The 55,677-nt window shown below is 73.1% G+C and carries 50 protein-coding genes and 2 pseudogenes (1 of these 52 only partly in view); 25 read left to right on the forward strand and 27 right to left on the reverse strand.

Annotated features, from left to right (window positions below; translation table 11 throughout):
- Nucleotides 1-475 precede the first annotated feature (475 nt).
- Together ACLU3S_RS06180 and ACLU3S_RS06185 are read right to left on the reverse strand one after the other, a co-directional pair.
- Entirely contained in the window at nt 476-1,480 is a 1,005-nt protein-coding gene (locus tag ACLU3S_RS06180; protein WP_413950714.1) for a metallophosphoesterase family protein, read from the reverse strand.
- Nucleotides 1,477-1,977: a cupredoxin family copper-binding protein gene (locus tag ACLU3S_RS06185; RefSeq protein WP_413950715.1), complete on the reverse strand. Its 501-nt coding sequence runs from the start codon at nt 1,975-1,977 to the stop codon at nt 1,477-1,479. The genes ACLU3S_RS06180 and ACLU3S_RS06185 overlap by 4 nt, the downstream gene beginning before the upstream one ends.
- Before the next feature lie 166 nt (nt 1,978-2,143).
- Here ACLU3S_RS06185 and ACLU3S_RS06190 point away from each other — a divergent pair, with 166 nt between their 5' ends.
- The 9 genes from ACLU3S_RS06190 to ACLU3S_RS06230 all read left to right on the forward strand — a co-directional run bounded on the left by ACLU3S_RS06190 (nt 2,144) and on the right by ACLU3S_RS06230 (nt 9,504).
- A complete protein-coding gene (locus ACLU3S_RS06190; RefSeq protein WP_413950716.1) occupies nt 2,144-2,746 on the forward strand; it encodes a sigma-70 family RNA polymerase sigma factor in 603 nt (200 codons plus the stop codon).
- Nucleotides 2,747-2,771: 25 nt separating this feature from the next.
- On the forward strand, nt 2,772-3,545 hold the full coding sequence (locus ACLU3S_RS06195) for an anti-sigma factor family protein (RefSeq protein ID WP_413950717.1): 774 nt from the start codon (nt 2,772-2,774) through the stop codon (nt 3,543-3,545).
- 140 nt (nt 3,546-3,685) lie between these two features.
- A complete protein-coding gene (locus ACLU3S_RS06200; protein WP_413950718.1) occupies nt 3,686-4,114 on the forward strand; it encodes an ATP-binding protein in 429 nt (142 codons plus the stop codon).
- A 124-nt stretch (nt 4,115-4,238) separates the two neighbouring features.
- Nucleotides 4,239-5,441: an RNA polymerase sigma factor gene (locus ACLU3S_RS06205; protein WP_413950719.1), complete on the forward strand. Its 1,203-nt coding sequence runs from the start codon at nt 4,239-4,241 to the stop codon at nt 5,439-5,441.
- 85 nt (nt 5,442-5,526) lie between these two features.
- The gene (locus ACLU3S_RS06210; protein WP_413950720.1) at nt 5,527-6,441 is read left to right on the forward strand and encodes an aldo/keto reductase; all 915 of its coding nucleotides are present in this window, start codon (nt 5,527-5,529) and stop codon (nt 6,439-6,441) included.
- A 99-nt stretch (nt 6,442-6,540) separates the two neighbouring features.
- The gene (locus ACLU3S_RS06215; RefSeq protein WP_413950721.1) at nt 6,541-6,921 is read left to right on the forward strand and encodes a BlaI/MecI/CopY family transcriptional regulator; all 381 of its coding nucleotides are present in this window, start codon (nt 6,541-6,543) and stop codon (nt 6,919-6,921) included.
- Nucleotides 6,918-7,844 (forward strand): M48 family metalloprotease, encoded by a 927-nt coding sequence (locus ACLU3S_RS06220; RefSeq protein ID WP_413950722.1) that lies wholly within the window; start codon nt 6,918-6,920, stop codon nt 7,842-7,844. Before ACLU3S_RS06215 ends, ACLU3S_RS06220 begins: the two co-directional genes overlap by 4 nt.
- A gap of 153 nt (nt 7,845-7,997) precedes the next feature.
- On the forward strand, nt 7,998-8,387 hold the full coding sequence (locus tag ACLU3S_RS06225; RefSeq protein ID WP_413950723.1) for a VOC family protein: 390 nt from the start codon (nt 7,998-8,000) through the stop codon (nt 8,385-8,387).
- A 46-nt stretch (nt 8,388-8,433) separates the two neighbouring features.
- Nucleotides 8,434-9,504 carry an adenosine deaminase gene (locus tag ACLU3S_RS06230; protein WP_413950724.1) on the forward strand — a complete coding sequence of 357 codons (1,071 nt, stop codon included), beginning with the start codon at nt 8,434-8,436 and terminating at the stop codon, nt 9,502-9,504.
- Here the strand turns inward: ACLU3S_RS06230 and ACLU3S_RS06235 are convergent.
- Both ACLU3S_RS06235 and ACLU3S_RS06240 read right to left on the reverse strand, forming a co-directional pair.
- The gene (locus ACLU3S_RS06235) at nt 9,486-10,001 is read right to left on the reverse strand and encodes a mycothiol transferase (RefSeq protein WP_413950725.1); all 516 of its coding nucleotides are present in this window, start codon (nt 9,999-10,001) and stop codon (nt 9,486-9,488) included. The two genes, ACLU3S_RS06230 and ACLU3S_RS06235, sit on opposite strands and share 19 nt — an antisense overlap.
- Before the next feature lie 264 nt (nt 10,002-10,265).
- Nucleotides 10,266-11,180: a LysR substrate-binding domain-containing protein gene (locus ACLU3S_RS06240; RefSeq protein ID WP_413950726.1), complete on the reverse strand. Its 915-nt coding sequence runs from the start codon at nt 11,178-11,180 to the stop codon at nt 10,266-10,268.
- 112 nt (nt 11,181-11,292) lie between these two features.
- Between ACLU3S_RS06240 and mgrA the strand changes: the two genes are divergently transcribed.
- The gene (mgrA, locus tag ACLU3S_RS06245; RefSeq protein WP_413950727.1) at nt 11,293-12,285 is read left to right on the forward strand and encodes an L-glyceraldehyde 3-phosphate reductase; all 993 of its coding nucleotides are present in this window, start codon (nt 11,293-11,295) and stop codon (nt 12,283-12,285) included.
- Nucleotides 12,286-12,592: 307 nt separating this feature from the next.
- Here mgrA and ACLU3S_RS06250 read toward each other — a convergent pair whose 3' ends face one another.
- Complete coding sequence (locus ACLU3S_RS06250; protein WP_413950789.1) at nt 12,593-13,576, reverse strand: oxidoreductase; 984 nt, start codon at nt 13,574-13,576, stop codon at nt 12,593-12,595.
- Between the two features lie 101 nt (nt 13,577-13,677).
- Here ACLU3S_RS06250 and ACLU3S_RS06255 point away from each other — a divergent pair, with 101 nt between their 5' ends.
- Nucleotides 13,678-14,595: an AraC family transcriptional regulator gene (locus tag ACLU3S_RS06255; protein ID WP_413950728.1), complete on the forward strand. Its 918-nt coding sequence runs from the start codon at nt 13,678-13,680 to the stop codon at nt 14,593-14,595.
- A gap of 96 nt (nt 14,596-14,691) precedes the next feature.
- Here the strand turns inward: ACLU3S_RS06255 and ACLU3S_RS06260 are convergent, their stop codons facing one another.
- Nucleotides 14,692-15,075, reverse strand: a complete 384-nt coding sequence (locus tag ACLU3S_RS06260) for a nuclear transport factor 2 family protein (protein WP_413950729.1) — start codon at nt 15,073-15,075, stop codon at nt 14,692-14,694.
- A 444-nt stretch (nt 15,076-15,519) separates the two neighbouring features.
- Between ACLU3S_RS06260 and ACLU3S_RS06265 the strand changes: the two genes are divergently transcribed.
- From ACLU3S_RS06265 to ACLU3S_RS06280, 4 genes are all read left to right on the forward strand, one after another.
- Nucleotides 15,520-15,930: a hypothetical protein gene (locus tag ACLU3S_RS06265; RefSeq protein WP_413950730.1), complete on the forward strand. Its 411-nt coding sequence runs from the start codon at nt 15,520-15,522 to the stop codon at nt 15,928-15,930.
- A gap of 73 nt (nt 15,931-16,003) precedes the next feature.
- Complete coding sequence (locus ACLU3S_RS06270) at nt 16,004-18,343, forward strand: FHA domain-containing protein (RefSeq protein ID WP_413950731.1); 2,340 nt, start codon at nt 16,004-16,006, stop codon at nt 18,341-18,343.
- A gap of 8 nt (nt 18,344-18,351) precedes the next feature.
- Entirely contained in the window at nt 18,352-18,912 is a 561-nt protein-coding gene (locus ACLU3S_RS06275) for a hypothetical protein (RefSeq protein WP_413950732.1), read from the forward strand.
- Nucleotides 18,912-19,883: a serine/threonine-protein kinase gene (locus ACLU3S_RS06280; RefSeq protein WP_413950733.1), complete on the forward strand. Its 972-nt coding sequence runs from the start codon at nt 18,912-18,914 to the stop codon at nt 19,881-19,883. Before ACLU3S_RS06275 ends, ACLU3S_RS06280 begins: the two co-directional genes overlap by 1 nt.
- Nucleotides 19,884-19,911: 28 nt before the next feature.
- Here ACLU3S_RS06280 and ACLU3S_RS06285 read toward each other — a convergent pair whose 3' ends face one another.
- Nucleotides 19,912-21,186, reverse strand: a complete 1,275-nt coding sequence (locus ACLU3S_RS06285; RefSeq protein ID WP_413950734.1) for a streptophobe family protein — start codon at nt 21,184-21,186, stop codon at nt 19,912-19,914.
- Nucleotides 21,187-21,355: 169 nt separating this feature from the next.
- Here ACLU3S_RS06285 and ACLU3S_RS06290 point away from each other — a divergent pair, with 169 nt between their 5' ends.
- Both ACLU3S_RS06290 and ACLU3S_RS06295 read left to right on the forward strand, forming a co-directional pair.
- Nucleotides 21,356-22,660: a DUF6777 domain-containing protein gene (locus ACLU3S_RS06290; protein WP_413950735.1), complete on the forward strand. Its 1,305-nt coding sequence runs from the start codon at nt 21,356-21,358 to the stop codon at nt 22,658-22,660.
- Between the two features lie 166 nt (nt 22,661-22,826).
- Nucleotides 22,827-23,279, forward strand: a complete 453-nt coding sequence (locus ACLU3S_RS06295; RefSeq protein ID WP_413950736.1) for an ATP-binding protein — start codon at nt 22,827-22,829, stop codon at nt 23,277-23,279.
- 219 nt (nt 23,280-23,498) lie between these two features.
- Here ACLU3S_RS06295 and ACLU3S_RS06300 read toward each other — a convergent pair whose 3' ends face one another.
- Entirely contained in the window at nt 23,499-24,386 is an 888-nt protein-coding gene (locus tag ACLU3S_RS06300; RefSeq protein WP_413950737.1) for an RNA polymerase sigma factor SigF, read from the reverse strand.
- A 279-nt stretch (nt 24,387-24,665) separates the two neighbouring features.
- Here ACLU3S_RS06300 and ACLU3S_RS06305 point away from each other — a divergent pair, with 279 nt between their 5' ends.
- Both ACLU3S_RS06305 and ACLU3S_RS06310 read left to right on the forward strand, forming a co-directional pair.
- Nucleotides 24,666-25,043, forward strand: coding sequence for a helix-turn-helix domain-containing protein (locus ACLU3S_RS06305; protein WP_413950790.1), 378 nt, complete (start codon nt 24,666-24,668; stop codon nt 25,041-25,043).
- A 335-nt stretch (nt 25,044-25,378) separates the two neighbouring features.
- The gene (locus ACLU3S_RS06310; RefSeq protein WP_413950738.1) at nt 25,379-25,861 is read left to right on the forward strand and encodes a VOC family protein; all 483 of its coding nucleotides are present in this window, start codon (nt 25,379-25,381) and stop codon (nt 25,859-25,861) included.
- A 13-nt stretch (nt 25,862-25,874) separates the two neighbouring features.
- Here the strand turns inward: ACLU3S_RS06310 and ACLU3S_RS06315 are convergent, their stop codons facing one another.
- The 5 genes from ACLU3S_RS06315 to ACLU3S_RS06335 form a co-directional block, all read right to left on the reverse strand.
- Nucleotides 25,875-26,339 (reverse strand): phosphotransferase, encoded by a 465-nt coding sequence (locus tag ACLU3S_RS06315; RefSeq protein WP_413950739.1) that lies wholly within the window; start codon nt 26,337-26,339, stop codon nt 25,875-25,877.
- 52 nt (nt 26,340-26,391) lie between these two features.
- Nucleotides 26,392-27,270: a geranyl diphosphate 2-C-methyltransferase gene (locus tag ACLU3S_RS06320; protein ID WP_413950740.1), complete on the reverse strand. Its 879-nt coding sequence runs from the start codon at nt 27,268-27,270 to the stop codon at nt 26,392-26,394.
- A 46-nt stretch (nt 27,271-27,316) separates the two neighbouring features.
- Nucleotides 27,317-28,387 carry a family 2 encapsulin nanocompartment cargo protein terpene cyclase gene (locus ACLU3S_RS06325; RefSeq protein ID WP_413950741.1) on the reverse strand — a complete coding sequence of 357 codons (1,071 nt, stop codon included), beginning with the start codon at nt 28,385-28,387 and terminating at the stop codon, nt 27,317-27,319.
- A complete protein-coding gene (locus ACLU3S_RS06330; RefSeq protein WP_413950742.1) occupies nt 28,384-29,826 on the reverse strand; it encodes a family 2B encapsulin nanocompartment shell protein in 1,443 nt (480 codons plus the stop codon). Before ACLU3S_RS06330 ends, ACLU3S_RS06325 begins: the two co-directional genes overlap by 4 nt.
- A 228-nt stretch (nt 29,827-30,054) precedes the next feature.
- Entirely contained in the window at nt 30,055-31,062 is a 1,008-nt protein-coding gene (locus ACLU3S_RS06335; RefSeq protein ID WP_413950791.1) for a zinc-binding alcohol dehydrogenase family protein, read from the reverse strand.
- A gap of 148 nt (nt 31,063-31,210) precedes the next feature.
- Here ACLU3S_RS06335 and ACLU3S_RS06340 point away from each other — a divergent pair, with 148 nt between their 5' ends.
- Both ACLU3S_RS06340 and ACLU3S_RS06345 read left to right on the forward strand, forming a co-directional pair.
- Nucleotides 31,211-32,005, forward strand: a complete 795-nt coding sequence (locus ACLU3S_RS06340) for a VOC family protein (protein ID WP_413950743.1) — start codon at nt 31,211-31,213, stop codon at nt 32,003-32,005.
- Nucleotides 32,006-32,038: 33 nt separating this feature from the next.
- Nucleotides 32,039-32,737 carry a ribonuclease H family protein gene (locus ACLU3S_RS06345; protein ID WP_413950744.1) on the forward strand — a complete coding sequence of 233 codons (699 nt, stop codon included), beginning with the start codon at nt 32,039-32,041 and terminating at the stop codon, nt 32,735-32,737.
- Between the two features lie 50 nt (nt 32,738-32,787).
- On the opposite strand, the gene melC2 is transcribed toward ACLU3S_RS06345, so the two are convergent.
- Both melC2 and melC1 read right to left on the reverse strand, forming a co-directional pair.
- On the reverse strand, nt 32,788-33,609 hold the full coding sequence (gene melC2, locus ACLU3S_RS06350; RefSeq protein WP_413950745.1) for a tyrosinase MelC2: 822 nt from the start codon (nt 33,607-33,609) through the stop codon (nt 32,788-32,790).
- 35 nt (nt 33,610-33,644) lie between these two features.
- Complete coding sequence (gene melC1 / locus ACLU3S_RS06355; protein WP_413950746.1) at nt 33,645-34,019, reverse strand: apotyrosinase chaperone MelC1; 375 nt, start codon at nt 34,017-34,019, stop codon at nt 33,645-33,647.
- Nucleotides 34,020-34,356: 337 nt separating this feature from the next.
- Here melC1 and ACLU3S_RS06360 point away from each other — a divergent pair, with 337 nt between their 5' ends.
- The 3 genes from ACLU3S_RS06360 (at nt 34,357) to ACLU3S_RS06370 (ending at nt 37,225) form a co-directional block, all read left to right on the forward strand.
- A complete protein-coding gene (locus tag ACLU3S_RS06360) occupies nt 34,357-35,556 on the forward strand; it encodes an FAD-dependent monooxygenase (RefSeq protein WP_413950747.1) in 1,200 nt (399 codons plus the stop codon).
- 126 nt (nt 35,557-35,682) lie between these two features.
- The gene (locus ACLU3S_RS06365) at nt 35,683-36,666 is read left to right on the forward strand and encodes an aldo/keto reductase (RefSeq protein ID WP_413950748.1); all 984 of its coding nucleotides are present in this window, start codon (nt 35,683-35,685) and stop codon (nt 36,664-36,666) included.
- Between the two features lie 52 nt (nt 36,667-36,718).
- Nucleotides 36,719-37,225 (forward strand): DUF6328 family protein, encoded by a 507-nt coding sequence (locus ACLU3S_RS06370; protein ID WP_413950749.1) that lies wholly within the window; start codon nt 36,719-36,721, stop codon nt 37,223-37,225.
- Between the two features lie 18 nt (nt 37,226-37,243).
- On the opposite strand, the gene ACLU3S_RS06375 is transcribed toward ACLU3S_RS06370, so the two are convergent.
- The 5 genes and pseudogenes from ACLU3S_RS06375 to cysD form a co-directional block, all read right to left on the reverse strand.
- Nucleotides 37,244-37,669, reverse strand: coding sequence for an SsgA family sporulation/cell division regulator (locus ACLU3S_RS06375; protein WP_413950750.1), 426 nt, complete (start codon nt 37,667-37,669; stop codon nt 37,244-37,246).
- A gap of 190 nt (nt 37,670-37,859) precedes the next feature.
- Nucleotides 37,860-39,425 (reverse strand): serine/threonine protein kinase, encoded by a 1,566-nt coding sequence (locus ACLU3S_RS06380; protein ID WP_413950751.1) that lies wholly within the window; start codon nt 39,423-39,425, stop codon nt 37,860-37,862.
- A gap of 192 nt (nt 39,426-39,617) precedes the next feature.
- Nucleotides 39,618-39,809 (reverse strand): annotated as a pseudogene (locus ACLU3S_RS06385) (threonine/serine dehydratase); the annotation flags it as partial.
- A gap of 117 nt (nt 39,810-39,926) precedes the next feature.
- Nucleotides 39,927-40,377: pseudogene (locus tag ACLU3S_RS06390) on the reverse strand (GTP-binding protein); the annotation flags it as partial.
- Entirely contained in the window at nt 40,374-41,312 is a 939-nt protein-coding gene (gene cysD / locus ACLU3S_RS06395) for a sulfate adenylyltransferase subunit CysD (protein WP_413950752.1), read from the reverse strand. The pseudogene ACLU3S_RS06390 and the gene cysD, both read right to left, overlap by 4 nt.
- A gap of 92 nt (nt 41,313-41,404) precedes the next feature.
- Here cysD and ACLU3S_RS06400 point away from each other — a divergent pair, with 92 nt between their 5' ends.
- Nucleotides 41,405-41,773, forward strand: coding sequence for a nuclear transport factor 2 family protein (locus ACLU3S_RS06400; protein WP_413950753.1), 369 nt, complete (start codon nt 41,405-41,407; stop codon nt 41,771-41,773).
- Here the strand turns inward: ACLU3S_RS06400 and ACLU3S_RS06405 are convergent.
- From ACLU3S_RS06405 to argB, 7 genes are all read right to left on the reverse strand, one after another.
- Nucleotides 41,770-42,612 carry an alpha/beta fold hydrolase gene (locus ACLU3S_RS06405; protein ID WP_413950754.1) on the reverse strand — a complete coding sequence of 281 codons (843 nt, stop codon included), beginning with the start codon at nt 42,610-42,612 and terminating at the stop codon, nt 41,770-41,772. The two genes, ACLU3S_RS06400 and ACLU3S_RS06405, sit on opposite strands and share 4 nt — an antisense overlap.
- A gap of 105 nt (nt 42,613-42,717) precedes the next feature.
- Nucleotides 42,718-48,030, reverse strand: coding sequence for an acyltransferase domain-containing protein (locus tag ACLU3S_RS06410; protein ID WP_413950755.1), 5,313 nt, complete (start codon nt 48,028-48,030; stop codon nt 42,718-42,720).
- Nucleotides 48,027-48,269: an MbtH family protein gene (locus tag ACLU3S_RS06415; protein ID WP_413950756.1), complete on the reverse strand. Its 243-nt coding sequence runs from the start codon at nt 48,267-48,269 to the stop codon at nt 48,027-48,029. The genes ACLU3S_RS06410 and ACLU3S_RS06415 overlap by 4 nt, the downstream gene beginning before the upstream one ends.
- A 38-nt stretch (nt 48,270-48,307) precedes the next feature.
- Nucleotides 48,308-52,897: an amino acid adenylation domain-containing protein gene (locus ACLU3S_RS06420; RefSeq protein ID WP_413950757.1), complete on the reverse strand. Its 4,590-nt coding sequence runs from the start codon at nt 52,895-52,897 to the stop codon at nt 48,308-48,310.
- 47 nt (nt 52,898-52,944) lie between these two features.
- The gene (locus ACLU3S_RS06425; RefSeq protein WP_413950758.1) at nt 52,945-53,763 is read right to left on the reverse strand and encodes an SDR family oxidoreductase; all 819 of its coding nucleotides are present in this window, start codon (nt 53,761-53,763) and stop codon (nt 52,945-52,947) included.
- Nucleotides 53,764-53,772: 9 nt separating this feature from the next.
- Complete coding sequence (locus ACLU3S_RS06430; RefSeq protein WP_413950759.1) at nt 53,773-54,861, reverse strand: M20/M25/M40 family metallo-hydrolase; 1,089 nt, start codon at nt 54,859-54,861, stop codon at nt 53,773-53,775.
- Nucleotides 54,858-55,677, reverse strand: the 3' portion of a protein-coding gene (argB, locus tag ACLU3S_RS06435; protein ID WP_413950760.1) for an acetylglutamate kinase. 44 nt of this gene lie beyond the right edge of the window; the window shows 820 of its 864 coding nt (coding positions 45-864); its start codon lies beyond the right edge, outside the window; its stop codon occupies nt 54,858-54,860. Before argB ends, ACLU3S_RS06430 begins: the two co-directional genes overlap by 4 nt.

A 55,677-nucleotide genomic window follows, 5' to 3' on the forward strand; every position in this document is an offset into this window, starting at 1 on the left:
TTGACCCAATGGTGCGGCACACAAGGCTCCAGCACTGTAGCCCCTTCACCCGACTAGGGTCTGTCGTCAAATCATCCTGAGTGGTGGATCACGGTCGGGTGATACGTCGCCATGAACTGTCCGATGCTGCCCCTTCTCGCCGCTCCGGCGGCGTGCCGGCGGGCCCGGCCGACGCGGAGGACCGCGCCGGCCGGGCTCGGCGCTTCAGGCGAAGTCGGAGTCGGACAGCTGCATGATTCCGCTTCCGGTGTGCCAAAGGTGGCGTCGCATACGGCCGCCCCGCGGACCGGCCGCGGCGATCCCGAGCAGCGGCGGCATGCCGATCAGCAGCGCGCGGCGACCGCGAAGGACGCGCCTGCCTGCGGCAGGAACAACGGGCTGTCCGTCGATGTGGAGCTGGGCGTGGAAGACGCCGCTGCCCGCGCGCAGGGCGGCGGTCGCCGGGCGTTGCGCCGGGGTGAGGAGTCGTCTGCGTTCATGCCAGCCTCTCGTCCTTGACCGCCAACTGCTTGTCTCCCTGCCGGTAGCCGACGGTGCGGATGCCGAGCGCGTCCTTGAGCTGCCGTGCGGGCACGACCTGCGGAGTGGGCGCGGGCGCCCGGCCCGGCTTCGGCAGCGGGTAGGCGGTGGTGGTGGCGGAGTGGAAGGTGATGTTGCCCTCGGTCTTGGTGAACAGCTGATGGACGTGGCCGTTGAGACAGGTCACCGAGGCGAAGCGGCGCAGGAGCGCGATCACCTTCAGCGCGTCGTCCGTGCTCCAGCCCCACTGCGGGTACATGGCGAACAGCGGGATGTGGCTGAAGACCACGACGGGGGTGTCCGACGGCAGGCCGGCGAGGTCCCTGCGGACGAAGTCGATCTGCTCGTTGCCGAGGTGACCGAGCTTCTCCAGGCTCAGCGTGTTGACCAGGGCGACGAAGTGGACGCCGTGCGTGTCGAAGCTGTACCAGCCGTCGCCGAGCGTGCCCTTGCCGAAGATCTGCCGGTAGGTGCGGCCCGCGTCGCCGATGGAGTCGTGCTCGCCCGGCACGGTGAAGACCCGGTTGGTCCGCAGCCCGGCCATCATGTGCCGCACCTGGTCGAACTGTCCGGCGGTGGACAGGTGGGTCAGGTCGCCGCTGTGCATGACGAAGTCGGGTCTGAAGCCGAGAGCGTTGACCTGGTCGATGGCCTCGGTGAAGGAACCGGCCACGTCGGTGTTGGCCGGCCCGCGGAAGCCGATGTGGCTGTCGGAGACCTGCACGAACCGCAGCGCGCCGCTCGGTGCGGCGGGGGCCGCCGCGGCGGTGTCCTCCGGGCCGGCGACATGGCTGATCACCTCGCCCGCGGCCACGGTGAGGACGACGGCGCCGCCGAACCACCCCGCGTGGCGCAGGAGTTGCCGACGTGACATGCCGTGCTCGGTCATGGGCTCCGCGTCCTGGCCGGCCGGTACCGGGTCCTGGTGGTCGTCGTACTCGGTCATGTCGTACTCGGTCATGAGGTCACCTCCACGGTGCCGGTCATGAAGGGATGGATGGTGCAGAGGTAGGCGTAGCGGCCGGGCCTGGTGAACGTGTACGAGTAGGTGCCGTGTGTGGCGAGGGCGGGGGAGTGCAGCGGGCCGCCCGAGCCGGTGCTGGTCACGGTGTGGGCGTCGGTGTCCGCGTTGGTCCAGGTCACCGTCGTGCCCGCCGTCACCTTGAGCGTGGCCGGGGAGAACGCGAAGTTCTTGATCGACACGGTGTGACCGGACACCGGCCTGGCGGCGCCCTCCGCCGGCGAACCCGTCGGCATGGTCATCCTGGGCATCGCCGAGCCGCCCGGCACTCCCGCCGTCTGGTGCCGGCCCGGGCCGGGCGTCAGGGCGCCCCCGGAGCCCGGCGTACCGGACGAGTGGCCGCACGCGCTCAGGAGCCCCAGGACGCCGGCAGTGGCGGCGGCCAGCCCCACCGCACCGAGCGATCGGCGGCCCGTGGGCCCGAAATTGACGAACATGGCAGTCGTTCCTCACTGATCAGGTGATGCCGCACGCCGGCGGCTCGTGCCCCGTTTCACGGGCGGAGGCGGCAGGCGGTTCGGTGGTTTCGAGGTTTTTGTCCAACTGCTGGCCGTACATCGGATGTGGCACGACAAACCGATACATATGCGTGATGATCTGGGTATGCCATGGAGTGCCCGAAAACGTGGGCAGACGGCCGATCCGAATGGCTCCGGGCGCCGTGTCACGGGTGAAGGGACCATTTCGACCACGGACGAGGAACTGCTCCGGGCTCTGTATGCCGAACACGCAGGACCCCTGTTCCACTACGTGCTGCGACTGACGTCAGGAGACCGGCAGTGGGCGGAGGACGTCGTGCAGGAAACGCTGCTGCGGGCATGGCAGCACCCCGCCGCCTTCGAGCCCGCGCGCGGTCCGGCGCGCGCCTGGCTGTGCACGGTCGCCCGGCGCCTGGTCATCGACGCGCACCGGGCCCGGCAGGCGAGACCGGCCGAGGTGGGCGGCGAGGCACTGGAGCGGGCCGCCGAGCAGACGGCGGGGGACGACGGGATCGAGCAGGCGCTGCAGAGCTGGGCCGTGGCCGACGCCGTCCGCACGCTGTCTCCGGACCATCGCGCCGTCCTGCTGGAGACGTACTACCGGGGCCGGACCATGGCGGAGGCCGCGGGTGCGCTGGGCATCCCGCTGGGCACCGTGAAGTCGCGCACGTACTACGCCCTGCACGCGCTCCGGCTGGCGCTGCGGGAACGGGGCATCGAGCCGTGACCACGGCATGGAGGAGGTGCCTGCCATGAACGCCGACCACGACACCCTCCGGCTGGCGCTGGGTGCGTACGTCCTCGGCGTGCTCTCGCCGGAGGAGACCGAACAGGTGCGTGCGCACCTCGAGGAATGCGACGCGTGCCGGGCGGAACACGCCGAGCTGGCGGGACTGCCGGCACTGCTCGCGACGGTCAGCGCGGCCGAGGTCGAGGGCCGGTCCGTGCCGGCCGGCCATGAGGACCATGCCGATCAGCTGGTGCGGCGGGCGGCGCGGAGCACCATGGGCGCACCGCAGGCGCCGCCCCGGACGCCGGGGACGGGGCTGCTCGACCGGATGCTTCAGCAGGCCGCCGCGCGGCGGCGCAGGAGGTGGCGGTGGCAACTGGCCGGTGCCACGGCTTCGCTGGCACTGGTCGCCGGGGCGGCGGTCGGCGGCACCCTGCTGGCGACCAGCGCCACCGAGGCGGGCGGGGGGACCCAGCCCGCACCCGTCACGCCGGCCCCGGCGCGCACGTTCTCCGGACACGATCCCGCCACCGGCGTCACCGCCTCGGTGCGCGTCTCACCCTCGGCCTGGGGCAGTGTCCTGCTGGTCTCGGCCCGGGGCGCGCCCGCGGGAATCACCTGCCGGCTGCAGGCGATCGGGCCCGGCGGAACCCGGGCGGACGCGGCCACCTGGCGGGCGGGGGAGTACCCCGCGGGCACCACGGTCCCCGGCGCGGTCCCCATGGCACCGGCGGCGATCCAGCACTTCGAGATCATCGCGGGCGACGGCCGGAAGCTGGTCACGATCCGGGCGTGAGGTAAGCACGAGGCTCAAAGGCGACGCAGTACCAAGAAGTTGCACAAAAGGCGCGAATTACCCGAACCGTATGCACGTCCCACTCGTATATGTACATGAGTGCTCACATCCAGGTTCGACCTCACCAGAGCCGGAAGACCATGTTTGTCAACGATTCCGCCCGTGCGGGTGCGCTGCCCTCACGGTCCTGCCACCACCAGGCGATGCTGACCCTGCCCGCGCAGGAGGCGCACGTATCCGCCGCTCGCCATCTCACGGCGGACCTGCTGGAGTGCTGGCGCGTGCCCGAGAGCGAGCGCGACTCCGCCGTCCTCATCGTCGACGAACTCGCCGCCAACGCGGCCCAGTACGGCCATGAACGCATGACGCTGCTGCTCGTCCTCGACGACGGCACCCTGCAGATCGTGGTCACCGACTCCGGAACCGCCGTCGAGCACGACCGGCACGAGGCCGCGCCGGACGAGCACGGCCGCGGCACCGGCATCGTCGCCTCCCTCGCGCTGTCGACCGAGGTGCACCAGACGTGCGGCGGCCGGGAAGTCCGCGCCTGTCTGCGGTGCTCGGCATGACCGGACCCGTACGCTTGCGGCCGCCGGCCACGGCAGCGCCGCTGCCGTCCACCGGGCCGCGGCCCACCCCACGGCCGGCGTCCTGCGGGCCGCGGCGTGAGCGCACAGAAGGGCACGGGCGCCGATGCCGGACACCGTCGACGTCGAGGCGGTCTTCCGCGCCGAGTACGGGCGCGCCGTCTCGGTCCTCGTCCGCTTCCTCGGCGACATCGACCTCGCGGAGGAAGCGGTGCAGGAGGCATTCGCCACCGCTGTGACCCGGTGGCCGCGGACCGGTGTGCCGCCGAGCCCCGCCGGCTGGATCATCACCACCGCCCGCAACCGCGCGATCGACCGGCTGCGCCGCGAGTCCTCCCGCGACGCCCGCCAGCTGGAGGCCGCCCGGCTGTACGCATCCAGCGCACCGCACGAGGAGGGCCCCGTGCGCGACGACCGGCTCCGGCTCGTCTTCACCTGCTGCCACCCCGCGCTCGCCCTCCCGTCCCGGGTCGCCCTCACCCTGCGTCTGCTCGGCGGACTGAGCACCGCCCAGATCGCCCGCGCCTTCCTGGTGCCGGAACCCACGCTCGCCCAGCGGCTGGTGCGGGCCAAGGCCAAGATCCGCGACGCCGGCATCCCGTACCGCGTGCCCGGTGACGCCGACCTGCCGGACCGGCTCGACGGCGTCCTCGCCGTCGTCTACCTCGTCTTCAACGAGGGCTGCACCGGCGACCCCGCCCTGTGCGCGGAGGCCCTCCGGCTGGGCCGGCTGCTCGCCGAGCTGATGCCGGGCGAACCCGAGGTGACGGGCCTGCTCGCGTTGATGCTGCTGGTCGAGTCCCGCCGGCCCGTCCGGCAGGACCCGGACGGCACCCTCGTCCCGCTGCCCGGGCAGGACCGCGCCCGCTGGGACCGGGCACTGCTCACCGAGGGTCTGGACCTGGTCCGCCGGTGCCTGCGCCAGGGGCGGCCGGGGCCGTACCAGATCCAGGCCGCGATCCAGGCCGTGCACAGCGACGCGCCCACGGCCGCCGCCACCGACTGGCGGCAGATCCTCCAGCTGTACGACCAGTTGACGGCCCTGGCGCCGTCCCCGGTCGTCGCCCTGAACCGCGCGGTCGCCGTCGCGGAGGTCTCCGGCCCGGCCGAGGCGCTCGACCTGGTCGACGCCCTCGACCTCGACCGCTACCACGTGCTGCACGCCGTCCGCGCCGACCTTCTGCGCCGCCTGGGCCGCACCGGCGAGGCGGCGGCCGAGTACGGCCGTGCCGCCGAGCTGGCCCCGAGCGACGCCGAGCGCGCTCACCTGGAGCGATGCCGGAGGGAGACCGACGCGAAGGCGACCTGAGCGGGCTCGGCCGACAGGTGCCGAGGCGGTCGGCCGCCCTCCCATCCGCCCTCGCCGGCCCGCCCCGGTGTGCGACACTCCGCCGATGACGACTGAAACGATCACCGCGGATGCCTCCGGCACCTTCCCGATCGGCGACCTGCCCGTGCACCGCATCGGCTTCGGTGCCATGCGGCTGACCGGCAGCGCCGCCTTCCACCTGGGCACACCGAGCGACCGCGCGCGCTCGATCGCCGTCCTGCGCCGGGCCGTCGCACTCGGCGTCAACCACATCGACACCGCCGCCTTCTACTTCTCCTCCCTGCGCTCGGCCAACGAGCTCATCAACACGGCCCTCGCCCCCTACGCCGACGACCTCGTCATCGCCACCAAGGTCGGCCCCTTCCGCGACTGCGACGGCGCGTGGGGCACCTCCGCCCGGCCGGACCAGCTGCGCGGCCACGTCGAGGAGAACCTGCGCCAGCTCGGCCGCGACCACCTCGACCTCGTCTACCTCCGTTGGATGGGCCAGGACTCGATCGCCGAACACTTCGGGGCTCTCGCCGAGCTGCGCGAGGCCGGGCTGATCAGGCACCTCGGCATCTCGGCCGTCGCGCCCCGGCACCTGGACGAGGCGCTGCGCATCGCACCCGTGGTGTCGGTGCAGAACCGGTACGGTCTCGATGCCGCCCGCCCCGGGACCGACGAGCTGCTGCGGATGTGCGGTGAGCGGGGCATCGCCTTCGTCCCCTTCTACGCCGTCGCCGGCGAGGGCGGTGAGCGCGGTGCCGCCGCCGCGCGCCAGGACGACGAGGTGAGCGCCATGGCCCGCGCCCACGGGGTGAGCCCGGCGCAGGTGCGCATCGCCTGGACCCTGCACCAGGGCCCGCACGTCCTCGCGATCCCCGGCACCGGCGACCCCGAGCACCTCGTCGAGAACGTCGCCGCGGGTGCCCTGCGGCTCACGGAAGAGGAGCTGGCCCGGCTGGACGCCGTACGGCAGGACGGGGGCGCGCGCTGACGGCGCCCCCTCTCCCGGGCGCTCGGGGAACGGCGGCCGTATGACTACCATCGTGTAGACGGTCCGGAATCCGACGAGGACGAGGTGAGGGACGTTCCCATGACCGACGCCAAGGACGAACGCCGGCCGGCCGGTGAACTCGAGGCGAGCATCATGGCCGCGCTCTGGGCCGCCGACGGGCCCCTGACGCCCGGCCAGGTCCAGGCGAGCCTCGGCGCGGACCTCGCCCGCACGACGGTGACGACGATCCTCACCCGCCTGCACGACAAGGGGGTCGTGAAGCGGCAGCGCAGGGGCCGCGGCTTCGTGTACTTCCCGGTGCAGGAGGTGCGGGACGCCCAGGGTCTCACCGCGCGCCGGATGCACAGCGAACTGGACCGGGACAGCGACCGCGAGACCGTCCTCGCCCGCTTCGTCGCCCAGCTCAGCCCGGACGACGAGCGCATCCTGCGCGAGCTGCTCGAATCCGACGGCCGATGACCGCTCTGCTCCTGCTGCCCCTGCTCCTGCCGTTCGCGCTGCCGGCGCTGGCCCGACGGGCGCTGGCCCGGCTGACGCCCGTCGCCGCGCTGTGGGCCGTCACCGCCTGCGCGGTCGTCCTGGCCGGCTGCTCGCTGGCCGCGCTCGGCGCGTTCGTCCTGATCGGCGTGCTCAAGCTGCCGCTGTTCGCCGCGTTCGGCGAGCTGATCCACCCGCTGCGCACCGCCTCCGACATAGTCGTCGTGCCGGCCGCGGCCACCTCGGTCGGCGTCCTCGCGGTGTGCTGCTGGACGCTGGCCCGCTCGGTGCTGCGCCAGACGCGTGCCTTCCGCACGGCCCGCACCCAGGCGGGGAGCGGGCCCGCCGCGGGCGACCTGTGCGTGGTGGACTCGCCCCGCCCCGACGCGTACGCCCTGCCCGGGCGCCCGCACCGCATCGTCGTCACCACGGCGATGCTGCGCAGCCTCGACGGCCCCGAGCGCGAGGCCCTCTTCGCCCACGAGCGGGCGCACAACGAGGGCGGCCACCACTACTTCCTCGCCGCCGCCGAACTCGCCGCGCACTGCCACCCGGCGCTGCGGCCGGTCCGTGAGACCATCCGCCTCGCCGCCGAGCGGGCCGCCGACGAGGCCGCCGCGGCCTCGGTGGGGGACCGGCGGCTGACCGCCCGGGCCATCGCCCGCGCGGCCCTCGCCGGGCAGGCGAACCGGGCCGAGCGTCCCGACTTCGCCGCCGCCGCGACGACCGGTCCCGTCCCCCAGCGTGTCCAGGCCCTTCTCGCCAACCCCGGTGCGCCCCGAGCCGGACGCGCGATCGCCGCGCTCCTCGTCGCCTGCACCGCCGTCTCCTGCGTGGCCTCGGTCACCGGCATGGCCGACTTCCACCATCGGGTGGAGGTCGCGCAGGGCGACGAGAGGCCCTGACCGGGAGGGCGGGACGCCCGTTCGGCGGGCCACGGCAACACCGCACGACAACGCGCGTAGACCTGGGGTAGCGACGCGCGTAGAAATGAGACTGGCGCCGGTCTGGTTTTACGTATAACCTCACCGGCTAACCACCCCCGCCGGAAGGTCTCGATGCGCCGTCTCGCCCTGGTCACCCTCGTCGTCGACGACTACGACGAGGCCATCCGCTTCTACACCGAGGCCCTCGGCTTCCGCCTCGCCGAGGACGCCCCGCGCCCGGACGGTTCCCGCTGGGTCGTCGTGGAGCCCGGTGACGCAGCCGGCACCGGGCTGCTCCTGGCCCGGGCCAGGGGGCAGGAGCAGCGGGCCCGCATCGGCGACCAGACCGGCGGACGCGTGGGGTTCTTCCTGCACACCGACGACTTCGCCCGCGACCACGCCCGGATGACCGCCGCCGGTGTGACCTTCCTGGAGGACCCGCGGCACGAGCCCTACGGCACGGTCGCCGTCTTCCAGGACCTCTGCGGCAACCGCTGGGACCTGCTCCAGCCCGCCGCCTGACCACCGCCGAACCATCAGCGAACCACCTGCCGAGGAAAGCCCTGCCATGACCGCGCCCCGCATCGACACCGAGACCCTCCGCCGGCTGCCCAAGGCCGTCCTGCACGACCACCTCGACGGCGGTCTGCGCCCCGCCACCGTCGTGGAACTCGCGGCCGCGGTCGGCCACACCCTGCCCACCACCGACCCCGACGAGCTGGCCGCCTGGTACGTCGAGGCCGCCAACTCCGGCGACCTGGTGCGCTACATAGCCACCTTCGAGCACACCCTCGCCGTCATGCAGACCCGCGAGGGCCTGCTGCGCACCGCCGAGGAGTACGTGCTCGACCTCGCCGCCGACGGCGTCGTCTACGCCGAGGTGCGCTACGCCCCCGAGCTGAACACCAACGGCGGGCTGACGATGCGCGAGGTCGTGGAGACCGTGCAGGAGGGCCTGGCCGCCGGCATGGCCAAGGCCGCCGCCCTCGGCACCCCGGTCCGGGTCGGCACGCTGCTGTGCGGCATGCGGATGTTCGACCGCGTCCGTGACGCCGCCGACCTGGCCGTCGCCTACCGCGACGCCGGTGTCGTGGGCTTCGACATCGCCGGCGCCGAGGACGGCTTCCCGCCCGCCGACCACCTCGCCGCCTTCGAGCACCTGCGCCGCGAGAGCGTGCCGTTCACCATCCACGCCGGCGAGGCGCACGGCCTGCCCAGCATCCACCAGGCGGTGCAGGTGTGCGGCGCCCAGCGCATCGGCCACGGGGTGCGCCTCACCGAGGACATCGTCGACGGCAAGCTCGGCCGTCTCGCGTCCTGGGTGCGCGACCGCCGCATCGCCCTGGAGATGTGCCCCACGTCCAACCTCCAGACCGGCTGCGCCACCTCCATCGCCGAGCACCCCGTCACGGCCCTGAAGGACCTCGGCTTCCGGGTCACCGTCAACACCGACAACCGCCTGGTGTCGGGGACGACGATGACCCGGGAGATGGCGCTGCTGGTCGAGGAGGCCGGATGGACGGTCGAGGACCTGCGCACGGTGACGGTGAACGCCCTCAAGAGCGCGTTCATCCCGTTCGACGAGCGCACGGCCCTCATCGAGGACGTGGTGCTGCCGGGTTACGCGGCCGCGCTCTGAACGAGCCCCTTGAGGTAGGCCGCCTGTCCGACGTGCTGAAGGTCGTCGGACAGGACGCTCACCAGGCGCACGCCCAGGCTGACCGGCGGGTCCCAGCGCTCGTCCACGATGCGTTCCAGGTCCTTGGCGGCGAGTGTGCGCAGGGCGCCCAGGGTCTGCTCGTGCACGGCGTCGTAGTACCCGGTCAGCAGGTCGGCGGACTCGACCCGCACCTTCGCGACCTTGGCCGGACTGTGTCCGTAGCCGGTGTCGTGCCGGGGCAGGTCGAGGCCGAAGCGCTTCTCCCAGCCCTGGGAGAGCCACACCTGTTCGAGGCCGAAGGCGTCGGCGATGTGGTCGTCCTGGACCCGGGTGAGGTGCCAGACCAGCCAGGCGACGGAGTTGGCGTCGGGGACCGGACGGTGGTGCAGCGCGTCCGGTCCGAGGCCGTCGAGGGCGGCATGGACTTCTTCCTGGATGCGGCCGTAGCCGTCGATGAGGATGTCCTTGGCATGCATACCGTCCACCATCGCAAATCACCGACGCGCACGCGTCCGGAATCGGCCGCCGCGGAGGCCCGGCGGCCCCCGCCCCGGCGGCCGCACCCGCGCCACCGCCGTTCCGGCGCCTGCGTCTGCGGCCCGTCACCGGCGGGCTCAGGGCCGTCGACGCACCGGTGACCGGCATGAACGCCCTTGTCGCAAAGGGAAGTGACGATTCGTTCGCTCCTCTGCCGGCGGACGGCCAAAGTCAGGAGTCCTGGGACCCGTCCCGGGGTGGAGTCAGGAGTCCTCTGGCCCGTCCCGGGGCGGAGTCAGGTCCCCTGCTTCGAGCAGGGTGACCAGCGCGCGGGCCGCCGGACTGGTGGCCCGCTCGGGCGGGAGCAGGGCCACGGTCTCGTACTCCGTCTCGCCCGTGCCCTTCAGCGGCAGCGCCGTCAACGAGGGTCGCTTGTGCCGGAAGTGGCGCGGTACGACGGCGATCCCCAGGCTCTCGTCGACCAGGTCCAGCAGGGTGTGCACGTCGTTGACCTCCAGCGCGACCGTGCGCCGGACGCCGGCCGCCGCGAAGGCGGCGTCGGTGGTGCGGCGCGGCCCCCAGTCCGGGTGGAAGTCGACGAAGACCTCCCCGGCGAGGTCGTCGGGCGCCAGGAGGGCCGAGGCCGAGGCCAGCCGGTGGCTGGGGTGGCACAGCACGGTCATCGGCTCGCCGGTCAGGAAGACCGAGCGCAGCTGGTCGGTGTCGGCCTGGGTGCGGTAGGCGAAGGCGAGGTCGAGCCGCCCCGCGGTCACCTCCTCGGCCAGGGCGCCCGATCCCGCCTGCCGCAGCCGGATCTCCACGTCCGGATGCCGGCCCCGGAAGGCAGCCAGCAGCCGGGCCACGTGCACCCCGGCGATGCACTGCTCGGTGCCCAGCGCCAGCGTGCCGCGCAGCACGCCCTGCACCGCGGCCACCGCCTCGTGCGCCGAGCGCACCTGGGCCAGGATCCGCTCGGCCTCCCCCAGCAACGCCCGTCCCGCCTCGGTCAGCGTCACCCGCCTCGTCGTGCGCACGAACAGCGGCGCCCGCAGCTCACGCTCCAGCGCCCGGATGGACGCGGACAGGCCCGACTGGGACACCATCAGGCGTTCGGCCGCCCGGGTGAAGTGCTGGTCCTCGGCGACCGCGACGAAGTGCTGGAGGTGACGCAGTTCCATGATTGAGAAGCCTAGCCGCACAATCGCATCGGATTCTTCTGTTGGACCGCTGTCCGGTGCGCGGGGAAGAGTGGAACCGGTAGAACCTGTGCCCACCCCCTCTGGAGTCGCGTTGTACACCGCACACCCCGACCGTTACGCCGACATGCCCTACCGGCGGACCGGACGCAGCGGCCTGAAGCTTCCCGCGCTGTCCCTCGGCCTGTGGCACAACTTCGGGCCCGACCGGCCCGTGGAGACCCAGCGCGCGATCCTGCGCCGGGCCTTCGACCTCGGCATCACCCACTTCGACCTCGCCAACAACTACGGCCCGCCGCCCGGCGCCGCCGAGTCCGCGCTCGGCGAGGCACTGAGGGCGGACTTCGCCCCGTACCGCGACGAACTGGTCATCTCCACCAAGGCCGGCTACCTGATGTGGCCCGGCCCGTACGGCGAATGGGGCTCGCGCAAGTACCTGCTGTCCTCGCTGGACCAGAGCCTCGCCCGGATGGGCCTCGACTACGTCGACGTCTTCTACTCGCACCGCCCGGACCCGGACACTCCGCTGGAGGAGACGATGGGCGCGCTGCACTCGGCGGTGCAGCAGGGCAAGGCGCTCTACGTCGGTGTCTCCAACTACTCCGCCGAGCAGACCCGCGCGGCCGCCCGCATCCTCGCCGACCTCGGCACCCCGCTCCTCATCCACCAGCCGCGCTACTCCATGCTCGACCGGCGCCCCGAGGACGAGGGCCTGCTGGACGCCCTGGACGAACTCCAGGTCGGCTCCATCGTCTACTCCCCGCTGGAGCAGGGCCTGCTCACCGGCCGCTACCTCGACGGCATCCCGGAGGACTCGCGCGCCGCGAGCGACAGCCCCTTCCTGAATTCGGACGCGGTCACCGAGGACCTGGTCGCCCGGCTGCGCGCCCTCGACGAGATCGCCAAGTCCCGCGGCCAGACCCTGGCCCAGCTGGCGCTGGCCTGGGTGCTGCGCGGCGGCCGGGTCACCTCCGCGCTGGTCGGCGCGAGCAGCGCGCAGCAGATCGAGGACAGCGTCGGCGCGATCCGCAACCTGGACTTCGACGCGGAGGAACTGGCCCGGATCGACGCGATCGTCAGGCCGTAACCCACCGGCCATCCCGGACCCGGCCCGGCTCGGGGCCGCTTGCCGGGTCATGCGCGCCGGGCCCCGCGTCGGTTGTTTGCCGGGCCCGGCGCCGGCCGTTTGCCGGGCTATGCGCCGGGCCCCGCGCCGGGTCGCGTCCCAGCCGTTTCCTGGGGCTACGCCTTGGGTCGTTCGCTGGGCCACGTGCCCGGTCAGGTCCCGGGCCACGTGCCGGGCCACGCGTCCGCTCATGTGCCGGGCCACGCCCCGGGCCACCTGCCCAGTCACGCCCTCGGTCACGTGCCGGGCCCGGCGCCCAGCCGTTCGCCTACGCCGTGAGTCGTTCGCTGATCTCCCAGAGGCGGGCGGCCGCCTCCGGGTCCACGGCGTACGGCAGGACGCCCGGCAGTCCCGGCTCCGCCCGCCACCGCGCCTCGTCGTCCGGGGACACCAGGGGGCTGATGTCGCAGTTCTCGCAGTAGACACCGCCCAGTCCGGCGAGGTCCGGGCTGGTGGCGCACCACACGCTGGTCGCCGCTCCCTGCGGGACCGTCTTGAGCTGCCGGGCCGGATCGCGCACCAGCCGCCCCTCCTCGTCGACGGCGCCCGCCGCCCGCAGGGCCTCCTCGGGAAGGTGCTTGGCGAGACCGGTGTCGACGATCGTGCCGGGGTGCACGGAGAACGCCCGCACTCCCTCCGTCCGGCCCCGCCGGTCCAGCTCCACGGCGAAGAGCGCGTTGGCCGTCTTCGACTGGCCGTAGGCGAGGAACGGCTCGTAGGGCCGGTGCTCGAAGTGCAGGTCCTCGAAGACGACGGGCGAGAAGCGGATGCCTCGCGAGGACACCGAGACCACACGCGCCCCGCCGGCCGCCACCAGGGCGGGCCACAGCCGGGCCACCAGCCGGAAGTGCCCCAGGTGGTTCGTCGCGAACTGGGCCTCGTGCCCGCGGGCGTCCCGTCGCAGCGGGGTCGCCATGATCCCGGCGCTGTTCACCAGGATGTGCAGCGGCCGCCCGGAGGCCTGGAACCACGCGGCGAAGGCGTCGACGGACGCCGGATCGATCAGGTCCATCGGTTCCACCCGGACTCCGTCCACCTCCTTCAGGGCGGCGCGGGCGCGCTCCGGATCCCGGGCCGGTACGACGACCTCCGCGCCCGCCGCCCGCAGGACGCGGCTGGTCTCGAGGCCGATGCCCGAGTAGCCGCCGGTGACGATCGCGACCTTGCCGGTGAGGTCGATGCCCTCGATCACTTCCTCGGCCGTGGACGCGGCGCCGAAGCCGGAGCGCAGGGGCTGCTGTGCGGTGGTCATGGGGGGTGTCTCCTTGCTCTGAGCCATGAGACCACCGTAGGTCCGTCGCCCCCGAACGATGAATGCTTGAAAGTGCGCGCTACTTGCGTGATAGTTCGGGCGTGTCCACCGATCCTCTCTCCGACGCCCTCGCGGTCGCGGACGCGCGCGGGGTGTTCTCCGGTGGTTTCACGGCCGGCGGGCGCTGGGCGATCCGCCTGCGGGGCCGCGACAAGCTGAAGGTGAACGTCATCGCGCGGGGCGGCTGTCTGCTCGTCGCCGGGAACGGCGCCGAGCCGGTCGCGCTGTCCGAGGGCGACGTCGTCGTCTCCGACGGGCGGCGGTCGTACGTCCTGTGCAGCGAACCCGGGCTGGAGCCGGTCGAACCGGCGCAGGTCGCCGTGGAGCCGCGTACCCGCATGGGGGCGCTGGGCGGGGGAGAGGACGTGGTGTGCGTCTCCGGGCACATCGACCTCGGCCGGGACGGCGGCGACCTGCTGCGCCGGGCCCTGCCCGAGCTGTTCCACGTCCGCGCCGGCGCGGACGAGGCGCCGGTGCTGCGCTGGCTCACCGCGCAGCTGTTGCGGGAGATGGCCGACGGCGGGACCGGTTCCACCTTCTCGCGCGACCACCTCGCCCAGCTCATGTTCCTGCAGGTGCTGCGTTCCTGCCTCGGCGAGGCCGCCGGCCTGCCGCCCGGCTGGCTGCGCGCGCTGGCGGACGAGCGGCTGGCCCCCGCCCTGCGCCTGATGCACGCCGACCCGGCCCACCCCTGGCAGCTGGCGGAACTGGCTCGTGCCGCGGCGATGTCCCGGACCACCTTCGCCGTCCGCTTCCGGGCGGCCGCCGGGGTGCCGCCCCTGACGTACCTGCAGAACTGGCGGATGAGCCTGGCCGCGCGTGCCCTCAGGCAGGGCTCCGTCCCGGTGGCGGAACTGGCCCGCTCGGTCGGCTACGCCTCGGAGAGCGCCTTCAGCAACGCCTTCAAGCGCACCGTCGGCGTCGCCCCCCGCCGCTACCGGGAGTCGGCCGTGAGCTGAGCCGTTCCCGGCGCCCGCCGCGCGCGGTGCTCCGCCCGGGTGTCGCGCGCCGGGACGGATCGCCGCGCGCGGGAACCCGGCGTCGGCGCGGCCGTGTCAGGATGCCGCCGGCACCCGGTCCAGGAAGCCCAGCACCTGCCGGATGCGGCCCTCCGCGTCCAGCGTGACCACGTCGAACCCGGCCACCGGCGCCGAGCCGTCGGCCTCGTCGACCAGCTCCCAGCCGAAGCGCGCGGTGTCGTGGTGGCCGTCCACCGCGCCGAGCGGACGGAAGACGAAGCCCGGGAACTGCTCGTGGGCCGCCGCGATCACGGCCGCGACGCCCTCGTGCCCGCGGACGTCGGCGAGCGGGTCGGTGTAGCCGCCGTCCGCCGCCCAGGCGGCGGCGACCGCCTTCCTCAGCGCCTCCGGGTCGGTGGCGTTCCAGGCCTCGAAGTAGCGGGCCGCTGCGGTCTCGTAACGGTCGGTGTTCACGGACATGGCGAATCAGCCTCCATCGAGGTCGTCTGTACTGGTCAGGCCCGGATCCGGGGTGTTCGCCGATCCGGTGTGACCACCATGCCGGAGGGCGGCAGACGGGTCGATTACCTCAGAGGTCATGCTCCCGCGCCCGGCCGCACTCCGGTGCGTGCGAGGTCATGCTCCGGCGCCCGGCCCCACTGCGCTGCCGGCGAGGTCGTGCTCCCGCGCCCGGGCCGTACTCCGGTGCCCGCGAGGTCCTGCACCGGACCCCGCCCCGGCCCGGTGCGTCTCGGCCGAAACGGGCGATGAATATGCCAGGAGACTGGCCGGAAAGTCGTGGTGACAGTGTTTCGGCCGTGGCGATACTCGAACGTCAGGGGCACTTCACCGCACCAGAACCGCACGGAGAGCGAGGCCCGGCCGGCGCACCAGCGAGCCGGCGGGGCGACGGGGGAGTGGGACGTGCACGACGAATTCCTGTGCCATGTCACGGCGTACGGCGTCTGCGACGGCCGGCGCATCGGCGTACCGCTCGGCACCTACCGCGCGCCCACCCTGGCGCTGGCCCTGTGGTGGCTGCGGGACCGGGCGTCCTGGATCGCCGAGCGGCTGGACCCCAGCCCGGACGACGCCGCCTACCCGGCCGGGGCGCTGGTACCGGTCGCCGACACCGTGGCCGATGTCCCCGCCCTGCTGCGCGCCTGGTGCGCCGACGACGGCGGACAGGAGCGGATCGCGGACGAGTTGGCGGGCGGACGGCTGGTGCGGATCGCCGCCGGCGACGACACCACCGAGTACGAGCTGCTGGCCGAGTCCGTCGACGCCCTGCGCATGCAGCGCACCGCCGCCGCGCTGGTCGCGCCCGTCGCCTGACAGGTGTCCGCGCGGCGCGGACGTACCGTGACCGAACAGGCGCACAAGTGGGCGAATCGGTAGAATTCTGGCCATGGCGGAACGGACGGTCGCCCCGACAGCGCCCGAACTCGTCATGGAGACCGACACGGGCCGCACAGTGATGAGTCCGGGCCACGACTACCATGTCGGACGCGACCCGTTGAGCGACATCGTCCTCGACGATGCCCGGGTCTCATGGCACCACGCCGTCCTGCGCTGCGAGCACGACCACTGGACCCTCGCCGACGAGCAGAGCACCAACGGCACCTACGCCGAGGGCCGCCGCATCCGGCGACGGGACGTGGGACCCGGCAGCGAGATCCGCTTCGGCAACCCCACCGACGGCCCCCGCGCCCTTCTGGTCGGCGCCCCCGAACCCGCGCCGGGCCGGCCCTCCGCGGTCTGCCTGCCCGAGCTGACGGGCACCTACCGCCGCCCCTCCACCGTCCACCCGCTGCCCGCGCGCACCGTGCGCATCGGCCGCGCCCCCGACAACGACCTCGTCGTGGCCGACCTGGTCGTCTCGCGCCGGCACGCCGAACTGCGCGCCCGGCCGGACGGCGGCCACGAGATCGTGGATCTCGGCAGCCACAACGGCACCTATCTCAACGGCCGGCCCGTCACCCGTTCCGCCGTCGGGCCCGGCGACATCATCGGCATCGGCCACTCCGCCTTCTGCCTGGCCGACGGCTCACTCCAGGAGTACGTCGACACCGGCGAGGTGTCCCTCGACGTCCAGGACCTCACCGTCACCGTCGACGACGGCCGCAAGGTGCTGCTCGACCACGTGTCCTTCCCGGTGGGCGAGAAGTGCCTGCTCGCCGTGGTCGGACCGAGCGGCGCGGGCAAGTCCACGCTGCTCAACGCCCTGACCGGGCAGCGTCCCGCCGACCGCGGCACCGTCCTGTACGACGGTCGCGACCTCTACCGCGACTACGCCGAGCTGCGCCAGCGCCTGGGCCTGGTCCCCCAGGACGACATCCTGCATCCCCAGCTGACCGTGCGCGCCGCCCTGTCGTACGCCGCCGAACTGCGCTTCCCCGAGGACACCGCCCGGGCCGAGCGGCGGGCCCGGGTGGACGAGGTCATCCGCGAACTCGGCCTGGAGCGGCGCGCCGACGTGCCCGTGCACCGGCTCTCCGGCGGGCAGCGCAAGCGGGTCAGCGTGGGCCTCGAACTGCTCACCAAACCGTCGCTGCTCTTCCTGGACGAACCCGCCACCGGCCTCGACCCCGGCATGGAGCGCTCGGTGATGCACATGCTGCGCGGCCTCGCCGACGACGGCCGCACGGTCGTCGTGGTCACCCACAGCGTCCTCAACCTGAGCGTCTGCGACCGCCTGCTCGTGCTGGCTTCGGGCGGCACGGTCGCCTACTACGGGCCGCCGGAGGACGCACTCGCCTTCTTCGGCTTCGAGCAGTGGCCGGAGGCATTCGAGGCCTTCGAGGGCGACCGGGACCGGGACTGGGCGCGGGAGTACCGCGAGTCGCCGTTCCACCGGCACTACGTCGCCCAGGCGACCAGCCGGCCCCACCGCCCCGGCCCGGCCCCCCTCGTCGCGGCGCCGCCGCCCCGCCCGCGCGGCTGGGCCGCCCAGTTGGGCACCCTGGTCCGCCGCTACACCGCCGTCCTGAGCGCCGACCGCACCTTCCTGGCCGTCATGATCGCGCTGCCGTTCGTGATGGGCGTCCTGGCCCGGTTCCTGGCAGGCCGCGGGCTCACCCGGGAGAACGCCACCAGCGTGCTGCTCATCCTGTGCGTCGGCGCCGTGCTGACCGGGGCCGCCAACGCGGTGCGCGAACTGGTCAAGGAACGCGTCGTCCACCGGCGTGAACGGGCTGTGGGCCTGCCCCGGTCCGCCTATCTGATGTCCAAGGTGATGGTGCTCGGCACGATCACCGTCGCCCAGGCCGTCGTCCTGACCCTCGTCGCCCTCCTCGGCGTCGACCTGAGGGCGCCGGGCGGCCGGGGGGTACTGCTGCCGCCACTGGCCGAGATCGTCCTGGCCGTGGCCCTGCTGGCCTTCTCGGCCATGATGCTGGGCCTGATGGTCTCCGCGCTGGTGCGCCGGGAGGAGGTGACGATGCCGCTGCTGGTGCTGCTGGCCATCGTCCAAGTGGTCTTCTGCGGCGCTCTGGTGCCCCTGCACAACGTGCCCGGCCTCGCCCAGCTGTCCTGGCTCGTGCCCGCGCGATGGGCGAACGGCGCCATGGCCGGCACCGTCGGGCTGTCGCGGATCATGCCCGGAAAGCAGACCGCCGACCCGCTGTTCCGGCACGAGACCGGCGTCTGGCTGCTCGACCTGGGCATGCTGCTGGTGCTGTCCGCGGCCTACGGGCTCGCCGTGGCCTGGCTGCTGCGCCGGCAGGAGCCGGCCGTGATGCGGAGGTAGGCGGTGCGATGACCATGCGCGGATTCCGGCCCACACACGTCGTCCCGGCGCACGGCCTGCCCTCCTGGGAGAGTCCGGACCCGGACCGGCCCACCCTGCCCCTCGACCCGCTGCTGCCGGTGGAACTCGTGGAGCGGCGCGGCGACTGGGGACACGTCCGCTGCGCCAACGGCTGGGCGGCCTGGGTCGACAGCCGCCGGCTGGTCGCCGTACCCGTGGACCCTCCGTCGGCCGACGACACTCTGGCCGCCGAGGAGGCGGACGGCCCCGTCGACCCGCGGCCCCTGCTGGCCCGCGCCGAACGCGCCCTGGCGGGCTACCGGGCGGCGGTGGAGGAACTGGCCGCCGGAACGCTGGACGGGGAGGCCTTCGGGGACCGCACCCGCGGCCTGAGGATCGGCATCGTCATCGACGGGGAGGCGATGTGGCTGTACGACCCCGTGGAGGAGCGGTGGGTGTACGGCGACGGGCGGCGGCTGAGCACCTACGCCACCGACCGGCCGGTCACCGAGGCGGACGACCGGGGACACGCCCCGACCGAAGTGGTGACGCCCGGGAGTGAGCGCTGATGGCGGGCGAGACCGGCCTGTTCCCCGGGCGGGCGGCGGAAGGGACCGGCCGCCGGGTGGCGAACTACCTGCTGGAGAGCGAGATCGGTCGCGGAGGCATGGCCGTCGTCTACCGCGCCCGCGACCTGCGCCTGGACCGCCGGGTCGCGCTCAAGCTCCTCGCCCCGCAGCTCGCCCGCAACGACACCTTCCGGCGTCGCTTCACCCACGAGTCCCGGGTGGCCGCGGCCATCGACCACCCGCACATCGTGCCCGTCTTCGAGGCCGGCGAGACGGACGGAATCCTCTACATCGCCATGCGGTACGTCTCCGGCAGCGACCTGCGCCACCTCCTCGACATGCGCGGACCCCTGCCGCTGCCCGACGCGGTGCGCATCGCCGCGCAGGTGGCCTCCGCCCTCGACGCCGCCCACGAGCACGGCCTGGTTCACCGGGACGTCAAGCCCGGCAACATCCTCATCGCCGAGGGCACCGACAGCGACCACCCCGAACACGTCTACCTCACCGACTTCGGGCTGACCAAGAAGTCGCTCTCGCTGTCCGGCTTCACCAGCGTCGGCCAGTTCGTCGGCACCCTCGACTACGTGGCCCCCGAGCAGATCTCCGGCCGCCCGGTCGACGGCCGCTGCGATGTCTACGGCCTCGCCTGCGTCGTCTACGAGACCCTGACCGGTCGCCCGCCCTTCCGGCGCGAGGACGACATGGCGCTGCTGTGGGCCCACCAGTACGACGAGCCGCCCCCGCCGAGCGAGGCGTGCCCCGGCCTCGATGCGGCCGTCGACCCGGTCTTCGCCAAGGCCCTCGCCAAGAACCCGGACGACCGCCACGACACCTGTCTGGCGTTCGTCACCGCTCTGCGCACGGCCGCCGGGGCCCCGGCACCGGGCCGCACGGCGACCGAGCCGGACCGGTCCGTGCCCGCGGCCCCCCGGCCCCCGCACTGGGCCGGGCCCGTGCTCCGGGGCTCCTGAGGACGCCGGCCACGGCCGGGCCGGTGCGTCAGCGCCCGGACCCGCCCACCTCGCCCCGGCGGCGCACCGGACGGGCCAGCAGACCACCCAGAAAGCCGGCGACCAGACCCCACAGCGCACCGAGGCCCACCGCCTGCCACAGCCGCGGCCTGAGGAACAGCTCCCCGGACAGGCCGCCACCCAGGTCGCCGATGCCCATCAGAGACAGCCCGTAGTGCGCGGAGATCCGGCACACCAGGCAGATCGCCAGCACCGTCAATGCCAGCGCGACGGCCAGGTGCACGGCATGCCGCCACAGGCGGATCCGGGCCGGTGAGCGGACCGCCATCCGGAAGGCCGCGCCGAGCAGCAGCACCGCGGCGGCGACCGCCAGCCACCACATCCGGGCGTCGTACTCCGTCAGCGACCCCAGGTTCAGCTCGGAGACGTCCGGGGTGCGCAGGATCCGGTCCAGGATGTGCGGCACCGGCAGGCCGAACGGCCCGTCCACCCGGCCGTTCCAGGTCGCCCCGAGGCCGATGGTCAGGGCCGGCCAGACGAGGTTGGGCAGGCCGAGCAGGATCAGCGCGAAGGTCGGCGGGGCGGGCCCGCGCGTGGCCGCCGTGACCAGTGCGGTGACGAGGCCGACGACGACGCAGGCCAGCAGCAGCTCCACCATCGCGTGGGCGGCCGGGCGCACCGACTCCTGGAACCTCAGCAGCCGCCCGGGCAGCGGAGCCCCGCGCGCCACCAGCACCGCGAGCAGCAGCACCCCGGCCAGCCACAGCAGCCCGAAGAGCACGGTGAGCGGCACGTTCGTGGTGAACCCCACCCGCGGTGCCGCGTCGAACAGGTCGGTCAGGTCGCTCAGGGTGCCGCTGCCCACGTCGACGGCGAAGGTCTGCCGGGCGGCGAAGCCCAGCCCGATCAGTACCAGCAGCCACAGCACCGCGATCCGGACGGCCCAGCCGGCCAGTTCCCTCGCCGAGGCGACCGCACGGTGCCGCAGCGGGCGCAGGAAACTTCCGCCGATCACCAGGGCGCCGGCGAGCGTCACCGACAGCGGGAGCACGGTGACGCCGGCCTCGGTCCGGGCCAGCGGGCCCGCGTTCCCGGCGAGTTCCACGCTTCCGCCGACCGCCGTGACCAAGGTCGCGGCCACCACCCGGGGGAACGCCCCGTCCGGCAGGTCCGCCGCACCGGCCGCCCACAGCCCCAACGCGGTCACCACGACCATCACCGCCAGACCGGTCAGCACCGCGGCCAGGGCCTGGGCCCAGCCGTGCCGGGCGACCGGCAGCGCAAGGACGGCGGGAGGGCTCACCCTTGTCACGCTAAGCAGCGGCCGGGCGCCCCGCCCGCCGGATGGGCCGTCCGCGTCGGCTTGCGGCCCCCGCGCGCCTGCGACACACAATGGGATCAACGGGCAGCCAAGTCCACCAAAACGGGACGTGACCGCTAAAAGCCGCGCATCGCGACGGGAATGAGTGCTCGTGAGCGTCGAACCTCCCTCTTCCGGCCGCCGCCCCACCGGTCCGCCCTCCGGCCCGCTGTCGGGATCCTCCCCACCGCCGTCCTCCCCACCGCCGTCCGGACCACCGCCGTCCGGACCACCGCCGTCCGGACCACCGCCGTCCGGACCACCGCCCTCCGGCCCATCGGGTGGCGGCTTCGCACCGAAGGGTCCGCGCGGGCCGTGGTGGAAGTCCGTCCCCCGCGTCGCCGTGCTCAGCGCCGTCGTGGTCGCCGCGGTGGTCCTCGCGGTGGTCTTCACCCGGCCCGGGGGCGGGGGATCCTCCGCCCAGGGCGGCGAGGTCTTCCTCCAGGCCGCGGGCAGCGCCGGCCAGGACCCCTTCACCGAGTCGACCGCGCGGCAGAGCTCCGCTCCGCCGCCGCCCTCCGCCACGGCCGGGCACACCGGGCAGGCGAACGTGGTGCGCGCCGTGCAGGGCGGGGCGCCCGGGCTGTACGGCGGCACCCGGCACGTCGCCGCCTGCGACGTGGACAAGCAGGCGAAGGTCCTCCGGGACGACCGGGCGAAGAACCGGGCCTTCGCCTCCGTGGCCGGCGTCGATCCCGCCGGCGTGCCCGGCTACCTGCGCTCGCTCACCCCGGTGCAGCTGCGCGTCGACACCCGAGTCACCAGCCACGGCTACCGCGGCCGAGCCGCCACCAGCTACCAGGCGGTGCTCCAGGCGGGCACCGCCGTCCTCGTCGACGCGCACGGCGTGCCCCGCGTGCGCTGCGTCTGCGGAAACCCGCTGACCCCGCCGGTCGCCCAGCGCACGGCACCGAGGCTGGTGGGCGAGCGCTGGCCCGCGTACCAGCCCTCGAACGTGGTGGTGGTGACCCCCGCGCCCACCGCCGTCGGCTCGTTCGTCCTCTACGACCCCCGTCACGACGACTGGTTCCACCGCCACCGCGGCGACGAGACCGGCCGCCAGGACCAGCACGCCAGTCCGCCCGCCGAGGCGCACCCGTGGACCACGCCCGTTCCGTGCCCGCCCGGCACGCCCGGTTCGCCGGGCTGCCCACCCGCTTCGGGCGGTCCGAGCAAGTCGGCGTCCCCGTCCTCGTCGCCGGCGTCCCCGGGGTCGCGGCCCCCGTCCTCGCCGGCGCCGTCCGCGTCGCCGTCCGGGGGGTCCTCGTCCACGCAGCCGTCGCCGGAGTCGCCCTCGTCCGGGGCCGAGTCCCCGTCCTCGGGGGCATCGGGCTCCGCGTCGACACCGCCGCCCGCCTCCCGGCCGCCGTCCTCGTCGGGCCCGGGGCCGTCGGTCACCGGCTCACCGGCGGGGTGACCGACCACCGTGTGCGGACGTGACCCTCGCCACTGTGCGCGGTCGGCGAACACATCGGGGGACTGCCGGGCGCGGTGCGGGGTATGGGGATTCGTGCACCAGTGACCCGACCGGGCCGGAGCGGGCTTCCGGGCTTCCGGGCTTCCGAGAGAGACAGCATGACAGCATGACCGAGGATCTGGGCGGGGCAGTGATACCGGCTGGTTTCGACGTACCCGTGGAGCCGCTGCGACGCGCGGCGCACTACACCGGAGAACCCGGATGCATCGCGGAGGCGAGGGCCTTCGCGTCCCGGTTTCTGGAACAACTGCGCACCGAGTGGTGCGCCACGGCCGGCCGCCGTGCCGACGGGGAGCTGCTCCTGGTGGTGAGCGAGCTGGTCACCAACGCGGACCGGCACAGCAACGGCCCCTACATCCTGGAACTGGAGGGCACGGACACCGCGGTGACGGTGTCCGTCTACGACAGCAGCTCGGCGCTGCCCCGCCGGTTCCCGAAGGATCCGCAGCGGGTCGGGCGGCACGGCCTGGAGATCGTGCACGCGCTGGCCGCCGAGGTCACCGTGGAGCGGGTGCCCGTCGGCAAGCGCGTCCGGGCCCGTTTCGAGCTGGAGCGCTGAGCGGGCCGCCGCTGGAGCGCTGAGCAGGCCGCCGAAGGTCCGGGACGCGCTGGAGCGCTGAGGGGGCCGCCGTAGGCCGGATGGACCGAAGGCCGGGCGGGACCGACGGTCGGGCGGACCGGCGCGTCGAGCGGACCGGCGCCTCGACGAGCGGACTGAACGGCCGAACAGCTGAGCGCCCCCCGTCTCCGGGGGCGCCGAGCGTGCTTGCCGTCGGTGTCAGGCGCAGCCGAGCTCGCCGAGCATTCCCTGGCGCAGCCGCGTGATGATCCGCTTGATCAGCCGTGAGACGTGCATCTGGGAGCAGCCGAGCCGTTCCCCGATCTCCGCCTGGGTGGCCTCCTCGACGAACCTCAGGTGGATGATCTCCCGGTCGCGCTCGCTCAGTTCCGCCATGAGCGGAGCGAGGGCGTGGAAGTCCTCGACGAGCCGCAGCCCCTCCTCCTCCACGCCGATGAAGTCCGCGAGCACCGCCTCGCCGTCCTCGGGACCATCACCGGTGAGCGCGGCGTCCAGGGAGGCGGAGTTGTAGCCGTTGGAGGCGAGCTGGGCCTCGACCACCTGGTCCTCGGGGATGTTCATCAACGTGGCCAGCTCGGCGACCGTGGGGTCCCGGTCGAGCCGGCTCGACAGCTCCTCGCGCGCCTTGGCCAGCTCCACCCGCAGCTCCTGGAGCCGGCGCGGCACGTGCACCGCCCAGGTGGTGTCCCGGAAGAACCGCTTGATCTCGCCGACGATGTACGGCAGCGCGAACGAGGTGAACTCGACCTCGCGCGCCAGCTCGAACCGGTCGATGGCCTTGATCAGGCCGATCATGCCGGTCTGGACGATGTCCTCCATGTCGTCACCGCGACCGCGGAACCGTCCGGCCGCAAACCGTACGAGCGACATGTTCATCTCAATGAGGGTGTTGCGCGCGTACTGGTACTCGTGCGTGCCCTCCTCCAGCTCGGTCAGCCGCCGGAAGAACTGACGGGACAGCGCCCGCGCGTCGCGCGGGGCCACGGACGCCGGGTCCGCGATGCCAGGCAGTGATTCCTCGCCCGACCTGTCCTGCTCGGCCCTCTCGGCGACCTCTGCTTGCGACCGGATCCCGGCGGTTGTCATTGCCTCTCCCATGAACGTCACGGTTCGACATCTGGCTTGTCGGCCTCTGTGTGCGATTCCCGCGTGTGGCGGATACCCGGAATCGGGTGTTTCATTCGTATGCGCGGAGTCGCTCACCCGCCGGGTACCCGCGGTGACAACGCGCATGCGCCTCCCGTCCGGCAGTGGCCGGAAACGGTCGCCGTCGCCCGTCCGCGGCCCGCGATTTCCCTCTGGGCGCAACGCCGGCCCCTTGCTCCGCGCAGGGCCGCTCCTAGGCTGACCGGGGTGAGTGACCAAGTGAGCAACCAGGTGAGCGACGAAGCCCGAGTGATCCCGCTGCGTCCGGCCCGCCCGACCGGACCGGAGGCCGTGCCCAGGGAGCCCCTGTGGCGCGATCTGGTCGGTGACGTGCTGCGTCGTGAGCGGCTCGCGCAGCAGCGCACGCTCAAGGACGTCGGCGACGCGGCCCGGATCTCCCTGCCCTACCTGTCCGAGGTCGAGCGCGGCCGCAAGGAGGCATCCTCGGAGGTCCTCGCGGCCGCCGCGCACGCCCTCGGCCTGGGCCTCGGCGAACTGCTGTCACGCGCGCACGGCGAGCTGACCCGGCGGACCACGGCCGTCCGCCGGACCCGCGCGCCGCAGCGGCCCGGCAGCGGGCTGTGCCTGGCCGCCTGACCCACCTCCCGGACCACTTCTCCCGCGGCCCCGCACGAACGCGCGCACATCTCCGGCCGTCAGGGTCCGGTTCCGCTCGCCGTGGCCGTGAAGTACCCGCGCCGGGCAGTTCGGCCGGCCGGGGGGCGCGGTCCGGGCGGGCGCACAGGTCGTCCAGATCGTGCCGGGGACCGGCAACCGGAGGGGGCGGATGCTCGCGTCGGAGCCCATGTCCCCGGATGCCGGGCGGGGGGTGCCGGCCGGCCCGTTACGGATCGTCCGGTGCGTGACCGATGAGTTTCCCGGCCGGCGGCGGTCGACACTGGTGACCGCGTTCCACGCTCCAGGAGGTGCTCATGACCACCGACGGTTTCACCACGTGTCTCTGGTTCGACGGCCGGGCGGAGGAGGCCGCGCACTACTACGTGTCCGTGTTCAAGAACTCCAGCATCGGCCGCGTCGGCCGCTGCACCGAGGCCGGGCCCGGCCCGGCCGGCTCCGTGCTGGCCGTGGAGTTCACGGCCAACGGCCAGAAGTTCGTCGCGCTCAACGGCGGCCCCCAGTACACGTTCAGCGAGGCCGTCTCCTTCCAGATCCGCTGCGCCGACCAGCAGGAGATCGACTACTACTGGAGCAAGCTCACCGAGAACGGAGGCCAGGCCGGCCCCTGCGGCTGGCTCAAGGACCGGTACGGCGTCTCCTGGCAGGTCGTCTACGACCGGCTGATCGACCTGATCGGCGACCCGGACGCCGAGAAGGCCGCCCGCACCACCCGCGCCATGCTGGGCATGGGCAAGCTCGACGTCGCCGCACTGGAGCGGGCGTACGCGGGGGAGTGACCGGGCCCCGCGCCTACCCGGCCTCGGCGAGCATCTCGGCGACCACATGCCGGGAGTTCTCCGCCAGGGCCGGGTTGGTGTCCCAGTAGTACGGCAGCTGGATCAGCGAGATCGACAGCGCCCAGCCCCCCGGATTGGTCCCCTGCAGCCAGCGGTAGACGGACCACGGCCACGGGTAACCGGCGTCCGGCTCCCCCACGCCCACCGGCTGAGGCACGGCCACCGGCAGCAGCGGCCCGAGCCGGGGCAGCCAGCGCTGTTCGTGGACCAGGTCCGGCACTGCGCCGGGCCGGCGGGGCAGCCGTACCACCAGATCGGTGCCCAGCCTGAACATGGCGTTCTCGGTCCCAAAGGACGCGAGCCGGCGCACGGGCAGCCCGGCCCACTCCGGAAACCGGCGGGCGATCAGCTTCTGGACCAGCGGGGCGTCGAGGTGGACCTCGTCCGCGTGCATGCGCTGCGTGTTCACGGCGTTCATCGGGGCCATCCCAGCGGACCGACGCCCCTGCTGTCGACGGAGTTTCGCCGCCTCAGACCCGGTCGGCCACGATCAGCAGGTACTGGAAGCTGCCGTTGCGGTAGGCGGCCAGGAACGTGTCCTCGATGCCGGTGGCCAGATGGGCGGCCTGCCTGCGCAGCTCCCAGTACGGGATCGTGGCCGGGGTCAGGTCCTCGACCCGCACCGGCACCAGGCGGTTGCGGGCCATCGCCCTGAAGTACTCCGAGCGCGGGTGGATGTCGCAGATGTAGTGGGCGTTGATCAGGGACACCTCGCGCGAGGCCCGCCCGTAGGTGTCGTTGTAGCAGCCGGTGATCACGACGTAGCGTCCGCCGCGGCGCAGCAGCCGGGCGTGCTCGGCGAACAGCAGGTCCAGTTCGACGTACATGGTGGACTCGTTGTTCCAGGACGCCGCGTAGGCGCCGGTCTCGAAGCCGGTGTCGAGCATGTTGCGGTGGTGGTAGCGCACCTTGTCGTCGATGCCCCGGGCGCGGGCCTGCCCGTTGGCGAAGTCCGCCTGCTTCGCCGAGATGGTGACACCGTCGGCGTGGCAGCCGTGGCGCAGATGCGCGACGACGCTCCCGCCGCCCCGGCCGCAGCCGGCGTCGAAGACGCGGTCGGCGGGGGAGAGCGGCCCGAGGTGCGCGGCGAGCAGCTCGGCCTGCGCGTGCTCCAGGCGGTGCAGTTCCGCGGTGATCCGCTCCCGGCGCCGGTCCGCGTCGGGCTCGTCGAGGACCGTCCGGTCGGCCTCGCCGATGCCGTAGTGGTGGTGGTACAGGTCGTCGATCCGGCCGAGTTCGAGGTTGACCGGGTTCTCCTCGGCGTTCCAGTACTCCGCGACCCGGTTCTGATAGGTCGACTGGGCCGGGACGGGGAGGGGGGCGGTGCGGGCGGCGGGGGCGGTGGTCAAGGACGGCTCCTCATGGTGCGGCTGACGGTGTTTCACCACTGGTGGGTCACCAGTAGTCGGGCAGGTGGTAGCGGTGGGTGTTGGTGGCGTGCCACTCGTGGTTGCCGGACACCCAGGCGGCGAGCCCGCGGGCGTAGCGCTCCACGAGCGGTGAGGTGGCGGACAGCACGGCCGACTCCTCCTCGAAGGCGGCCATGATCCGGTTGTGGATCTCGACGGACTTGAGGTACGCGGCCTTCAGCCCGCACCGCTCGCTGGCGGCGACCACCTGCGGCAGGTTGAGGTGGTCCGGGTCGCTCGCCAGTTCCTTGGTGAAGGAGTACAAGTCGTTGACGATCGTCGTCGCGTTGCAGGCGAGGGCGGTGATCCGCTGGATCTCGGGGCGGGCGTAGATCTGCGCCGGCAGTTCGTAGCCGTCCACGGCGTCCACGATCGACAGGCAGGGGCGGAAGTTGTTGAACTGCCGCATCACCAGGTACTCCCAGACGCGGGGCACGTACCTCGTCTCCATCCAGGCGGCCTCGCCCAGGTAGCCCATGTGCAGCCGGGCGATGTCGTGGACGAACCGGTCGGTCTGGCCGGGCGTGGCGAAGGCCGCGTAGTCCGCGAGCGCGCAGTGGTACGAGCGAAGGGGACCGTCGGCCTGGATGCCCTGCCGCCACTGGGCCTCCAGCTCCGGGATGCCGTGGTAGGGGTCGAGCGCCGACTGGGCGATGATCAGCGGGCCGCCCAGACCGCGCCGCGATCCGCCGCGGCCCTCGTCCTCCTCGCAGTAGCAGGAGTCGACGATGTTCTCGGCGAGCAGCAGCTTGCCGGCGACCGTCAGCCGGTCCAGGTCGAGGGCGCCCGGATGCTGCAGCACGACGGCCCGGCCGAACTGGAAGCCGGAGAAGTCTCCCTTCCAGGCCTCCGGGAACAGATCCAGGCCGCGGGCCCAGCTCTCCAGCCGGCGGTCCACCTCGGCCGCCTTCGCCGGGTCGGCCGGAGCGGCCGGCCGGTGGCGCAGTCCGGGGATCGCGCCGGTGCGGCGGGGCCTGCGCAGGGCGGCGGCGATGTCGGGCGGCCCGGGCAGGGCGTATGCGGGCGCGGCCGTTTCCGCCGCGTGCTCGGACGTCATGCGGGGAACCGGCCGATCTGGACGTTCTCCAGGATTCCGGCCGCGTCCGGGACGAGGATCGCCAGCGAGTAGTAGGCGGTCACGAGGTAGCCGGCGATCGCGGCGGAGTCGATGCCCATGAACCGCACGTTCAGACCCGGCTGGAACTCCTCCGGGATACCGGTCTGGTAGAGGCCGACGACCCCCTGGTCGGCCTCGCCGGTGCGCAGCGCGATGATGCTGGTGGTGTGGTCCTCGCCGACCGGGATCTTGCCGCACGGAAGGATCGGCACGCCGCGCCAGGCCGGGACCTCGTGGCCGTCGACGCTCGCGGTGCCGGGGACCAGTCCGCGCCGGTTGCACTGGCGGAAGAACGCGGCGATCGCCTTCGGATGGGCGAGGAACACCTTGGTCCTGCGGCGCATCGACAGCAGCTCGTCCATGTCGTCCGGGGTGGGCGGGCCCGTGAGGGTGCTGATCCGCTGGCCGTAGTCGACGTTGTGCAGCAGCCCGAACTCCCGGTTGTTGACCAGCTCCCACTCCTGGCGCTCGCGGATCTCCTCCACGGTCAGCCGCAGCTGCTGCTGGGTCTGGTCCATCGGGTGGCTGAAGAGGTCGGCGACCCGGGTGTGCACCCGCAGCACGGTCTGGGTCAGGGACAACTCGTACTCCCGGGGCGAGAGTTCGTAGTCCACGAAGCCGCCGGGCAGCGTCGGCTCGCCCACGTGCCCGGCCCGCACCGGCACCTCGGCCTCGCCCTTGCGGTTCATCGGCCTGCGCTGCCGCTCGACGTACGCCCGCAGGTGCGCGGCGAGGGACGGCACCCGCCCGGTGACCTCCTCGACGACGGCCCAGGGCAGCGCGAGCACCACGCCCGCGGTCTCCGCCCGCACCGACGTCAGCCACCGCGGGTCGGACCGGCCGACGGCCTCGTCGCCCATCTGGTCGCCGTCGGTGACGACGCCGATGATCTCCTCGTCGCCGTACTTGCCGGTGGTGAAGCGGGTGAACCGGCCGTGCACGACCAGGTAGGCCTCCGTCACCGGCCGGCCGGCCTCGAACAGCATCTGGCCCGCGCGTACCTCCCGGGGCCGGAAGCGGCCGGCGATCTCCCGCAGGACCCCCGTGTCGGGGTAGCCGCGCAGGACCGGCAGCTCGGTCAGCGTCTCGGGGACGACCCGGATGTCGTCGGCGCCGTTCTGCTCGAAGTGCACCCGGCCGCGTCCGGTGCGCAGCTGGAGGCGGCGGTTGACCCGGTAGGTGCCGCCCCTGACGTCCACCCACGGCAGCGTCTTCAGCAGCCATCGCGAGGTGATGGCCTGCATCTGCGGTTCGGACTTGGTGGTGGTGGCGAGCCGGCGTGCCGCCCGGGTGCCGAGGCTGGTGAGCTGCCCGTCGGCCCCGGGTCCGGGAGCGGGTTCGTCGACGGCGCAAGCGGTGGCGCTGTCCGGTGTGGACACATTCCCTCCAGCGGAGCGGTGGACGAAAAGGGGGACCGGCATCGGTCCGTGGTGAACGTGACGGCGGTGCGCCGGTGATCCACCCAAACAGGCCTGGTGGGGGCGCCGGTACGGCGTGAACGGGGCGGACGGGCGCCCCGCGGGTCGTAAACCCCGTGTCGGAGGCGGGAGTGGCCTGCGGCACGCTCCTGCGCCGGTGGACCGCTTCCGTGAGCCGTGTGACCTGTGTCAGAACTCGTCGGTGACCAGCACGGCGGCCCCGTCGAAGCGGCCCGCCTTCAGGTCCCGCAGCGCCTGGGGCGCCCGCGCCGCCGGATAGGGGTGCGTGGTCGCCCGCACCCCGTACCGGGCCGCCAGGGTGAGGAACTCCCGCCCGTCCGCCCGGGTGTTGGCGGTCACGCTGCGCAGCTCCTTCTCGTAGAACAGTTCGGTCTCGTAGCGCAGCGGCGGTACATCGCTCAGGTGGATGCCCGCGAGCGCGAGCACCCCGCCCCGGTCGAGGGCGCGCAGCGCGACCGGGACCAGGTCGCCGACCGGGGCGAACAGGATCGCGGCGTCCAGCGGCTCCGGCGGCGGCCCCGGCAGGTCCCGTGCGGAGGCCGCGCCCAGCTCCAGGGCCAGCCGCCGGGCGGCCTCGCCCCGGGTCACCACGTGCACGGTGGCGCCCTCGGCGAGCGCGACCTGCGCGCACAGATGGGCGCTGCCCCCGAAGCCGTACAGGCCGAGCCGCCCGCCCTCGGGCAGCCCGCTCCGCCGCAGGGCGCGGAACCCGATGATCCCGGCGCACAGCAGCGGCGCCGCCGTCACGTCGTCCAGGGCGCCGGGCAGCCGGTAGGCGAAGCCGGCCGGCACGGTGGTGTACTCGGCGTAGCCGCCGTCGGCGTCCCAGCCGGTGTACTGCGAGCCCGGGCACAGGTTCTCGGCGCCCCGGGCGCAGTAGCGGCACACCCCGTCGGTGCGCCGCAGCCAGGCCACGCCGACCCGGTCGCCCACGGCGAAGTCCTCGACCCCGGATCCGGTCCCGGCCACCTCGCCGACGACCTCGTGCCCGGGCGTCACCCCGGCCCGGTGCACCGGCAGGTCGCCCTCGGTGACGTGCAGGTCGGTCCGGCACACCCCGCAGGCCCGCACCCGCACCAGCAGCTCGTCCGCGCCGGGCACGGGTACCGGCCGCTCCACGAGGCGCAGCGGATCCCCCTCGACCGGCCCGGGCCCCACCACGAACCAGGCCCGCATCGTCGGCGTCGTCATCGCGTCCGCCCTTCCGCAGGCAGCGGTTCCCACCTCCAGTGTGGGACAGTCCGGCCGTTCGGCGCGCGGGTCGGGGGCGTGGTGGCTAGCGTGAGCAATCGGGGGCCGGCACGAGCACAGGAGGGCGGCGAGCATGGCCGTACAACCCGAGGGAACGCCCTGTTGGGCCGATGCGATGTTCAGTGACATCGAGGGCGCCAAGAAGTTCTACGCGGACGTCCTCGGCTGGACCTTCGGCGAGTCGACGTCGGAGTACGGCAACTACACGCAGGCCTACGTGGACGGCAAGGCGGTGGCCGCCGTGGTTCCCCCCATGCCCGGCCAGGAGGGCCAGTCGCAGTGGTGCCTGTACTTCGCCTCGCCGGACGCCGCCGCCACCGCGGAGAAGGTCCGGGAGAACGGCGGCGAGGTGCTGATGGAGCCGATGCAGGTCGGCGACTTCGGCACCATGTGCCTGGCCCGCGAGCCCAGCGGCGCCGTCTTCGGGGTGTGGCAGGCGGGGACCCACGAGGGTTTCGAGGAGACGGCCACCCCGGGTGCGTACTGCTGGGCCGAGGTCTTCACGCGTGAGCCCGAGAAGGCGGACGCCTTCTTCTCCGCCGTGTTCCCGTACCGGATGAAGGACATCGTGGACGACGCGGTGGACTTCCGGATGTTCGACGTCGGCGAGGAGACCGTCCTCGGCCGGATGCGGATGACCGACGACTTCCCGCCCGAGGTGCCCTCCTACATCAACGTCTACTTCGCGGTCGACAACTGCGACGAGGCCGTCGCCCGGGCCACCAAGCTCGGCGGCATCCTCCGCTTCGGCCCGATGAGCAGCCCCTTCGGCCGGTTCGCGGCGCTCAGCGACCCGCAGGGCGCGAACTTCTCGGTGATCGACATCATGGTCACCGAGGGCGAGATGCCGCAGATCAGGGACGTCTGACCGGCCCGGTCCCGCAGCCCTCGCGGCCATGGGATGATCGTGCGCATGCGTGAACGTGTGGTGGCCGCGTGCGACGGGGCTTCGAAAGGGAACCCCGGGCCGGCCGGATGGGCATGGGTGGTCTCGGACGAGGACGAGCGGACGCCCGCCCGGTGGGAGGCGGGCCCGCTCGGCCGGGCCACCAACAACGTGGCCGAACTGACCGCCCTGGAGCGGCTGCTGGCGGCCGTCGAACCGGACGTGCCGCTGGAGATCCGCATGGACTCCCAGTACGCGATGAAGGCCGTCACCACCTGGCTGCCGGGCTGGAAGCGCAACGGCTGGCGGACGGCCGCCGGCAAGCCGGTCGCCAACCAGGACCTGGTGGTCCGCATCGACGCCCTCCTCGACGGCCGGTCGGTCCAGTTCCGCTACGTGCCCGCCCACCAGGCCGACGGCGACCCGCTGAACGACTTCGCCGACCGCGCCGCCAGCCGGGCGGCCTCGGCGCAGGAGGCGGCGGGCAGCGCGCTCGGCTCGCCCGAGCCTCCCCCTTCGCCCGACACCCCGAAGGCCACCGCACCGCGCAGCAAGGCCGCACCCCGCCGCACCGGTGGCGCGGCGTCCTCCCGCACCATCAAGGCCAAGTTCGCGGGCCGCTGCGTGTGCGGCCGCTCCTACGCGGCCGGCGAGAAGATCGCCAAGAACGCCCAGGGCTGGGGCCACCCGGAGTGCCGGGCCGCCGAGGCCTGACCAGCCGTCCTCACCCGTCGCCCGTCGCCCTCAGCCGTCCTCACCCGTCCTCAGCGGTCGAAGGTGTAGAACCTCGTGTGGTCGAGCAGGTCCGCCGGGCGCACGTCGTTCCACGGCTTCATCGTCTCGTGCAGATCCACCACGTGCGGTGTGCCGCCCGTCGGCACATAGCCCGCGCCCGGGTGCCGGCGCTGCCACTCGGCCCACAGCTTGTCGACAAAGGCGTGGTGCAGCCAGAACACCGGGTCGTTGGGCGAGACACCGGTGGCCATCTGGCCGCCGACCCAGACGTGCACCCGGTTGTGCAGGTTGACCCCGCGCCAGCCCTCCAGATGGTTGCGGAAGCCGTCCGAGGCGCTGTTGTACGGCGCCGCGTCGTACGCCGGTATCGAGAGCACCGACTCCACCTCTGCCCGGGTGGGCAGCTCGCGCACCCCGGTGCCGAGCGAGCGGCGCAGGAAGGTACGGCCGTCCACCCGCACCGTGATCGGCCAGTTGCCGGTGGACGCGGCGAACGGGCCGTCCGTCACCCGGCCGTCCGTGCTGCGCCCGGTGCCGCCGAGGAAGTCCGGCGCCCACAGCGAGGCACGCACCGTGCGGTCGGTGCTCCAGTCCCAGTAGGGCAGCGCCACCGAGGGGTCCACGGACTGCAGCGCCCGCTCGAAGTCGAGCAGGAATCTGCGGTGCCAGGGCAGGAAGGACGGGGAGCGGTGGCCCGTCCGCTCGCCGGTGTCCGTGTCGGACATGATGAACGCGTTGTGCGTGCGGACGAAGTCGTCGTAGCGTCCGCTGCGCTTGAGTTCGAGGACGGCGGCGACGAACCGCCGCTTCTCGTCGGCGGTCAGGGCGGCCTGGTTCTTGCGTACGGTCATGGTGCGCGGTGCTCCGGATGTCCTTGCGACGGCGGTCAGTTGGCGGGGAACGGCAGCAGCGGCGCGCCCTGCAGCTCGTCCACCGCGGCACGGGCGGCGGCGCGCGGGGTGGGCACCGGGGCGTAGTGGCTGACGACGCTGATCCAGCTGCCGTCGGCGTTGCGCATCACGTGCAGCTGGACGCCGTCCACGAACACCGCGTAACCGCCGCCGTGTTCGTGGCGGTGTTCGTCGGCCGCCGCCGGACGGCCCTGTATCCGGCGGCCCTTGTAGACCTCGTCGAAGGCCTCGTCCACGGGGTGCCCGGGGCCGGCGGCCGAGGCGCGGGGCACGGCGAGGGCGGCGGCCGAGGCGGTGGCGGCGAGCGTGGCCGCCGCGGTGAGCGCGCGGCGGCGGGTGATGCCGGGCATACGGGTCCTCCGTGAAGGGGGTCGTGGTGGTGACGACGCATGCCTATCCGGCGGCGCGGGAGGGGGAGAAATCGCCGGAAGCCGGTTGGCTGCGATCCGGACAATTGCCGATAAGCCGTGCGGGATTGAACGAAGATGATCTTGTTGTGACTCCGGGGCCGACGGTCCCGGAACGGGGAATTCCTTGCCGGGTCGCGCGCCTTTCCGGCGGTCTTTCCCGGCCGCCGCCCGTCCGGGTGGCGCGGCTCACCGCGCCAGACTGGCGCGATCGAACGGGCCGACGTCGCTGCTACTCTGCGTGGCGATCAACAGCTGTCCGTAACTCTCAGGGGTGCCTGTGAAGGTCGTCTGCGTCGGAGGCGGGCCCGCGGGCCTGTACCTCGCCATCCTGCTCAAGCGGCAGCAGCCGTCCCACGACGTGACCGTCCACGAGCGCAACCCCGAGGGGTCCACCTACGGCTGGGGCGTGACGTACTGGCGCGGCCTCCTCGACCGGCTCCGGGCCACCGACCACACCCTGGCGCGGTCGGTGGAGGAGGCATCCGTCCGCTGGCGCGAAGGCGTCGCCCACGTGGGCGACCTGACGGCGCGTCACCACGGCGACGAGGGCTTCGGCATCGGCCGCCGGCGGCTGCTCGACCTGCTCGCCGAACGGGCCCGCGGCCTCGGCGTGCACCTGCGGTTCGACAGCGAGGTCACCGAACCGCCCGCCGACGCGGACCTCGTCGTCGCCGCCGACGGCGTGCACAGCGCCCTGCGCGGCCGCCACGCCGGGCGCTTCGGCACCGAGATCAGCTCCGGCCGCAACCCGTACATCTGGCTCGGCACCACCAAGGTCTTCGACGCGTTCACCTTCGCCTTCACCGAGACGGAGCACGGCTGGATCTGGGCCTACGGCTACGGCTACAGCGGCGAGCACAGCACCTGCGTCGTCGAATGCTCCCCGCGCACCTTCACCGGCCTCGGCCTGCACCGCGCGGGCGCGGGCGAGGGCCTCGCCCTGCTGGAGAAGCTCTTCGCCGGCGTCCTCGACGGCCATCCCCTCGTCGGCCGCCCCGGAGCCACCTGGCAGACCTTCCGCACGCTCACCAACCGCACCTGGCACCACGGCAACCTGGTCCTGCTCGGCGACGCGGCCCACACCACGCACTACTCCATCGGCGCCGGCACCACCCTCGCCCTGGAGGACGCCATGTGCCTCGCCGCCGCCCTGCGCGAGCACGCCGCCCTGCCCGACGCCCTCGCCGCCTACCAGAGCCGGCGCCAGGCCGCGCTGCTCTCGGTGCAGAGCGCGGCCCGGCACAGCGCCCAGTGGTACGAGAACCTGCCCCGCTACATCCACCTCCCCCCGCACCGCATGTTCGCCCTGCTCGGCCAGCGCCACTCGCCGCTGCTGCCGTACGTCCCGCCCCAGCTGTACTACGGTCTCGACAAGGCGGCCGGGCAGCTCGACGTGCTGCGCAGGCTCAAGCGCTGGCTCGGCCCCCGCGCGGCCCGCGCCCTCCAGCAGGCCCGCGCCACGGCCGGCCGGGACTAGCCGCCGCGACCGGCCCGGTGCGTCATGGACGACGGACGGCCGCCGCGGCGGGCCGCGCAACGCTTCCAGGAGCCCTGCGGAGCGGCCGGTTCCGCGGGGCGCGGTGGCGGATGACACACTGGCGCCATGGACGAACGCGTAATCGGCAGGTCGGGTCAGTGGGCATCGGTGGTCGGTCTCGGCACATGGCAGCTGGGCGCCGACTGGGGTGACGTCGACGAGAAGGACGCTCTGACCGTACTGGAGGCCGCCGCCGAGTCCGGGGTCACCTTCTTCGACACCGCCGACGTGTACGGCGACGGGCGCAGCGAGCAGACCATCGCCACGTTCCTGCGCAGCCGGCCCGACCTGCACGTGCTCGTGGCCACCAAGATGGGCCGCCGGGTCGAGCAGGTCCCCGAGAACTACATCCTCGACAACTTCCGCGCCTGGAACGACCGCTCGCGCCGCAACCTGGGCGTGGACCGCATCGACCTGGTGCAGCTGCACTGCCCGCCCACCGCCGTCTACTCCTCCGACGCGGTGTTCGACGCCCTGGACACCCTGGTCGAGGAGGAGCGCGTCGCCGCCTACGGGGTGAGCGTGGAGACCTGCGCGCAGGCGCTGACCGCGATCGCCCGGCCGAACGTGGCGAGCGTGCAGATCATCCTCAACCCGTTCCGCATGAAGCCCCTGCGCGAGGTGCTGCCCGCCGCCCGCGAGGCCGGCGTCGGCATCATCGCGCGCGTGCCGCTCGCCTCCGGTCTGCTGTCCGGCAAGTACGCGAAGGACACGGTGTTCGCCGCGAACGACCACCGCACCTTCAACCGGCACGGCGAGGCCTTCGACCAGGGCGAGACCTTCTCCGGCGTCGACTACGGCACGGGTGTCGAGGCGGCCGCCGAGTTCGCGGCGCTCGCGCCGCAGGGCTGGACCCCGGCCCAGCTGGCGCTCCGCTGGATCATCGAGCAGGACGGCGTCACCACGGTGATCCCCGGAGCCCGCACCCCCGAGCAGGCCCGCGCCAACGCGGCCGCCGCCAAGCTGCCGCCGCTGCCCGCAAAGACGCTCACCGCGATCCGGGACCTGTACGAGCGGAGCATCGAGCAGCAGGTCGGACACCGCTGGTAGTCGTCGGCGCACACGCCGTTTGAACGGACGGGCGGGCGGTTATCCGCACCGCATGGAGCAGGCGGCACGGCGCCGGGGGCGGAACGAGACCGAGGAGGAGCGGGCGGACCGGATGTGGGGTGAGCTCATCCAGGAGGTCCGCGTCGCCCAGACGGGCGTGCAGATCCTGTTCGGCTTCCTGCTGACCGTCGTCTTCCAGCCGAAGTACGAGCGGCTCGGCGACACCGACCAGATCATCTACATCGTCACCGTGGTCCTCGGCTCGTGCACCACCGGCGCCCTCATCGGCCCGGTCTCCCTGCACCGCCTGGTCTCGGGCCGCCGGGTCAAGCCCCAGGCGGTGCGGCTGGCCTCCCGGATGACCTTCGCCGGTCTCGTCCTGCTGCTCGCCACCATGACGTCCGCGCTGCTGCTCGTGCTCCGCGTGGCCCTGCACGACAGCGCGACGGCGTGGCTGGTCGCGGCCGTCGTCGCCTGGTACGTGCTGTGCTGGTACGGCCTGCCGCTGTGGGCCCGCCGCCGGTACACCAGCCACGCGGGCCACGAGGGGCGGACGTAGGCGGGGCCCGGCGCGCGGTCAGCCCGTGGAGAGGATGTCGGCCAACAGCTCGTCCGCCGGGAAGCGTTCGCTGCCCGGCGGGACGATCCGATGGGTCTCCCGCAGGAACGCGGCGACCGCCGGCGCCCACGCGTACACCACCGCGTGGTGCCGGCCGCCGTCCGGGCGGATGTCGCCCAGGAACTCCATGCGCAGCTCGTGCCACATCCCGGTGGTGGCTGGACGCATGCGCACGTCACCGACGCCGACCGGCCTGGTCAGCCCCTCGCCGAGCATCTCCCGGTCCAGCCGCCAGCCGGCCAGCACACGGCCGTCGTGGCCGAAGACGGCCGTGACGGCGAACGGGTCGTCGGCGTCGTAGCCGAGGTGGGCGAGCACCGGACACCGGCCGGTGCCGTGCGCGTGGAGCTGCACCACCAGGGTCGTGTGCACGAACGAGTTCACGCGAGAGCCTCCGGGGACGATCGGCGTAGGGCCCTCCAGTACCCCCGATGGGCCCGTGTTGCTCACCCGCCCGGCTGATTCCGATTCCGCGGGCGTCAGCCGAACGCCTCCCGCAGCGCCGGCAGCAGGGATGTGCACCACGGGGGGCGGGTCCCCGGGCCGGCGGGCGGAAAACGGCCGCGGGCGCCGGTCAGCCCCTGGTCTCCCGGAAGGTCTGCAGGAAGGTCCGCAGCGCCCGCCGGTTCGCGGCGTCCTCCCAGCTCCCGGCCGGGGTGGTGAAGCGCAGGGAGAAACCCCGGCCGCCGCCGAGCAGGAAGCCGCGGCCGAAGGTGTGCACGCGCGTGCTGCCGGACCCGGCCAGCCACTCGATGTCGGCGGCCGCGCGGCCCTGGTAGGTGGTGGCCCGGACGGTCCCGATGCGCTGGTAGCCGGGCAGCTGCCGCAGGCCCGGCTCGACGTTGTCCCGCCAGACGGCGACCGGGTCCCGGCCGACGCGCCGGCTGTAGGTGACGGCGAGGGTGGGGGAGGCGCCGCCCGGGCCGAAGGTGATGCGGTAGGCGAGATCGCTCGCGCGGGAGGTGGTCAGCCGCCTCCAGCCCAACGGCAGCGCCACGGAGAAGCCCTCGGGGGCGGTGTACGTGCGGTAGCCGGCCGGCAGGACGGGGGAGGCGGACGCGGAGGTGGTCGGCGTGGGGCTGCCGCCGCCCCGGCCGGTGGGGCCCTTGGGGGCGGCGGCCGCGGGGGTTCTCCCCCGCGCACCCGTGCCGGTACCGGGCAGATGGTGGGTCGCGGCGAGGACCCCGAGGGCGACCACGGCGACGGCGAGCGCGGTGCTCACGGCCAGGGCCCGGCGGCCGCGCCCCGGCTCGGCGAGCCGCACGCCCCGGTAGGCGCCGCGCAGCCGGGGCACGGGGGCGGTCCGCCGGTCGGCGTCGGGGTCCTCGGCGAGGGCCCGGTTCAGGGCCTCGCGGACCACGTTCCGGGTCAGCCGCTCCCGGGAGTCCTTGCGCAGCAGCCCCTGCACGGCCTGGGTGAGCGGGCCCGCCCGCAGCGGGGTGCGCAACGGCAGCCGGTCCACGGCCTTCAGGGTGGCGTCGGCCCGGCCGCGGTCCCGGAACGGCGGCCGGCCCTCGACCATCGTGTAGAGCATCGCGCCGAGCGCCCAGAGGTCGGCGGCCGGGCCGATGCGCTCGTCGCGGGCCTGTTCCGGCGAAGCGTACGACGGCGCCGTGACCCGCGGCACCAGGGTGGCGCCGGCCAGGCCGAAGCCCGTCACGACGACGGGACCGCCGTCCCGCACGAAGACCTGGCCCGGACTCAGCTCGCCGTGGGTGATGCCCTCGTCGTGCGCGGCCTGGAGCACGTCGAGCAGCTCCAGGCCGATGCGCGCGGCCCGCACCGGGTGGAACGAGCCCTCCTCGTCCAGGAGCCGGCACAGGGGCGTGCCGTCGACCCACTCGGTGACCGTCCACAGGGTGCCGGCCTCCACCACCGCGTCGACGACCGCCGCGACTTGGCCCGGGCGCAGCAGCCGCATGGTCTCGGAGGTCCGCACGACCCGGGCCGTGACCCGGCGCGCGGTGTCCTCGGCGCAGGGCTCGGGAAGGCCGGTCTGCGCCACCAGGCGGGGCTGCTCCGCCGCCACGTCCTCGGCGTACCACCACAGGCGGTTCGTCTCGCGGGCGAAGACCTCCAGCAGCCGGTACCGTCCGGCGACCAACTCGTATGCGAAGACGTGTGACTTGGTCATGGTCATCCCTCGCTGGAACCCCTGTTTCGTGTTGCACAGAGGTACGCGGCGCGCGCGGGGGTGCGTTCAAAGAACCTCGATTCGCGCCCCGTTCCTGCCTTTCATTCAACTCTTCGGGAGCGTTTGCGAGTTGGGGATGAGTGCGCCCGGCGGCCGTTCCGCCTGCGGGTTACCGAGGGTAAAGTCACAGCAGCCCGAAGGTGCCGGCCCATCCGAGGCGCCCTCCGTCTCCACGCCCCACACCCGCACGCCCGGGCGCCTGGCGTGCAGGGCCGCCGCGATGCGGGCGATCAGCCCGCCGCCACCGACGCTGACGACGACGTCCGTCAGCCCCACGTCCCGGAGTCGCGTGACCAGCTGCAAGGCGCTGTCCAGGCCGTCGGTCAGACGGTGGGGAACCGACGGAATGCGCTGGCCAGGCACCATGTGCCCCCTTTCGGATAGCGCTTCGCCGCAGCTGGCCGTGTGACTGGGCCATCAGCGTCACAGCATCAAGATCGAGGACGGCATCTCCTGACTGTTGACGGCGAGCACGAAGTGCGGGACACACAGCAGCACGGCGATTCGCGGCGTGCCGGCCGGCGGGTCTGCTCGTCGACGTCATTGCAGGGCTCGGCCGTGGAGGCGCCGGTGACCATGTTGCGGGTGGTACTGAACATGGCCCGGGGTGTCGGCCAGGTGAACCGGTACCGGAGCGTGGCGCAGTAGCGGTAGGCCACGTCGATGGTGATGCCCTGCTGGCGCTCGGCCCGCAAACCGTCCGTCAGCAGCGCCAGGTCCGGGCCATCCTGGCCCCGGGAGGCCGAGGCGCACTGCACACGGCCTCCCGCTGGTCGGCGAGAGCCGACTTGGAGTCGTGCAGCAGCCGTCCGACGAGGGTGTACTTGCCGCCGTCGACCGAGCCGGCCGTGGTGAACCGCAGGAGGGTGGTGGTGGAGAGTTCCGTGATCATGCTCAGAAGTACCCCTCGCGCTTGCGGTCTTCCATCGCGGCCTCGGAGAGCCTGTCGTCAGCGCGCGTCGCGCCGCGCTCGGACAGCCGGGAAGCTGCGATCTCGGTGATGACCTGCTCCAGGGTCACCGCGTCGGAGTCGACGGCGCCGGTGCAGGACATGTCGCCGACGGTGCGGTAGCGCACGAGCCGCTTCTCCACGGTCTCGCCGTCCTTGGGGCCGCCCCAGTCACCGGCGGTCAGCCACATGCCGTTGCGCCGGAACACCTCGCGCTCGTGGGCGAAGTAGATCTGCGGCAACTCGATGCTCTCGCGGGCGATGTACTGCCACACGTCCAGCTCGGTCCAGTTGGACAGCGGGAAGACCCGGACGTGCTCGCCGGGCGCGTGCCGGCCGTTGTACAGGTTCCACAGCTCGGGCCGCTGGCGGCGCGGATCCCACTGGGAGAACTCGTCGCGCAGCGAGAACACCCGCTCCTTGGCGCGGGCCTTCTCCTCGTCCCGGCGCCCGCCGCCGATGACGGCGTCGAACCGCTCGGACTGGATCTTCTCCGTCAGCGGCAGCGTCTGCAGCGGATTGCGGGTGCCGTCCGGGCGCTCCTTGAGCACACCGCGGTCGATGTAGTCCTGCACGGATGCGACATGCAGTCGCAGGCCGTGCTGCGCCACCCTGCGGTCGCGGTAGTCGATGACCTCGGGGAAGTTGTGCCCGGTGTCCACGTGCAGCAGCGCGAACGGCACCGGCGCCGGGGCGAACGCCTTCAGCGCCAGGTGCAGCATGACGATGGAGTCCTTGCCGCCGGAGAACAGGATCACCGGGTTCTCGAACTCGCCCGCCACCTCGCGGAAGATGTGCACCGCCTCCGACTCAAGCACGTCCAGGTGGGAGACGGTGCGGGACCCGTCGATCCGCCCGGCCTCGGTGTCGGCGTTCCCCTCCATCAGTCCACACGCCACTCATAGTGCTGTTTTGGCGACTGGGCGTGACGTCCGTACTGTAGGTGTCCCACGTGGTCGTGCTCCCCGGAGGCCTCATGAGCGATATCGAGAAACTGCTGTCCGCCCTGGAGGAGGAACTCTGGCGGGCGAACCGCGCCGGGGACGGGACGGCCTACGAACGTCTGCTGCGCAAGGACGCGCTCCTGGTGAGCCGTTTCGGAACGGCCGACAAGGAACGGATCGTTCCGCTGATCGAGGCCAACCACAACCCGTTCGTGCGCAGCGAGTTGAGCGACCAGCAGGTCCGGGTGCTCTCGCCGGACAGCGCTCTGGTCACCTACCGGGTCGAGTACACGGCCCGGACGGATCAGGGCGGCGTCGACCACACCGCTCTCGCCACCACCGTCTACAGCCGTGAGAATGACGCCTGGCTTGTCGTCCTGCACCAGCAGACACCCCTCTAGTCCGCGCTCGGCCGGCCCGCGAGCACCGCGCGCAGCGCCCGGGCGAACGCCCTGGGGTGGGTGACGAACCCCGCGTGGCCGCCGGGGAAGACAGCGGGCTCCCTCCCCAGGCGAGCGGCCAGCGCCCGCCCGGTCGCGTGGGCGAGTTGGCCCTCGGAGGCGTCCCCGACCGCCACGGTGAGCGGTGCCGACACCGACGACAGGGCGTCGACGTCCGGCACGTAGTCGGCCGCGGGCCCGACGATGTGGGAGAGGAAGTACTCCAGGTTGCGCTCCATGCGGACGAGCCGTTTCTGTGTGTTCATCGCGGCCTGGGGGCTCTCGGGCGCATAGCGCTCGGGGTGCTTCACCCTGTCCAGGCCGGCCGCCGCGACGAACGCCGCCATACCCGCCCTGACCCCCTCGCGGGCGTGGACGGCACGGGCCTCGGCGAGCACGGTGCTGCGCGGGTCGCTGTCGGGGAGGAGGGCGACGGCGGGCGGCTCGTGGGCCACCACGGCGCGGACCAGTTCCGGGTGACGGGCGGTCAGGGACAGCGCGACCTGGCCGCCGCTGCTGCTGCCGAACACATGGGCCGGTGCGTCGCCGACCGCGCGGAGCAGCCGCCGTGCGTCATCGGCGTGGACCTCGACTGGGACGTCCACCGGACCCCCGTCGAGACGGCTGCGGGAGAGTCCGCGGCAGTCGTAGGCGACGACGGTGAAGGCGTCATGGAGCAGCGGGACGACTCCCTCGAAGTCGTCCGCGTCGTCCGTTCCTCCGGAGATCAGCAGCAACACCGGTCCGGTCCCGGACACCTCGTAGTACAACTTCGCACCCGGAACGCCGAGGTAACTCATCGTGGTCTCCTCCCCCTTGACACGGCTAGGTCACCGGCTGGACCTCTCCGCCGGCCGGCGGACCGGGCAGGGAACGCCGTATCCCCTGCCCGGTGGAGTCGGCCGTCAGGCGGGCACCGCCGCCTCGTCCACGGCACCGGTCTCGTCCTCTTCGGTGTCGTTGCCCCGCACCTCGCCTACCAGGAAGTCGGCGAGAGCCCGCACCGTCGGACTGCTCCACAGGATCGTGGGAGGCAGGTCGACGCCGAAGCGCCGATGCAGCCGTACCCTGAGGCCCACCGTCATCACCGAGTCGACCCCCAGCTCGACCAGCGGGCGGTCGAGCGCGATGTCGGCGGTGGCCAGGTTGAGTTCGGCGGCCACGCTTTCGTGCACCTCGGCCAGGACCCGCTCCGCGATTTCCTCGTCGGACAGCGCCGCCCAGTCGACCGTCTCGCCACCGGCCTCGGACTCCTCCGCCTCGGCGGCCTGCAGCCTCGAGAACACCGGAAGCGACCGTTCCGGCATCACGCGCAGGATCGCGGCGTACGGCAGGCGGAACTGGTCGGCGAACGACCAGGCGCGGAACGCCTCGGCCGCGGAGATGCCGCCCAAGCCCCGTGACTCGGCCTCCAGGATCGTGGTGCCGGCCGTGCTCTGCCCCATGCCCGTTCCCCGCCACTGCGTCCATCCGAGGCTGGTCGTCTCGGTGTGGCCGCCTGCGTGACGGAGCGCCGCGAGCGCGTCCAGGAACGAGTTGGCCGCCGCGTAACTGGCCTGCCCGGTGAGCCGGGCGAGCTGCCCGCACGACGAGAACATTGTGAAGAAGTCCAGCGTGCCCTCGGGGAACAGCCGGTGCAGCGCCATCGCGCCCTGGGCCTTCGGGGCCAGCGTCGTACGGAGGCCCTGACGGTCCGTCTTGTCCACCAGCGCGTCGGAGACGACACCCGCCGCGTGCACCACACCGCGGATGGGCGGTAGGTCCAACGCCGACGGCGACAGGGCGGCGGCCACCGCGTCGGCGTCCGAGATGTCCAGTGCGAGCACCCGGACGGTCACGCCCATCGACTCCAGCGCGAGCACCGCGTCGATCCGGGCCCGCACCCCGGGCTCCTGCACCCGCTCCCACTCCGAGCGGGGCGGCAGTCCGCGCCGGCCGGCCAGCACCAGACGGCGGGCGCCTCGGTCCGCCAGGTACCGGGCGACCTCCAGACCGATCCCGCCCAGCCCACCGGTGATCAGGTAGGTGCCGTTGGGTCGCAGTTCCAGGGCCTGGCTCTCGACCGGCCGCTCCACCTGCGTCAGCCGCGCCGCGAACGCACCGACCGGCGTGACCGACACGATGTCCTCGGTGCCGTCCAGGCCGCGGAACAGGTCGAGCAGCAGATCGGCCGTGCCGGCGCCGACCGGGGCCGCCTCGGCCGCGATGTCGATCAGACCTCCCCACAGGTCTGAGCGCTCACCGGCGATGATCCTCGACACCCCCCACAGCGGCGCGTGGGACAGGTCCGACTCGTGCCGGGGTGTGCGTACGCCCGTGGTCACGCACCACAGCTTGAGCGGCTGTCCGGTGCCGTCGGCCGTGCGCTGCGGGCGGCGGCCCAGGTGCTGGGCGACGTCGATCAGCGTCCAGGCGCACCTCTCGGCCGCCTGTTCCGGAGTCTCCCCGGCGCGCTGCGGCTCCGGGGCCACCACCAGGACCCCGTGGCCGCCCCCGGGCACGTGGGTCAGGTCCTGGGCCCGCTCTAGTCGCAGGCAGGGCACCCCGCGTGCGGCGAACCGCTCGGCCAGCGGCGTGGTGACCACCTCGTCGCCGAGCAGCACCGCGTGCTCGACGGGGAGGCCGGCATCCGTCGACGGCTCGACCGGTTCCCAGGCGATCTCGTGCACCAGTCGGCGCGGCGGCAGGGCGCTGCCCGGCTTGTCGTGCACCTGAGTGAAGCGCAGGCCGCTCGCCTCGCACACGACGTTGCCGTCCATGTCGGAGACCAGCACGTCGATGGTGGTCTCCGGCGACGCCGCGGACCGCGTCGTGTGCACGACGACCCGCCCGGGGGGATCGCCCCGGAAGGCGATCGAGTCGAGGTGGGAGGAGGTCCGCAGCGTCCGCGAGTCCTCCTTGGTCACCAGTACGCCGCTCACCGTCAGCGCGCCGTCGATCACGGCCGTCCAGCTGCTCGGATGCAGCTTGGGCGTGTGGTCGATGGTCACCACGGCGAGTTGCTCCACCTCGTTGCGCCTCAGCTCCTCCACCACCCACGGGAACGTGTAGCCGTCCACTCCCATGTTGCGGAAGATCTGGTCGACGCGGGCCCAGGTCCACTCCTCCGGGCAGCGGGCGCGGATCGCCTCGATGTCCTCCATCGGGCGCGAGCCCACCACGGCGCCCCGCTCCACGTTCGCCGTGGCGTGGATGATCCACTCGTGGTCCTGGTCCTCGTCGCCTCCCGCGCCGTCGGCCCGCCGGATGCGGCTGGCGAGCCGCACCTGGTTCTGGTCGAGCACGACCTGCACCACGCGGGGCGGGGTGACCGCGAGCGGGGTGCGCAACACGATGTCGGTCAGCCCTGGGGTGCCGCCGTCGCGGGCCGCCGCCGTGACGAACGAGTTGATCACCACTGAGGCGGGCACCGTCTCGACGCCCACCACCTTGTGGTCCTGGTGATACGGGCGGTTCGACATGTCCAGGTGGGTCTGCCACACCCGTTGCGCGGGAGCGCTCGCCACCGTGCTGAGCCCGCCCAGGAGGGTGTGGGTGTCGGGGTCGTGGCCCCGGCCGCGGCTCTCGGCCGATGTCTCGGGGAAGATCCAGTAGGGGCGGTGCTGCCAGTGCACGGCGGGCAGCCCGGCCAGCTCGCCTTCGTACCGCCAGTCCACCTCCACGCCCGCACAGTGCAGCTGCGCGAGGTTCACCAGCAGCGTGCCCAGCTCCGGCTGGTCGCGGCGGAGGGTCACCGCCATGAGCACGTCCTCCGCACCGACTGCGTGCGCCGTCTCCGTCACCGAGTGCGCCACGAGGGGGTGGGCGGACACCTCGAGGAAGACGCGGACGCCGTCCTCGAGCGCCGCCGCCACCGCCTCGGCGAACCGCACCGGCGCACGCAGGTTCGTCTCCCAGTACGCCCCCTCCCGCGGCTGCGCGGAACGCGGGTCCGTCAGGGCCGTGCTGTAGAGCGGCACCCGGGGCTCCCGGGCGGTCAGTTCCCGCGCGGCGGCCGACACCTGCGGCAACACGGCGTCCATGTGCGGACTGTGGAAGGCCACGTCGCTGTTGACCCGCCGCACGTCCACGCCCTCCGCCTGAAGCCGGCGCGCCAGCTCCTCGACGGCGTCGGTGTCACCGGAGACCACAGTGGACCGGGCGCCGGCGGAGATGGCGGCGACCACGTCGTCGCGGCCCGCGAGACGTTCGGCGGCCTCGGCGAAGGGCAGGCCCACCAGCGCCATGGCACCTCGCCCGGCCACCGCCTCCAGCGCCTTGGCCCGGCGGCAGGCGAACCGGGCCGCCTCCGTGAGGTCGAGCGCGCCCGCCACCACGCCTGCCGCGATCTCGCCCACCGAGTGCCCGATCACCGCCGCCGGTCGTGCACCCTGCGCGTACCAGGTCTCGGCGAGCGCCACCTGCATGGCGAACGTCATGGCCTGGACGGTCGTGACGGTCCACGGGCCACCCTCGTCGATCACTTCGCGGGGCGTCCACCCCAGCTCCGCCCGGAAGACCTCGGCCAGCTCGTCAATGGTCCTGGCAAAGGCCGGGGCGTCGCGCAGCAGCCCTCGGCCCATGCCGGTCCACTGGGCTCCGTGCCCGGAGAACACCCAGACCGCTCCGGGGGAGGACGCGGCCACCGCCCGCCCGAAGGCCACCTGGGGCGACCTGCCACCCGCCGCCAGGACGTCCATCTGCTCGGCCAGCTCCGCCCTGGAGGAGGCGACGACGGCGCCCCGCACCGCCAGGTGCGAACGGCGGCGGGTCAGCGTGTGCGCGACGGAGGAGAGAGACGTGCCGGTGCCCGTACGGACCCACTTGGCCACCGACCCGGCGAGCGAGCGCACTCCCGCCTCGGCGACGGCCGAGAGGGGGAAGACGCGCGGCGTCTCCTCGGGCCGGGCGTCCGGGGCCCGGTCGGCCTGCGCTGCGGGCGCCTCCTCCAGAATCAGGTGCGCGACCGTGCCGCCTACACCGTAACTGGACACCCCCGCGCGACGCGGGCCGTCACGGCGCGGCCACTGCGTCATCGCGCCCACCAGGCGGAGCCCGTGCGCGGCCAGATCGAGACCGGGGTTGACCTCCTCGTGCGGGCTCGCCGGGATCAGGCCGTGCTCCATCGACAGCACGACCTTGATGGCGCCCGCGATGCCCGAGGCGGCCTCCACGTGCCCGATGTTGGGCTTCAGAGTGCCGAACAGAAGGGGGTCGCCGGACGGGCGTACCGCGCCCAGCACGCTGCCGAGGGCCCGGCTCTCCGCGAGGTCCCCGAGGGGTGTGCCGGTGCCGTGCGCCTCGACGTAGTCGACGGAGCCCGGATCGACGCCGGCCCGCTCGTAGACCTGGCGCAGCATGTGTTCCTGAGCGTCCCCGTTGGGCGCCATCATGCCGTCGGACCGGCCGTCCTGGAAGACGCCGCTGCCCACGATGACCGCTCGGATCCGGTCGCCGTCGCGGCGGGCGTCGGCCAGGCGCTTGAGCACCATCACTCCGGCGCCCTCGCCGCGGCCGTAGCCATCGGCGGCCCTGTCGAACGCCTTGCTGCGCCCGTCGGGCGCGGTGGCGCCCGCGGCGTCCAGAGCCACCACCAGGGCGGGCGTCGCCATGATGTTGATGCCGCCGACGATCGCCAGCGGTGTCTCGCCGAGCCGCAGGCTCTGCGCGGCGACGTGGAGGGCGGTCAGCGAGCCGGCGCACGCGGTGTCCACGGCGATGCTCGGACCGCGCAGGTCCAGGAAGTACGAGATGCGGTTGGCCATCCCGTAGTACGTCGTTCCGTTGACAGCCCAGGCACCCGTCCGCGGTATGTCCTCCAGCAGCCGGCGGCCGTAGTCGTTGGAGTTGGCGGACATGTACACGCCCGCCTCGGTACCGGACAGCGAGAGCGGCGGCACACCCGCGTCACCGAGCGCCTCCCAGGTCAGTTCGAGGACGATGCGCTGCTGCGGGTCGAGGAACTCCGCCTCGCGCGGCGTGATCTGGAAGAACTCCGCGTCGAAGCCCTCGATGTCGTCCAGGAAGGAGCCCTTGCGGGTGGCCTTGCGCAGGATCGCGGTCGCTTCGGGGCTGCCAGAGGTGTAGGGCTCCCACCGTTTGTCCGGCATCTCGCTGATCCTGCTGTCGCCGGCGGCCAGGAACGACCACAGCTTCTCCGGCGTGGTCAGGTCCGGGGCGAATCGGCAGCTCATCCCGATGATCGCGATGGCGTCGTCGGCCTCGTCGTGATGCGTCAACGTCGGCTCCCCCCTTCGGCGGCCGACTGCGCCAGCCGTCGCCGCAGACTCAGCGGCCGCAGGTCCGTCCACACCTCGGCGATGTGTGACAGACACTCGTCCTTCGTTCCGTCGAAGCCCGTGGCCGTCCAGCCCTCCGGGATGTCCCGGTCGGCCTGCCAGATCGAATACTGTTCCTCGTGGTTGACCACCACGAGGTAGTTCCGCTTGTCCGTGCTCAATGTCGCTCCTGAATCCATTCCGTGTGCCGGGAGAACTGGAGGGCTGTACACGTGCGTCAGCGGAGGAGGTGCTCCGCCGTGGAACCACCGGACCCGGTCAGCGATCCGATGTAGCCGGCCATGTCGGCCGGCGACCGGATGGCGTGGGCGTCGACGAGGCGCGCGACGTCCGGATCCGGAGCCGGCGAGAAGCGGTGGAGTCGCCGCCGGGGCGCTCCGGTGTCGGGACGTCGTGCGATGTGGGTGGCGATACCCGCGACCCAGATCTCACGGGCGTCGAGTCGGCCGACCAGGTGGTACCACTCCCGGTCGGGCATGGGCAGCGGGTCGTGTCCGGCGGCGCGCAGCCCGTCCAGCAGCAGCCGGGTGCCGCCGACCGCTCGGGGGATGGCGTTGACGATCCGGCAGCCGGGCTCGTCCGCGCTTCGTCCGGCGTCGGCGATCGCGCGGGCGGCGATGTCCGCAGGCAGCGCCTGGAACAGTTCGTTGTCCGGATCGTCAAAGCTGCTCGGGTAGCGGCCGGTGACCAGGATGGCCCTGGTCCAGCTCCATATCGCGTCGGAGGCGTTGATCTGGTACAGGCGTCGGTCACCGAAGACGCTGGGGATGCGCACCACGACCGCCGGAACGCCGAAGTCACCCGCACGCTCCGCGTAGAGTTCGGCGACCGCCTTGGAGCGTACGTAGCCGCTGCTCTCTCCCGGTAGGGAACGCACCGGAACCGCCCCGATCTCGCTGCCCTCAGGCTGGTCGGCGGCCTCGAAGACGGCGCTGGTGGAGACCAGCGTGAGGCTCTTGCGCCGTTTGGTGGCGGCGAAGGCCAGCAGAGCGGCGGCACTGTGCGCGTTGACCTCGGCGAGCCGGTCGTACGGATAGATGTGGTTGACCCAGGCGGCGGCGTGCACGACGCGTCCCACCCGGTCGCACAGGTCCCGGTACGTGTCAGGGGCGAGGCCGAGCAGTGGCCGGCCGATGTCACCGCCCACGACCTCGATGCGCGACGCGTACCGGTCCCGCCACAGTCCGAGTTCCCGCAGCCATGCCACGAGTCCGCCCCGGCGATCCGCCCCGCCACGCAACAGGCAGACCACGTGCGCGCCGCTCTCGGCGAGTTCGGCGAGGAGGAAGGCGCCGACGAACCCGGTCGCCCCCGTGAGCAGGACCGTGCCGGGCTCCCCTGCGGGGAGGCCCGCGGCGCCGGCCGGTGGCCGCACGGCCGCCAGCCGGGAGTCGATCTCGGCCCGCACCGCCCGCAGATCAGCGGACGAGGACGGCAGCCCGTCACCCACCAATCCAGGCACCGTCGGCGCGGCGCCCCGGCCTGCCGCACCGCCGCTGTCCGGGGCCGCAGGTCCGGATCCGGCCGAGAGATGGTCCATCTCGTCGGCCATCGCCTGGAGTTCGGGACGCCGGAAGAGGGTGTCCAGCGGGACCTCGACACCGAGCCGGGCCCGGATCGTCGATACCAGGTGCACGACCATCAGGGAATGGCCGCCCAGCTCGAAGAAGTCGTCCTCCGCGCCGACCTGGTCGACACCGAGCAGCTCCGCCCAGATCGCGGCCAGAGCGACGGCCGTGGGACCTTGCGGCGCGGCGGCACGGGTGCGCTCCCGGCCCGCGTCGCGCCGACGGGCGAGCGCCTGCCGGTCCAGCTTTCCGTTGCGGGTCAGCGGCAACGAGTCCAGGAGCACCACCGAGGACGGGGCGAGCCAGTCCGGCAGGGTGCGCAGCAGCGCACGGCGGATCCGTGTCGGGGTGACGTCCCTGCCGCGCTCGGGCACCACGTAGGCGACGAGTGTCTTCCCGCGGACGCGGTCGTCGGTGACCAGCACCGCGCTTTCCGCGACCTCGTCGAGTCGGCCGAGTGCGGCCTGCACTTCTCCGATCTCGACCCGGTGACCACGGATCTTGCACTGGTGGTCGAGCCGGCCGAGGTAGGCGAGTTCTCCGTCCCTGAGCCGGACGGCGAGGTCCCCGCTCCGGTACATCCGGGCGCCGCGCTGCGAGCTGTAGGGGTCCGGCAGCATGCGCTGCGCGGTCAGGGCCGCCGCGTTGTGGTAACCCAGGGCGACACCCGCGCCGCCGACGAAGATCTCTCCGGGGATCCCGGAAGGCACCGGCCGCAGATCGTCGTCCAGCAGGTACAGCGTGAGATCCGGCAGCGGACGGCCGATCAGGGAGCGGGTGCTCGCGGTGTCCGCCCGGGTGATCCGCCGGAACGTGACGTGCACCGTCGTCTCGGTGATCCCGTACATGTTGACCAGCCGGGGCGCCTCGTCGCCGTACACATCCGTCCAGTCGCGCAGGGACGGCAGGTCCAGCGCCTCGCCCCCGAACACCACATACCGCAGGGCGAGCGGCCGTCGCGCGTCCAGCAGGATCCGGGAGAGCTGCCCGAACGCGGACGGAGTCTGGCTGAGCACCGTGACGTTCTCCCGCTGAAGCAGTTCGGCGAAGGCGTCCGGTGCCCTGGTGACCCACTGCGGTACCACCACCAGACGGCCACCGTGTGCCAGCGCCCCCCACAGCTCCCACACCGAGAAGTCGAAGGAGCAGGAGTGGAAGAGCGTCCACACGTCGTCCTCGCCCAGGTCGAACGGCCGCCACGCCGCGGTGAACAGCCGCAGCGCGTTGCCGTGCGAGACGACGACACCCTTGGGGGCGCCGGTCGAACCGGAGGTGTGGATGATGTACGCCGGCGAGGCCGCGGGCACGTCGGCGTCGGCCGGCCCGGCGGGTGCCTCCGCGAGCTCCGGCGCTCCCCAGTCCAGCACCACGGGTTCCGGCAGATCCGCCGGGAACCGGTCCAGCAGGTCCCGGGTGACCAGCGCGGTCGTCACAGCGCAGTCCGCGAACTGCGCGGCAGTGCGCTCGACGGGGCTGTCGGGGTCGACCGGCAGATAGGCGGCGCCCGTCTTGAGGACTCCCAGGACCGCGGCCGGCAGGTCCACCGTCCGGCCGAGGACCACTCCGACGACCGTGCCGGGGCCGACGCCGAGCCGCCGCAGGACGTGTGCGATCCGGTCGGCCCGCTCGTTCAGCTCCAGGTAGGTCAGGTCGGTGGTGTCGTCCGACACCGCGGGTGCCTCGGGCCGGCGCCGCACCTGTTCGGCGAAGCGGGCGTGCAGCGTCTGCCCGGTTCCCTCCGGCAGGAGGGGAGCGGGTCCGATCAGCTCCGCCTGCTCCGCCTCGGTGAGCAGGGACAGGGTCGTGACAGGACGGTCCGGCTCGAACGCCGCGGCCTCCGCCAGCCGCGTCAGCCACTCGGCGTACGAAGCCACCGTCGGCCCGTCGAACAGCTCGTCGTCGTAAGGGAGGTAGCCGACGACGCGGTCGTCCTCGCACCACAGCTCGACCATGAGGTCGAAGTGCGTCGCCCCGCCGTCCAGGTCGGCGAAGGTTACGTCGACCCCCGGCAGGTCCGGTGGGGTCGGCGCACCGTCGCGCAGGCTGAACGACGTCTGGAAGACCGGCGTCACCCCGGGCCGACGGGCCGGCTGCAGCTCGCTCACCAGCATGTCGAACGGTACGTCCTGGTGCGTCATCGCCTCGGTGAGCGCCCCGGCCGTGCGCCGCACCAGCTCCCGCAGCGACGGACGGCCGCCCACGTCGACCCGGATGGCCAGCCAGTTGAGGAAGTAGCCCACCATGCGCTGCAGTTCGGGCCGGGAGCGCCCGGCGACGGGCACGCCGACCACGATCACGTCCTGCCTGACCAGCCGCGACAGCAGCCCGAAGTACGCCGCCAGGAAGACCGCGTTCAGCGTCGTGGACTCCTCCTTGGCCAGGTCGCGCAGCCGGGCGACAAGGGCACCCGGGAACTGGATGTGGTGGAAGGCTCCCTGGCTGGAGCGGATCGCGGGCCGGGGGCGGTCGGTGGGCAGTTCCAGCAGTTCCGGGGCGTCGGCGAGCCGGTCCCGCCAGTACGCGAGGTGCCGGTCGACGGCCGCGGGGTCCAGGGTGGTGCGCTGCCAGTGGGCGAAGTCCGGATAGTGCAGCTCCTGCGGCGGCAGTTCGGTGGGCCGGCCGGTCTCGTCGGCGAAGAGGGCGCCGAGGTCGCCGAGCAGGATGCCCAGCGACCAGTAGTCGGAGACGATGTGGTGCTGCGTCAGCAGGAACAGGTGGTCGTCCGGTGCGATCCGGTACAGCGCGCACCGCAGCAGCGGTCCGGTCCGCAGGTCGAACGGCGCGCCGACGGACGCCGAGGCTCGCGTGCGGGCCTCCTGCCCTGGATCGGCCGCCCCGGAGCAGTCCTCGACGGGCAGCGGCACCTCGACCGCGTCTCGGACCACCTGGCGGGGGCCGGCGGGCGTGTCGCGGAACGCGGTCCGCAGCGTCTCGTGCCGCGCCACGAGACGGGCGAGCGCACGCCGCAGGGCCGGCACGTCGAGCCCTCCGCGCAGCCGCAGCGCGACCGGCACGTGGAAGATCGCGCGGTAGGAGACCAGGTCGTTCATGAACCACAGCCGCTCCTGCTCGAAGGAGAGCGGCACGCCGTCGTCGGTGTCCGGCCGCCGCCGGACACCGGGGGCCGTGCCGTCGCGCGCCAGGACGCGTTCCAGCAGGGCGCGTTGTGCGGGGGTCAGCGCGGCCAGCCGCCGCTCCAGGGCGTCGTCGGCCGCCGGCCCGTTGCGCTGGTCGGACATTCCACTCCTCTCCGCGCGGGGCGGTGGTAGCAGGGGTCGGCGATCGGTCAGCGTGCGGTGAAGCCGCCGTCGACGAGCAGTTCGGTGCCCGTGGTGCCGCCGGACTCCGGTCCAGCCAGCCACAGGCAGGCGGCGGAGACCTCCTGTGCGGTTACGAGGCGCCCGATCGCGTGGTACGACGACGAGCTGCGCTCGTAGTCCTCCAGGGAGGAGCCCATCGTCCGGGCCACCGCCCGGGTGCTGCGGCTGCCGAGGTCGTCGTCGGCGGCCACCGTGCTCGGGCACACCGCGTTGACGCGGATGCCGTAACGGCCGTACTCCAGGGCTAGCGCCTTGGTCAGCCCCACCACGGCGTGTTTGGAGGCGACGTAGCTGGAGTACATCTCGAACGCGACCCTGCCCCCGGTGGAGGCCGTGTTCACGATCGTCCCGGAGCGCTGCGCCACCATGTGCGGCAGCACCGCGCGGCAGCACCGCCAGGTGCCGTTGAGGTTGACGTCGATGACGAGGTTCCAGTCGTCCTCGCTCAGCTCGTGCGAGCGGACCCCGCCGGGGGTGAGCAGACCGGCGTTGTTCACCAGCACGTCGATCCGCCCGAACTCGTCCAGGCCCGCCGCCAGCGCCGCTTCCACGGCCGACTGGTCGCGCACGTCCGCGACCGCCGTCACCACCCTGCTGCCGGTGCGCCGGCATGCGGCCGCGGTCTCCTCCAAATCCCTGCGCTCCGCCAGCGGGTACGGGCCTTCCTGGCGGCAGCGGTCGACCAGCAGGAGGTCGGCGCCCTCCCGCGCGAACGTCAGCGCGTGCGAGCGGCCGAGCGAGCGGGCCGCGCCAGTGATCATCGCCACCTGTCCGTCGAGTCGCATGCGGGCCCCCTATCCCACCGTGGCGCCGACGGCGGCGCCACAGCCGGTCCGCTTGCGCAGCTGTCCGGAGATCCGCCCCAGCGCCGTCGTGAGCACGTCGACGGACCGGACGAGGTCGGTGATCGCGATGTGCTCGTCACTGGTGTGGTCCAGGTGCGCGTCACCGGGACCGTACGCCGCCATCGGCACGCCCCATTCCTCCACCACGTTCATGTCCGACGTACCGGACTTCAGCCTGAGCGCGGGCTGTCCGCCGTTGCTCCGGATCGCCGCCCGCAGTGCGCTGACCACCACGTCGCTGCGCGGGCGGCGGACGGCGGGCACCCGCTCGTCGAACCACACCCGGCCTCCCGCGGACCGCGTGACGTGCCGCTCGAACGCTTCGAAGTCGAAGCCCGGCGGCACCCGGCAGGTCAGGAATGCCTCCGCCCTGCTGAGGTCGCCCGTGAGCCGCACCAGCGTGCCCGTGGCCGTGCCGAACGAGACGGGATCGGCGGAGTCGGAGACCGCGCGCAGATAGTCCTTCACGCGCCGGGAGAACTCGGCCGCCGCCTCGACCGCCGTCGGCACGGGGCTGCTGGTGTGCAGCGGCGGCGTGCTGGTCTCGTACCCGACGCCGACCCTGCCCTTGTAGCCGAGGCAGACGCCGTCCCAGCCGCTGGGCTCGCCGATCAGGACGGCGGCGGGCGGGGCGACGGTCGCCATCAGATGGCGTGCGCCCCGCGACCCGGCGACCTCTTCGCCGACTGCGCCGACCACGTGCACCCGGGCTCCGCTCGCCCGGGAGGCCGCACAGATCATGGCGGCCATGGGGCCTTTGGCGTCCACAGCGCCCCGGCCGTAGAGCAGGTCGCCCACGTGGCACACCGGAACCCGGCCGGGCACCGTGTCGATGTGGCCGAGCAGCATGATCACCGGAACGTCCGGCGGGCCGGCCACGCCGTGCGCGTTGCCCGCGGCGTCCACGTGCGCGTCCATGCCGAGCGCCGCCATCTGCTCGGCGAGGAAGGCGGCCAGACGGCCTTCCCGCCCGGACACCGAGGGGATGCACAGCATCGCGCGCAGCAGCCAGGCGGGGTATTCGGGAGAGAACGTCACGCCCGGCCCCCGTCCGCCCCGACGGGCTCGGCGGTGCCGGGCAGCGTGCCCGTGACGACCGTCCCGCCGCCCGTGAGCGCCGCCGTGACGGGCCGGTCGACCAGGCCGGAGGCGACGACCACGAGCGGGACCCGGGTTCGCGCCCGCAGGGCGGCCCGCACCTTGTGCCGCATCCGTCCGCCGGCGCCCGGAGGTTCCTGCGCCAGATCCCTGATCACCGATTCGGGGTCTTCCGGATCGGCGAGGACGCCCGGCACATCCGTCAGGAGCACCAGGGCCGCCGCGCCCAGCGCGACTGCGAGGCTCGCGGCGACCTGGTCGGAGTCCACGTTCAGCAGCCGCCCCTCGCCACCGGCGGCGGGCGGGGACACGACCGGGACCAGGCCGATGCCGAGCAGCGTACGCAGCAGCTCGGGCCGCACCTCCGTGATCCGCCCCGACAGGTCGTCGCGGATCAAACGGACCCGGCCGTCCTCGACCGAGCGGATCGCCTGCTTGCGCTCGGCCGTGACCAGACCGTCGTCGGCTCCGCTCAGGCCGACGGCCCGGACGCCACGCGCCAGCAGCCCCCCGACGAGGGCCGGTTTCACCCGGCCGAGCAGCGCCATGGTCACGACGTCCATGGCGGCGGCATCGGTCCGGCGGCCCCGCGTGCCGTCCGGTGACCGCACCGTCCCCACCGGCAGACCGACCGCCGCGGAGAGCCTGTCCGCCTCGGGTCCCCCACCGTGCACCAGCACCACCGGCACGCCCGCCTCGACCTGGGCGGCCACGTCGTCCAGGACCGGCTCCAGCCGTACGCCGCCGCCGATCTTG

The sequence above is a fragment of the Streptomyces sp. AF1A genome (genome assembly GCF_047340315.1).
Lineage (GTDB): Bacteria > Actinomycetota > Actinomycetes > Streptomycetales > Streptomycetaceae > Streptomyces.

Excerpts from the sequence above, each read along its gene's own strand:
- ACLU3S_RS06180 (WP_413950714.1), bottom strand. The coding sequence starts at position 1,480 with ATGACCGAGTACGACATGACCGAGTACGACGACCACCAGGACCCGGTA.
- ACLU3S_RS06185 (WP_413950715.1), bottom strand. The coding sequence starts at position 1,977 with ATGTTCGTCAATTTCGGGCCCACGGGCCGCCGATCGCTCGGTGCGGTG.
- ACLU3S_RS06190 (WP_413950716.1), top strand. The coding sequence starts at position 2,144 with ATGCCATGGAGTGCCCGAAAACGTGGGCAGACGGCCGATCCGAATGGC.
- ACLU3S_RS06195 (WP_413950717.1), top strand. The coding sequence starts at position 2,772 with ATGAACGCCGACCACGACACCCTCCGGCTGGCGCTGGGTGCGTACGTC.
- ACLU3S_RS06200 (WP_413950718.1), top strand. The coding sequence starts at position 3,686 with ATGTTTGTCAACGATTCCGCCCGTGCGGGTGCGCTGCCCTCACGGTCC.
- ACLU3S_RS06205 (WP_413950719.1), top strand. The coding sequence starts at position 4,239 with ATGCCGGACACCGTCGACGTCGAGGCGGTCTTCCGCGCCGAGTACGGG.
- ACLU3S_RS06210 (WP_413950720.1), top strand. The coding sequence starts at position 5,527 with ATGACGACTGAAACGATCACCGCGGATGCCTCCGGCACCTTCCCGATC.
- ACLU3S_RS06215 (WP_413950721.1), top strand. The coding sequence starts at position 6,541 with ATGACCGACGCCAAGGACGAACGCCGGCCGGCCGGTGAACTCGAGGCG.
- ACLU3S_RS06220 (WP_413950722.1), top strand. The coding sequence starts at position 6,918 with ATGACCGCTCTGCTCCTGCTGCCCCTGCTCCTGCCGTTCGCGCTGCCG.
- ACLU3S_RS06225 (WP_413950723.1), top strand. The coding sequence starts at position 7,998 with ATGCGCCGTCTCGCCCTGGTCACCCTCGTCGTCGACGACTACGACGAG.
- ACLU3S_RS06230 (WP_413950724.1), top strand. The coding sequence starts at position 8,434 with ATGACCGCGCCCCGCATCGACACCGAGACCCTCCGCCGGCTGCCCAAG.
- ACLU3S_RS06235 (WP_413950725.1), bottom strand. The coding sequence starts at position 10,001 with ATGCATGCCAAGGACATCCTCATCGACGGCTACGGCCGCATCCAGGAA.
- ACLU3S_RS06240 (WP_413950726.1), bottom strand. The coding sequence starts at position 11,180 with ATGGAACTGCGTCACCTCCAGCACTTCGTCGCGGTCGCCGAGGACCAG.
- ACLU3S_RS06250 (WP_413950789.1), bottom strand. The coding sequence starts at position 13,576 with ATGACCACCGCACAGCAGCCCCTGCGCTCCGGCTTCGGCGCCGCGTCC.
- ACLU3S_RS06260 (WP_413950729.1), bottom strand. The coding sequence starts at position 15,075 with ATGTCCGTGAACACCGACCGTTACGAGACCGCAGCGGCCCGCTACTTC.
- ACLU3S_RS06270 (WP_413950731.1), top strand. The coding sequence starts at position 16,004 with ATGGCGGAACGGACGGTCGCCCCGACAGCGCCCGAACTCGTCATGGAG.
- ACLU3S_RS06275 (WP_413950732.1), top strand. The coding sequence starts at position 18,352 with ATGACCATGCGCGGATTCCGGCCCACACACGTCGTCCCGGCGCACGGC.
- ACLU3S_RS06280 (WP_413950733.1), top strand. The coding sequence starts at position 18,912 with ATGGCGGGCGAGACCGGCCTGTTCCCCGGGCGGGCGGCGGAAGGGACC.
- ACLU3S_RS06295 (WP_413950736.1), top strand. The coding sequence starts at position 22,827 with ATGACCGAGGATCTGGGCGGGGCAGTGATACCGGCTGGTTTCGACGTA.
- ACLU3S_RS06300 (WP_413950737.1), bottom strand. The coding sequence starts at position 24,386 with ATGACAACCGCCGGGATCCGGTCGCAAGCAGAGGTCGCCGAGAGGGCC.
- ACLU3S_RS06310 (WP_413950738.1), top strand. The coding sequence starts at position 25,379 with ATGACCACCGACGGTTTCACCACGTGTCTCTGGTTCGACGGCCGGGCG.
- ACLU3S_RS06315 (WP_413950739.1), bottom strand. The coding sequence starts at position 26,339 with ATGAACGCCGTGAACACGCAGCGCATGCACGCGGACGAGGTCCACCTC.
- ACLU3S_RS06325 (WP_413950741.1), bottom strand. The coding sequence starts at position 28,387 with ATGACGTCCGAGCACGCGGCGGAAACGGCCGCGCCCGCATACGCCCTG.
- ACLU3S_RS06335 (WP_413950791.1), bottom strand. The coding sequence starts at position 31,062 with ATGCGGGCCTGGTTCGTGGTGGGGCCCGGGCCGGTCGAGGGGGATCCG.
- ACLU3S_RS06340 (WP_413950743.1), top strand. The coding sequence starts at position 31,211 with ATGGCCGTACAACCCGAGGGAACGCCCTGTTGGGCCGATGCGATGTTC.
- ACLU3S_RS06345 (WP_413950744.1), top strand. The coding sequence starts at position 32,039 with ATGATCGTGCGCATGCGTGAACGTGTGGTGGCCGCGTGCGACGGGGCT.
- melC2 (WP_413950745.1), bottom strand. The coding sequence starts at position 33,609 with ATGACCGTACGCAAGAACCAGGCCGCCCTGACCGCCGACGAGAAGCGG.
- melC1 (WP_413950746.1), bottom strand. The coding sequence starts at position 34,019 with ATGCCCGGCATCACCCGCCGCCGCGCGCTCACCGCGGCGGCCACGCTC.
- ACLU3S_RS06365 (WP_413950748.1), top strand. The coding sequence starts at position 35,683 with ATGGACGAACGCGTAATCGGCAGGTCGGGTCAGTGGGCATCGGTGGTC.
- ACLU3S_RS06370 (WP_413950749.1), top strand. The coding sequence starts at position 36,719 with ATGGAGCAGGCGGCACGGCGCCGGGGGCGGAACGAGACCGAGGAGGAG.
- ACLU3S_RS06380 (WP_413950751.1), bottom strand. The coding sequence starts at position 39,425 with ATGACCATGACCAAGTCACACGTCTTCGCATACGAGTTGGTCGCCGGA.
- cysD (WP_413950752.1), bottom strand. The coding sequence starts at position 41,312 with ATGGAGGGGAACGCCGACACCGAGGCCGGGCGGATCGACGGGTCCCGC.
- ACLU3S_RS06400 (WP_413950753.1), top strand. The coding sequence starts at position 41,405 with ATGAGCGATATCGAGAAACTGCTGTCCGCCCTGGAGGAGGAACTCTGG.
- ACLU3S_RS06405 (WP_413950754.1), bottom strand. The coding sequence starts at position 42,612 with ATGAGTTACCTCGGCGTTCCGGGTGCGAAGTTGTACTACGAGGTGTCC.
- ACLU3S_RS06415 (WP_413950756.1), bottom strand. The coding sequence starts at position 48,269 with ATGGATTCAGGAGCGACATTGAGCACGGACAAGCGGAACTACCTCGTG.
- ACLU3S_RS06420 (WP_413950757.1), bottom strand. The coding sequence starts at position 52,897 with ATGTCCGACCAGCGCAACGGGCCGGCGGCCGACGACGCCCTGGAGCGG.
- ACLU3S_RS06425 (WP_413950758.1), bottom strand. The coding sequence starts at position 53,763 with ATGCGACTCGACGGACAGGTGGCGATGATCACTGGCGCGGCCCGCTCG.